The organism is Mesorhizobium sp. B2-3-7 (assembly GCF_006442695.1).
Taxonomy (GTDB): domain Bacteria; phylum Pseudomonadota; class Alphaproteobacteria; order Rhizobiales; family Rhizobiaceae; genus Mesorhizobium.
In genome coordinates, this window is the sequence record NZ_VFVV01000011.1 from 1 (window position 1) to 56,978 (window position 56,978).

General features: G+C 64.1%; 51 protein-coding genes and 1 tRNA gene (1 of these 52 running past the window's edge). 22 read left to right on the top strand and 30 right to left on the bottom strand.

Annotated elements, in window-relative coordinates; translation table 11 throughout:
* On the top strand, positions 1-1,107 hold a 1,107-nt coding region (locus tag FJ940_RS21005), incomplete at its 5' end, for an NAD(P)(+) transhydrogenase (Re/Si-specific) subunit beta (protein ID WP_140657790.1).
* Positions 1,108-1,175: 68 nt separating this feature from the next.
* Here FJ940_RS21005 and FJ940_RS21010 read toward each other — a convergent pair.
* The 3 genes from FJ940_RS21010 to FJ940_RS21020 form a co-directional block, all read right to left on the bottom strand.
* Entirely contained in the window at positions 1,176-2,093 is a 918-nt protein-coding gene (locus FJ940_RS21010) for a hypothetical protein (RefSeq protein ID WP_140580584.1), read from the bottom strand.
* A gap of 227 nt (positions 2,094-2,320) precedes the next feature.
* The gene (gene gyrB, locus FJ940_RS21015) at positions 2,321-4,792 is read right to left on the bottom strand and encodes a DNA topoisomerase (ATP-hydrolyzing) subunit B (RefSeq protein ID WP_140525837.1); all 2,472 of its coding nucleotides are present in this window, start codon (positions 4,790-4,792) and stop codon (positions 2,321-2,323) included.
* Between the two features lie 414 nt (positions 4,793-5,206).
* Positions 5,207-5,776, bottom strand: coding sequence for an NADPH-dependent FMN reductase (locus FJ940_RS21020; RefSeq protein ID WP_140497272.1), 570 nt, complete (start codon positions 5,774-5,776; stop codon positions 5,207-5,209).
* 231 nt (positions 5,777-6,007) lie between these two features.
* On the opposite strand from FJ940_RS21020, the gene FJ940_RS21025 reads away from it, so the two are divergent.
* Positions 6,008-7,378 (top strand): cytochrome P450, encoded by a 1,371-nt coding sequence (locus tag FJ940_RS21025; RefSeq protein WP_140657792.1) that lies wholly within the window; start codon positions 6,008-6,010, stop codon positions 7,376-7,378.
* A gap of 21 nt (positions 7,379-7,399) precedes the next feature.
* Here the strand turns inward: FJ940_RS21025 and FJ940_RS21030 are convergent, their stop codons facing one another.
* From FJ940_RS21030 to FJ940_RS21060, 7 genes are all read right to left on the bottom strand, one after another.
* A complete protein-coding gene (locus FJ940_RS21030) occupies positions 7,400-8,374 on the bottom strand; it encodes a complex I NDUFA9 subunit family protein (protein WP_140559777.1) in 975 nt (324 codons plus the stop codon).
* A gap of 244 nt (positions 8,375-8,618) precedes the next feature.
* A complete protein-coding gene (locus tag FJ940_RS21035) occupies positions 8,619-8,900 on the bottom strand; it encodes a hypothetical protein (RefSeq protein WP_140556914.1) in 282 nt (93 codons plus the stop codon).
* Positions 8,901-9,138: 238 nt separating this feature from the next.
* Positions 9,139-10,140, bottom strand: a complete 1,002-nt coding sequence (locus FJ940_RS21040; protein ID WP_140497264.1) for an Ldh family oxidoreductase — start codon at positions 10,138-10,140, stop codon at positions 9,139-9,141.
* A gap of 103 nt (positions 10,141-10,243) precedes the next feature.
* Positions 10,244-11,053, bottom strand: coding sequence for an ABC transporter permease (locus tag FJ940_RS21045; protein ID WP_140497262.1), 810 nt, complete (start codon positions 11,051-11,053; stop codon positions 10,244-10,246).
* Positions 11,053-11,718, bottom strand: coding sequence for an ABC transporter permease (locus tag FJ940_RS21050; RefSeq protein ID WP_140497260.1), 666 nt, complete (start codon positions 11,716-11,718; stop codon positions 11,053-11,055). The genes FJ940_RS21045 and FJ940_RS21050 overlap by 1 nt, the downstream gene beginning before the upstream one ends.
* A 260-nt stretch (positions 11,719-11,978) precedes the next feature.
* Entirely contained in the window at positions 11,979-12,779 is an 801-nt protein-coding gene (locus tag FJ940_RS21055; protein WP_140559775.1) for a transporter substrate-binding domain-containing protein, read from the bottom strand.
* 53 nt (positions 12,780-12,832) lie between these two features.
* Entirely contained in the window at positions 12,833-13,648 is an 816-nt protein-coding gene (locus FJ940_RS21060; RefSeq protein ID WP_140559774.1) for an ABC transporter ATP-binding protein, read from the bottom strand.
* A 211-nt stretch (positions 13,649-13,859) separates the two neighbouring features.
* Between FJ940_RS21060 and FJ940_RS21065 the strand changes: the two genes are divergently transcribed.
* The 4 genes from FJ940_RS21065 (at position 13,860) to FJ940_RS21080 (ending at position 17,872) form a co-directional block, all read left to right on the top strand.
* Positions 13,860-14,732 carry a dimethylarginine dimethylaminohydrolase family protein gene (locus FJ940_RS21065; protein WP_140657794.1) on the top strand — a complete coding sequence of 291 codons (873 nt, stop codon included), beginning with the start codon at positions 13,860-13,862 and terminating at the stop codon, positions 14,730-14,732.
* Positions 14,702-15,373, top strand: coding sequence for a TetR family transcriptional regulator C-terminal domain-containing protein (locus tag FJ940_RS21070; RefSeq protein WP_140497252.1), 672 nt, complete (start codon positions 14,702-14,704; stop codon positions 15,371-15,373). Before FJ940_RS21065 ends, FJ940_RS21070 begins: the two co-directional genes overlap by 31 nt.
* On the top strand, positions 15,373-16,953 hold the full coding sequence (locus FJ940_RS21075) for a 5-guanidino-2-oxopentanoate decarboxylase (RefSeq protein ID WP_140559772.1): 1,581 nt from the start codon (positions 15,373-15,375) through the stop codon (positions 16,951-16,953). Before FJ940_RS21070 ends, FJ940_RS21075 begins: the two co-directional genes overlap by 1 nt.
* Before the next feature lie 211 nt (positions 16,954-17,164).
* Entirely contained in the window at positions 17,165-17,872 is a 708-nt protein-coding gene (locus tag FJ940_RS21080) for an SDR family NAD(P)-dependent oxidoreductase (RefSeq protein WP_140497248.1), read from the top strand.
* Between the two features lie 111 nt (positions 17,873-17,983).
* On the opposite strand, the gene rpsA is transcribed toward FJ940_RS21080, so the two are convergent.
* The 3 genes from rpsA to aroA form a co-directional block, all read right to left on the bottom strand.
* Positions 17,984-19,681 carry a 30S ribosomal protein S1 gene (rpsA, locus tag FJ940_RS21085; RefSeq protein ID WP_140497246.1) on the bottom strand — a complete coding sequence of 566 codons (1,698 nt, stop codon included), beginning with the start codon at positions 19,679-19,681 and terminating at the stop codon, positions 17,984-17,986.
* Between the two features lie 203 nt (positions 19,682-19,884).
* A complete protein-coding gene (gene cmk / locus FJ940_RS21090) occupies positions 19,885-20,535 on the bottom strand; it encodes a (d)CMP kinase (RefSeq protein ID WP_140497244.1) in 651 nt (216 codons plus the stop codon).
* A 263-nt stretch (positions 20,536-20,798) separates the two neighbouring features.
* Positions 20,799-22,157, bottom strand: a complete 1,359-nt coding sequence (gene aroA / locus FJ940_RS21095) for a 3-phosphoshikimate 1-carboxyvinyltransferase (protein WP_140657796.1) — start codon at positions 22,155-22,157, stop codon at positions 20,799-20,801.
* Positions 22,158-22,364: 207 nt separating this feature from the next.
* Here aroA and FJ940_RS21100 point away from each other — a divergent pair, with 207 nt between their 5' ends.
* The 4 genes from FJ940_RS21100 to FJ940_RS21110 all read left to right on the top strand — a co-directional run bounded on the left by FJ940_RS21100 (position 22,365) and on the right by FJ940_RS21110 (position 23,738).
* Positions 22,365-22,754: a TIGR02300 family protein gene (locus FJ940_RS21100; RefSeq protein WP_140497238.1), complete on the top strand. Its 390-nt coding sequence runs from the start codon at positions 22,365-22,367 to the stop codon at positions 22,752-22,754.
* Positions 22,755-22,927: 173 nt separating this feature from the next.
* Positions 22,928-23,003, top strand: a tRNA-Ala gene (locus tag FJ940_RS21105).
* 56 nt (positions 23,004-23,059) lie between these two features.
* A complete protein-coding gene (locus FJ940_RS28530; protein WP_181168359.1) occupies positions 23,060-23,215 on the top strand; it encodes a hypothetical protein in 156 nt (51 codons plus the stop codon).
* Between the two features lie 37 nt (positions 23,216-23,252).
* Positions 23,253-23,738 (top strand): hypothetical protein, encoded by a 486-nt coding sequence (locus tag FJ940_RS21110; protein WP_140497235.1) that lies wholly within the window; start codon positions 23,253-23,255, stop codon positions 23,736-23,738.
* On the opposite strand, the gene FJ940_RS21115 is transcribed toward FJ940_RS21110, so the two are convergent.
* The 5 genes from FJ940_RS21115 to FJ940_RS21135 all read right to left on the bottom strand — a co-directional run bounded on the left by FJ940_RS21115 (position 23,728) and on the right by FJ940_RS21135 (position 29,464).
* Positions 23,728-24,246, bottom strand: coding sequence for a hypothetical protein (locus FJ940_RS21115; RefSeq protein ID WP_140657798.1), 519 nt, complete (start codon positions 24,244-24,246; stop codon positions 23,728-23,730). The two genes, FJ940_RS21110 and FJ940_RS21115, sit on opposite strands and share 11 nt — an antisense overlap.
* A complete protein-coding gene (locus FJ940_RS21120) occupies positions 24,239-27,121 on the bottom strand; it encodes a sarcosine oxidase subunit alpha family protein (RefSeq protein ID WP_140580570.1) in 2,883 nt (960 codons plus the stop codon). The genes FJ940_RS21115 and FJ940_RS21120 overlap by 8 nt, the downstream gene beginning before the upstream one ends.
* Positions 27,118-27,384: a sarcosine oxidase subunit delta gene (locus FJ940_RS21125; RefSeq protein WP_140580568.1), complete on the bottom strand. Its 267-nt coding sequence runs from the start codon at positions 27,382-27,384 to the stop codon at positions 27,118-27,120. The genes FJ940_RS21120 and FJ940_RS21125 overlap by 4 nt, the downstream gene beginning before the upstream one ends.
* A gap of 71 nt (positions 27,385-27,455) precedes the next feature.
* On the bottom strand, positions 27,456-28,709 hold the full coding sequence (locus FJ940_RS21130; RefSeq protein WP_140580566.1) for a sarcosine oxidase subunit beta family protein: 1,254 nt from the start codon (positions 28,707-28,709) through the stop codon (positions 27,456-27,458).
* Between the two features lie 95 nt (positions 28,710-28,804).
* Positions 28,805-29,464, bottom strand: coding sequence for a TetR/AcrR family transcriptional regulator (locus FJ940_RS21135; protein ID WP_181165292.1), 660 nt, complete (start codon positions 29,462-29,464; stop codon positions 28,805-28,807).
* Between the two features lie 265 nt (positions 29,465-29,729).
* On the opposite strand from FJ940_RS21135, the gene FJ940_RS21140 reads away from it, so the two are divergent.
* On the top strand, positions 29,730-31,169 hold the full coding sequence (locus FJ940_RS21140; protein ID WP_140512893.1) for an aldehyde dehydrogenase family protein: 1,440 nt from the start codon (positions 29,730-29,732) through the stop codon (positions 31,167-31,169).
* Between the two features lie 57 nt (positions 31,170-31,226).
* A complete protein-coding gene (locus FJ940_RS21145) occupies positions 31,227-31,808 on the top strand; it encodes a DUF1349 domain-containing protein (protein WP_140523515.1) in 582 nt (193 codons plus the stop codon).
* Between the two features lie 31 nt (positions 31,809-31,839).
* Here FJ940_RS21145 and FJ940_RS21150 read toward each other — a convergent pair whose 3' ends face one another.
* The 4 genes from FJ940_RS21150 to FJ940_RS21165 form a co-directional block, all read right to left on the bottom strand.
* Complete coding sequence (locus tag FJ940_RS21150; protein WP_140580565.1) at positions 31,840-33,369, bottom strand: mercuric reductase; 1,530 nt, start codon at positions 33,367-33,369, stop codon at positions 31,840-31,842.
* Positions 33,359-34,702 carry a glucoamylase family protein gene (locus tag FJ940_RS21155; protein WP_140513546.1) on the bottom strand — a complete coding sequence of 448 codons (1,344 nt, stop codon included), beginning with the start codon at positions 34,700-34,702 and terminating at the stop codon, positions 33,359-33,361. The genes FJ940_RS21150 and FJ940_RS21155 overlap by 11 nt, the downstream gene beginning before the upstream one ends.
* A gap of 213 nt (positions 34,703-34,915) precedes the next feature.
* Complete coding sequence (locus FJ940_RS21160; protein WP_140497219.1) at positions 34,916-35,668, bottom strand: SDR family NAD(P)-dependent oxidoreductase; 753 nt, start codon at positions 35,666-35,668, stop codon at positions 34,916-34,918.
* Between the two features lie 185 nt (positions 35,669-35,853).
* On the bottom strand, positions 35,854-36,633 hold the full coding sequence (locus FJ940_RS21165; RefSeq protein WP_140657800.1) for a helix-turn-helix transcriptional regulator: 780 nt from the start codon (positions 36,631-36,633) through the stop codon (positions 35,854-35,856).
* An 86-nt stretch (positions 36,634-36,719) separates the two neighbouring features.
* Between FJ940_RS21165 and FJ940_RS21170 the strand changes: the two genes are divergently transcribed.
* The 5 genes from FJ940_RS21170 (at position 36,720) to FJ940_RS21190 (ending at position 44,108) form a co-directional block, all read left to right on the top strand.
* The gene (locus FJ940_RS21170) at positions 36,720-38,885 is read left to right on the top strand and encodes a hydantoinase/oxoprolinase family protein (RefSeq protein ID WP_140657802.1); all 2,166 of its coding nucleotides are present in this window, start codon (positions 36,720-36,722) and stop codon (positions 38,883-38,885) included.
* 13 nt (positions 38,886-38,898) lie between these two features.
* Positions 38,899-41,094 carry a hydantoinase B/oxoprolinase family protein gene (locus tag FJ940_RS21175; protein ID WP_140497213.1) on the top strand — a complete coding sequence of 732 codons (2,196 nt, stop codon included), beginning with the start codon at positions 38,899-38,901 and terminating at the stop codon, positions 41,092-41,094.
* Positions 41,095-41,099: 5 nt separating this feature from the next.
* Positions 41,100-41,615: an acetone carboxylase subunit gamma gene (locus FJ940_RS21180; protein WP_140512904.1), complete on the top strand. Its 516-nt coding sequence runs from the start codon at positions 41,100-41,102 to the stop codon at positions 41,613-41,615.
* Between the two features lie 109 nt (positions 41,616-41,724).
* Entirely contained in the window at positions 41,725-42,552 is an 828-nt protein-coding gene (locus FJ940_RS21185) for an SDR family NAD(P)-dependent oxidoreductase (RefSeq protein WP_140523531.1), read from the top strand.
* 254 nt (positions 42,553-42,806) lie between these two features.
* Positions 42,807-44,108 carry an O-antigen ligase gene (locus FJ940_RS21190; protein ID WP_140523534.1) on the top strand — a complete coding sequence of 434 codons (1,302 nt, stop codon included), beginning with the start codon at positions 42,807-42,809 and terminating at the stop codon, positions 44,106-44,108.
* A 224-nt stretch (positions 44,109-44,332) separates the two neighbouring features.
* Here FJ940_RS21190 and FJ940_RS21195 read toward each other — a convergent pair whose 3' ends face one another.
* Positions 44,333-45,598: a polysaccharide biosynthesis/export family protein gene (locus tag FJ940_RS21195; RefSeq protein ID WP_181171603.1), complete on the bottom strand. Its 1,266-nt coding sequence runs from the start codon at positions 45,596-45,598 to the stop codon at positions 44,333-44,335.
* A gap of 110 nt (positions 45,599-45,708) precedes the next feature.
* Positions 45,709-46,386: a sugar transferase gene (locus FJ940_RS21200; RefSeq protein ID WP_140497203.1), complete on the bottom strand. Its 678-nt coding sequence runs from the start codon at positions 46,384-46,386 to the stop codon at positions 45,709-45,711.
* 600 nt (positions 46,387-46,986) lie between these two features.
* On the opposite strand from FJ940_RS21200, the gene FJ940_RS21205 reads away from it, so the two are divergent.
* Positions 46,987-47,262 (top strand): exopolysaccharide production repressor exox, encoded by a 276-nt coding sequence (locus FJ940_RS21205; RefSeq protein WP_140512914.1) that lies wholly within the window; start codon positions 46,987-46,989, stop codon positions 47,260-47,262.
* A gap of 17 nt (positions 47,263-47,279) precedes the next feature.
* Here the strand turns inward: FJ940_RS21205 and FJ940_RS21210 are convergent, their stop codons facing one another.
* The 6 genes from FJ940_RS21210 to FJ940_RS21235 form a co-directional block, all read right to left on the bottom strand.
* Positions 47,280-49,124, bottom strand: coding sequence for an ABC transporter ATP-binding protein (locus tag FJ940_RS21210; RefSeq protein WP_140580559.1), 1,845 nt, complete (start codon positions 49,122-49,124; stop codon positions 47,280-47,282).
* 21 nt (positions 49,125-49,145) lie between these two features.
* Entirely contained in the window at positions 49,146-50,117 is a 972-nt protein-coding gene (locus FJ940_RS21215) for a serine kinase (RefSeq protein WP_140580557.1), read from the bottom strand.
* On the bottom strand, positions 50,114-52,021 hold the full coding sequence (locus FJ940_RS21220; RefSeq protein WP_140657804.1) for a lasso peptide isopeptide bond-forming cyclase: 1,908 nt from the start codon (positions 52,019-52,021) through the stop codon (positions 50,114-50,116). The genes FJ940_RS21215 and FJ940_RS21220 overlap by 4 nt, the downstream gene beginning before the upstream one ends.
* A gap of 3 nt (positions 52,022-52,024) precedes the next feature.
* The gene (locus FJ940_RS21225; RefSeq protein ID WP_224618327.1) at positions 52,025-52,399 is read right to left on the bottom strand and encodes a lasso peptide biosynthesis B2 protein; all 375 of its coding nucleotides are present in this window, start codon (positions 52,397-52,399) and stop codon (positions 52,025-52,027) included.
* Positions 52,400-52,517: 118 nt separating this feature from the next.
* Entirely contained in the window at positions 52,518-52,817 is a 300-nt protein-coding gene (locus FJ940_RS21230; protein WP_140497191.1) for a PqqD family protein, read from the bottom strand.
* Positions 52,818-52,983: 166 nt separating this feature from the next.
* Entirely contained in the window at positions 52,984-53,136 is a 153-nt protein-coding gene (locus FJ940_RS21235) for a lasso peptide (protein ID WP_140497189.1), read from the bottom strand.
* Between the two features lie 522 nt (positions 53,137-53,658).
* Here FJ940_RS21235 and FJ940_RS21240 point away from each other — a divergent pair.
* The 4 genes from FJ940_RS21240 to FJ940_RS21255 form a co-directional block, all read left to right on the top strand.
* Complete coding sequence (locus FJ940_RS21240; protein ID WP_140523548.1) at positions 53,659-54,786, top strand: nucleotidyltransferase family protein; 1,128 nt, start codon at positions 53,659-53,661, stop codon at positions 54,784-54,786.
* A 70-nt stretch (positions 54,787-54,856) separates the two neighbouring features.
* Positions 54,857-55,879 carry a glycosyltransferase family 2 protein gene (locus tag FJ940_RS21245; RefSeq protein WP_140657806.1) on the top strand — a complete coding sequence of 341 codons (1,023 nt, stop codon included), beginning with the start codon at positions 54,857-54,859 and terminating at the stop codon, positions 55,877-55,879.
* Positions 55,880-56,102: 223 nt separating this feature from the next.
* Positions 56,103-56,504 carry a hypothetical protein gene (locus FJ940_RS21250; RefSeq protein ID WP_140556878.1) on the top strand — a complete coding sequence of 134 codons (402 nt, stop codon included), beginning with the start codon at positions 56,103-56,105 and terminating at the stop codon, positions 56,502-56,504.
* Positions 56,505-56,640: 136 nt separating this feature from the next.
* Positions 56,641-56,978 carry the beginning of a family 16 glycosylhydrolase gene (locus FJ940_RS21255; protein WP_140556876.1) on the top strand. The gene runs 535 nt beyond the window's last position, so the window shows 338 of its 873 coding nt (coding positions 1-338); the start codon lies at positions 56,641-56,643; the stop codon falls past the right edge of the window.

Genomic DNA, 56,978 nt, shown 5'->3' on the forward strand with positions numbered 1-56,978 from the left:
GCCGCCGTGATGGTGGCGGCGGCCGCCATCTATGCGCCGGAAAGCTTCGGCATCGGCACGGCGGGCGACATCCACGCACAGGCGCTGGTCGAAATGAGCCTGGGTGTGGCCATCGGCGCCATCACCTTCACCGGCTCGGTCATCGCCTTCCTGAAGCTTGACGGGCGTATGTCCGGCAAGCCGATCATGATCGGCGGCCGCCATTTCATCAACATCGCGCTTGGCATCGCCTTGGTCGTGCTGATCGTGCTTTTGGTCACCACCGAATCGAAGCTCGTCTTCTGGCTCATCGTTGCCGCATCGCTGGTGCTGGGCGTGCTGCTCATCATCCCCATCGGCGGCGCCGACATGCCGGTCGTGGTGTCGATGCTCAATTCCTATTCGGGCTGGGCGGCGGCCGCACTCGGCTTCACGCTCGGCAATCTGGCGCTGATCATCACCGGCGCCCTGGTCGGCTCGTCGGGCGCCATCCTGTCCTACATCATGTGCAAGGGCATGAACCGCTCCTTCATCTCCGTCATCCTCGGCGGCTTCGGTGGTGAGACCGCAGCCGCGGGCGCTGATGATGGGATCGAGCGCACGGTCAAGCAGGGCTCGGCCGACGATGCGGCCTATCTGATGATGAACGCGCAGAAGGTCATCATCGTGCCTGGCTACGGCATGGCCGTCGCCCAGGCGCAGCACGCACTGCGCGAGATGGCCGACAAGCTCAAGGCCAATGGCGTCGACGTCAAATACGCCATCCACCCCGTGGCCGGCCGCATGCCGGGCCACATGAACGTGCTCTTGGCCGAAGCCAACGTGCCTTACGACGAAGTGTTCGAGCTCGAGGACATCAATTCCGAATTCGCGCAGGCCGACGTCGCCTATGTCATCGGCGCCAACGACGTCACCAACCCGTCCGCGCGGGATGACAAGTCCTCACCTATTTACGGTATGCCGATCCTCGACGTCGACAAGGCGCGCACCTGCCTGTTCGTCAAGCGCTCGCTCGGCTCCGGCTATGCCGGCATCGACAACACGCTGTTCTACAAGGACGGCACCATGATGCTGCTCGGCGACGCCAAGAAGATGACCGAGGAAATCGTCAAGGCCATGGATCACTGACCCGGTCACATCGTCCGCATGAAGAAGCCCGGCTCGCCGGGCTTCTTCATGCGGATTTCAGACGATGTTCAACGGCTGGTCAGGAACACAGCCTCCTCGTCGTCGCGCTGCCTGCCGCCGAGGGCGGCCGCGGCGCTGGCGATGAAGGCGCCGATGACCAGCGACAGGGCGCCGAGGAGCGCAAATGTGGCGCTCGCCTTCCTGGCGGTATCGGCCGCCTGCTGGGCCTTGGCCTTGGCGTCCTGCGCCTTTGCCAGCAGCGTATCGACACGCGTCTTGGCGTCTGCTTCCGACAGGCCGGTGCGTGCCGCGACCAGCTGCGACAGGTATGTCTTGTCCTCGGGCGAAACCTCGCCAGCCGCAGCGCTGGCGACCAGGATGCGCGATGCCTGCGCCGCCGCCGCCGCGTCGTTTTGCGGATTGGCTGCCGCCAGTCTCGCCGCGTCCGCCGGCCTGAACAACGAGTCCACCAGATAGGATGTGGCATTGTCCGTCGATGCCCCGCCTGCATTGGCCGATGCACCGGCCGAAGCGCCCTGGGCGGCGCCGGCGGCCACGCTGGATACAGCCTGGACGCCGGAACCCACAGCCGCCGACAGCGCCGAGCCGAGCACGCCGAGGACCAGCAGCGTCGCCAGCGCCCATGCCAGGAAGCCATGAGCCGTATCCCGGAAATAAACCTCGTCGGTATGCACGCCCACCCATTTGGTGCGCAGCCGGCCGGCAAGATAGCCACCGAGGCCGGATGACAGCCATTGCACGACGATCAGCCAGACCGCGGTCGAAACCGCGAAGCTGGTGATAGAGGCGCTTGAGCCCGACCATGGCGAGACCATGCTCAACCCCAGGCCGGAGCCGAGCAGCATCAGGATGAAGGTCAATGTCGAGGCGGCGAAGGCACCGGCGATGATCGGACCCCAGCTGATAGCGGTGGCGGACGATTCCACCGCGCCGGGATCATCCGTGATCGACAGGGTGGACTGCATGACAGCCCCCTATCGCGCGAAAAGCATGATGAGAAGGATGATCGGGATTGGAACCCCGAGTAACCAGAGCAAGATGCCGCGTCCCATGGGAGCCTCCTTCGCCAGGAATTGTGATCGATACTGTCACAATGCTGGAAAGAAGCTTCCGTTCCGGCGGTTCGAATGAATCTCGCAAGGGAAACACTGGCGCGACCGACGCGCGCCAATGGTCCCGGGATGACTCCGGATTAAATGTCCAGATTGGCCACCGACAGCGCGTTGTCCTGGATGAACTCGCGCCGCGGCTCGACCTCGTCGCCCATCAGCCGCGAGAACAGGCTGTCGGCGTCGGTGGCGTCGTTTACCTTGACCTGCAGCAGCGAACGCACGTTCGGATCGAGCGTGGTTTCCCAAAGCTGCTCGGCGTTCATCTCGCCCAGGCCCTTGTAGCGCTGCATGGTCAGGCCCTTGCGGCCGGTCGCGAACACCGCGTTGAGCAGTGCCAACGGTCCCGAGATGGGTTCCGAAACATCCTTGCGGCGCAGCACGGGCGGCGCTCCATAGACGTCGCTGAGCCGCTGCGCGTAGCGGTCGAGCTGTCGCGCATCGGCTGAATTGATCAGCGCCATATCGAGATGGGCGTATTCCTTGACGCTGCGCACCGTGCGTTCGAAGACATAGCCGCCGATACCCTCATTCGAAGTCGACATCCGGCCGGTCCAGCCGCGCTCGGTGTCCTCGGCAATGATGTCGAGACGTTGCGCGATCCGCTCCGCCATCGCATTGGCGCGGCCAAGATCGGCGACGACGTCGGCATTGAGCCCGCCGGCGATCGCCGCCTGCTCCACGACGCCTCTGTTGTAGCGCGTGTGCAGGCCGTTGATGAGCTGGCGCACGGCGAGCGCATCGTCGATCGCCGCCCGCAGGTCCTGTCCGGCGCGAACCTCGCCGGAGCCGAGCGTGAGCGAGGCTTCTTCCAGTCCCGAGCCGATCAGGAATTCCTCGAACGCGCTTTCGTTCTTGATGTATTGCGAGCTCTTGCCTCGCGTCACCTTATAAAGCGGCGGCTGGGCGATATAGAGATGGCCGCGTTCGATCAATTCCGGCATCTGCCGGAAGAAGAAGGTGAGCAGCAACGTCCTGATATGCGCGCCGTCGACATCGGCGTCGGTCATCAGGATGATCTTGTGGTAGCGCAGCTTGTCGGCGTTGAATTCGTCCTTGCCGATCGACGTGCCGAGCGCGGTGATCAGCGTGCCGATCATGTCGGAACTGAGCATGCGGTCGAAGCGGGCGCGCTCGACATTGAGGATCTTGCCGCGCAGCGGCAGGATGGCCTGGTTCTGGCGCGAGCGGCCGCCCTTGGCGGAGCCGCCGGCCGAGTCGCCCTCGACGATGAAGATCTCGGACTTCGCCGGATCGCGTTCCTGGCAGTCGGCAAGCTTGCCGGGCAGCGAGGTGACGCCCAGCGAGGTCTTGCGGGTGATGTCGCGCGCCTTGCGCGCGGCCTCGCGCGCCGCCGCGGCCTGGATCACCTTCTCGACCACGACCTTGCCTTCGCTCGGATGTTCTTCGAGCCAGGTGCCGAGCGCCTCGTTGACCAGCCCTTCGACCACGGGCCGGACTTCCGAGGAGACCAGCTTGTCCTTGGTCTGCGAGGAGAATTTCGGGTCGGGAACCTTGACCGACAGCACTGCCGTCAGCCCCTCGCGGCAATCGTCGCCGATCAGCGAGACCTTTTCCTTCTTGGTCAGGCCCGAGGAATCGCCATATCCGGTGATCTGACGCGTCAGGGCGCCGCGAAAACCGGCGAGATGGGTGCCGCCGTCGCGCTGCGGGATGTTGTTGGTGAAGGCCAGCACATTCTCGTGGTAGCTGTCGTTCCACCACATGGCCACTTCGACGGTGATGCCGTCGCGCTCGGCCCTGATGGCGATCGGTTTGTCGATCAGCGGTTTCTTGACCCGGTCGAGATATTTGACGAATTCCTCCAGGCCGCCATCATAGTGCAGCTCATGCCGCACGACGTCGGCGTGGCGGGCGTCGGTCAGCACGATGCGCACGCCCGAATTCAGGAACGCAAGCTCGCGCAGCCGATGCTCCAGCGTGCCGAAATCGAATTCGACCATCGTGAAGGTCTCGGACGACGGAAAGAAGGTGATCTCGCTGCCGCTGCGGCCTTCATAGGTGCCGGGCTGCTTGTCCTGTTCGTAGGTGCCGGTAACGCTCAGCGGCGCGTCGGCATTGCCGTGTGTGAAGCTCATCTCGAAGATCTTGCCATTGCGGCGGATCTTGAGCTTCAGCCAGGCCGACAGGGCGTTGACCACAGAGACGCCGACGCCGTGCAGGCCGCCGGACACTTTGTAGGAGTTCTGGTCGAACTTGCCGCCGGCATGCAGCTGCGTCATGATCACTTCGGCTGCCGAAATGCCTTCGCTGGGATGGATATCGGTGGGAATGCCGCGCCCATTGTCGATGACGGTGACCGAACCGTCGGGATTGAGCGTCACCGTGACGAGATCGGCATGACCGGCCAGTGCCTCGTCGATGGCGTTGTCGACGACCTCATAGACCATGTGATGCAGGCCCGAACCGTCATCGGTGTCGCCGATATACATGCCGGGCCGTTTGCGGACGGCATCCAAGCCCTTCAAAACCTTGATGGAATCTGCGCCGTATTCGGCTTCGGCGCCGTTGGCGTTCTCAGTCTGGTCGCTCATGAAAACCTGTTGTCTAGAGGCGGCTGGTGGAGCGCGAAAAATCGCCCCCGAATCGCGCTTTCAATATTGCCTAGATATAGGCGTTAAAGGTGGTTTTTCCAAGGTTTGCAGGCATTTCCGGGCGGAAAAGCGCACCGTCGGCCAGCTATTGGCGAGAGGCTTTGACCTTAGCCAGCCGGTCGCGCAGGAATTTTGATCGTGAACTTCTATCTTGGCGCCGGCTGCCCCTTCTGCCCGCTCGGCATTGGCAGGGTCGCCAGCCGCCAGAGCTTGCGCAAGTGCCTTCCGCCGCCGCGACGACGGCGATCAAAAAGCACCGGCAGCAAAGCGCATGGCAAACGCAGGCCGAACCGCCCACGGTTCGGTCGTTTGCCGACATTCCGCCTGTCTACGGCGCGGGCGAGCCGGCTTGCATCAGCCGGCGCGCATCGGCTTCAGCGCCTCGCTCCAGCGCAGCAACTCCTCCAGCATGGTTCTTGCCCCGCCCTGCACCTGCTCGCTCGCTTCGAAGGAGCCGTCGGTCCCCAGCAGCTTCTGGTACAGCGGCAGCGCGATGCCTTCCGGAACCGGCATGACGCCGACGGAGGTCAGCAGCGGCTTGAGCGCCTGTGCCGCGCGCAGGCCACCGGAAACGCCGCCATAGCTGAAGATGGCGGCGGGCTTGTATTTCCATTCGCGCGAGAGATAGTCGATCGCGTTCACGATGGCCGGTGCGACGAAGTAATTATATTCCGGTGCCACGAAGACGAAAGCGTCGGCGGCATCGACGGCCTTCGACCAGGCCTTGGTATGATCGTTCAGGTAGTTGCCGAGCCTGGGATGGTGCGGCTCGTCCAGCACCGGCAGATCGAAGGCGGCGATGTCGGTCAGCACCGGTTCGAACTTGCCGTGCTCGCGCGCGAACCGCTCCAGCCAGTGAGCGAAAACCGGCCCGGCCCGGCCCGGCCGGGTGCTGCCGATGATGATGTTCAACTGGTGCTTCAAGGCGGGCTCCTTCGATTGACGGTATCTGTTGGTGACTGTGACCTACGGCAGAGCGCCGTCATGGACAAGACCGCGCCGTTTGGCGAGCGGTCACAATCGGATGATGGGAGCATCGCTCCGTCCCGTCGGGGCACGGGCTTTTACCGTCAGGCCACATGGACGCGCCGTGCGTCAGTCACTACATCGAACGGAGGCAAGGACTAGCGCGACGCGCTTGCCAGCGGAGCAGCCATGGACACTCAGCCCGCCCCCTTCGTTCCGCCGGCGCCGAGGCCGCGCACATCGCCGCCCTCGACGCTGGAGATGATGCGCATCGTCTACCGCAACCCGCTCGAGCTGTGGGGAGAGCCGACCTACAACGAGCCCTGGATCTCGGTGAACGGCGTCGGCGGACCGCTGGTCATCGCCAACGACCCGGGCCTCATTCGCCATGTCCTGGTCGACAATGCCAGGAACTACAAGATGGCGACGGTGCGCCAGCTCATCCTGCGGCCGATCCTGCGCGACGGCTTGCTGACGGCCGAAGGCGAGGTCTGGAAGCGTTCGCGCAAGGCGATGGCGCCGGTGTTCACGCCGCGTCACATCTTTGGTTTCGCGGGGCCGATGCTCAAGCGCACGCTTGAATTCGCCTCCCGTTACGAGGATGGCGGCACCTCCGACATTGCCCACGACATGACGCTGCTGACCTACGACATCCTGGCCGAGACGCTGTTCTCCGGGGAAATCGCGGGGGAGCCGGGCAGTTTCGCCAAGGAGATCGACCGGCTGTTCGAGACCATGGGCCGCGTCGATCCGCTAGACCTGCTGCGCGCGCCCGAATGGCTGCCACGGCTTACCCGCATCCGCGGCCGCAAGACCATGGCCTATTTCCGCAAGATCGTCAGCAATACGGTCAAGATACGCGAACAGAAACTCAGGCGCGATGCCGATGCCGTGCCGCAGGATTTCCTGACCCTCCTGCTCAAGGCCGAGGGGCCGGACGGGCTGACACGCTCGGAAGTCGAGGACAACATCATCACCTTCATCGGTGCCGGTCATGAGACCACGGCGCGAGCCTTGGGCTGGACGCTCTATTGCCTGGCCGAGGCGCCATGGGAGCGGGAAAAGATCGAGCGCGAGATCGATGCCGTGCTGGCGCGCGAGCCCGATCCGACCAGATGGCTGGACGCCATGCCGCTCACCCGCGCCGCCTTCGACGAGGCGCTCAGGCTCTATCCGCCGGCGCCGTCGATCAACCGCGAGCCGATCGAGCCGGAGAACTGGAGGGATCTCCACATCCCGAGGCGCGCGGCCGTGCTGGTCATGCCTTGGGTCGTCCACCGTCACAGGAAGCTGTGGGACAGGCCGGACGCGTTCATGCCGCAGCGGTTCCATCCGGGAAACCGCGAAAAGATCGACCGCTTTCAGTATCTGCCGTTCGGCGCCGGGCCGCGCGTCTGCATCGGCGCCAGCTTCGCCATGCAGGAAGCGATCATCGCGCTCGCCGTCCTGCTGTCGCGTTTCCGCTTCGATTCCATCGCGCAAACCAGGCCGTGGCCGGTCCAGAAGCTGACCACCCAGCCGCAAGGCGGGCTGCCCATGCGGATCACTTCGCGCCTGTAATCGCCCGCCGTCGGCCTATGTTCAGACCGCCGGTTTGCGCTGGAACTGGCCGGCCGCGCGAAAACGCCAGAGATAGCTTGGCAGGATCGTGCCGAGCGCCTGCGGCTGGATGCCGAGGCCGGCAAGCGTGCGGTTGGCCCTGGCGGCCTCCTCCGACACGACATTGTGCTCGCGCAATTGCAGCACCTGGTCCTTGGTCAGCAGCGGGTTGGGCAAGAGGCCCAGGATCGACGCCTGCAGGTTCGCCACCCACCACGGCACCGGAACCAGTAGGCGCTTGCGCTCGATCACCGCGAGCATTTCCTGCATGCTTTCCTTGAAAGTAAGCACCTGCGGGCCGCCAAGCTCGTAGATCTGACCGCCCTTGACCTTGCCATCGACCGAGCGCGCCACCGCTTCGGCGACGTCGCCGACATAGACCAGCTGGAACTTGGTATGGCCGCCGCCGATCAGCGGCAGTGCCGGCGAATAACGCGCCATGTTGGCGAAGCGGTTGAAGAAACTATCTTCCGGTCCGAAATTGATCGACGGCCGCAGGATCACGGCGTCCTTGATCGTCTCCAGAACGGCCTTTTCACCAAGCGCCTTGGTGCGTGCATAGTTGGATGCGGCTTCCAGGTCGGCGCCCAGGGCCGAAATATGGGTCAGGCCGGCGCCCGCTGCGCGTGCCGCTTCGGCCACGGCGCGAGCGCCGAATTCGTGCACGGCCGTGAATTTCTGCCGCCCGCTCTCATGCAGCACGGCAACCAGGTTGACGACATGATCGGCGCCCTGCACGGCGCGATCGACCGACCAGCGCACGCGCACATTGGCCTGCACGGGCTGGATCTGGCCGACATTGCCGAGCGGCTGCAAATGGCCGGCGAGATCGGGCCGGCGGCAGGCGACCCTGATGCGATAGCCGCGCTTGGCCAAGGCCCGCACCACGTGGCGGCCGACAAAGCCCGACCCGCCGAAAATGACGACGAGCTTGGGGGTCTGCAGGATTTCGGTCATGGCTGGCTCCGGCGCTCGAAAGCTTGGCTGAAGCCGTTTCATAATCCGTTTCGCGTCAAACGCAAAGGGTGACGCGTCGTCGCTGTGAAGCGGCTTTCCCAGGAAAAACAGCTTGGGAATTGCATCAGGACAAATGCGCTTCAGAACGCCTTGCCTGACGCAGAAAACCCCGCCGAGGCGGGGTTTTCCGGATGACATCCATGCGAAGCCAGGGGCCGACGGAGCGGCCTGACCTGAGACGGTATCAGGAGGGCGTGAAGCAAGTACGCCCACCCCAGCCCTGGACATCCGACATGGTGCCACCGACCTTCTTGCAGGCCGCGATGAAATCGGTGCTGCAACTGGCGAATTTCGCGTGACCGTTCTTGCAATAGTGGTCCTCGGTAGCGCCGCCGCCCGGCGCGGCAATGACGCCTGGACTGGACGGCTTGACCGGCGCGGCCTTCAGGTTGGCCGCCTGGGTCGCGCCCATGAACGAGCCGAGGAGAAGGACTGCGGTCAGAATGGTTGTCTTGGTGCTGGTCATGGTGGTATCCTTTCATTGAGGTTGGGCTTTCCGGGACGCGAAGGGCATGCCTTGGCGTGGAGCAGGTTTCGATGTGACTTGCTGTTCCCCCGGTCTGAATCGGGCAAGCTCATCCTGCCCTGGACAGGCATTGGTCGCCCCGACGCTCGAAAAGGTTCAGACCGCGCGCGAAAAAAACACGCATGGCCATGCCGCGGGCAGGCGCCGGCAGCTGATGAGCTGAAAAGAAGAATTTATTTCAGGCCGAATAGCGCTCGGCGAATTCGGAAATGCGCTGCACCACGGCCTTGGAGACCTTGATGCCCCGTGCCGCGGCCTTCTCCGCCGCCTCGGCCCGGGAGCGGCCCGGTATGTGCACGCCGTAGCGCCGGCGCAGCCGGTCGAGCTGATCCTTCATCCGCTGCTCGAAATCCGGATCGAGCAGCTTGGGCTCGACGGCCAGCACGAACAGGCCGGTGCCGGGATTGTCCGGGCCGCCGGTGAACCAGGGCGCATCGAGCGACCAGTTTGCCCCCGACAGACCCGCCGCCAGCACCTCGACCATCAGCGCGATGTTGGCGCCGCGCTGGCCACCGAAGGCGAGCATGGCCCCCTTCATGGCTGCGGCCGGATCTGTAGTGGGATTGCCGCTGGCATCGAGCGCCCAGCCTTCGGGGATCTTCTTGCCGTCCTCGGCCGCCTTGCGGATATTGACGAAGGCGGTGGCGCTCGATGACTGGTCGATGACCAGCGGCGGGCCGTCGGCGGCGGGTGCGGCGAAGGACATCGGGTTGGTGCAATAGACCGGCTTGACCGAGCCCGAACCGGCAAGCACGGCGGGACCGTTGGTGGCGGCGAAGGAGACCAGCCCCTGCGCTGCCAGCCTTCCGGTAAAGTAGCCGAGGGCGCCGCATGTATAGGCATTCTTCTGCGAAAAGATGGCGACGCCGAACAGTCTTGCCGCCTTGGCGAGCTCGTCGAGCGTGCGGTCGAAGCCGGTATGCGCCAGCCCGCCTTGCGCATCGGAAAGATAGACTGCGAGCGCCGGCCGGGTGATCACCGGCTCGGCATTGCCGTCGATGCGGCCGGCCTCCAGCGCTTCGAGATAGTCGATGAAATGCGACAATCCGACGGTCGAGAGTCCTTCTGCCTCGGCCGATATGATCGAGGCGGTGAGCGATTGCGCCGCTTCCTCGTTGGCGCCCGCACCCAGCGCCGCCATGCGGCACAGCCCGGTTGCCTGTTCGAGACTGAGTTGCATGGCGACTGCCTTTAGTGAGTGGTGAGTGGTGAGTAGTGAGTAGTCAGCAATGGGTGGTGGCGGCTAGCCACTTCCTACTCACCAATCCCTACTCACTAGGTCCCTAGCCGATCTTGTTCGGAATCCGCGCCTCGATCCTGCCGAAGGCGAAGACCAGAATGCCGGTGATCGCCATATAGATCAAGGCAAGCAGCAGCAAGGGCTCATAGGTGAGGTAAGTGTCCTGTCTGACCTTCGACGAAACGGCGAAGATGTCGATGACGCTGATGGTCGCCACCAGCGGCGTCGATTTCAGCTGCAGCACGGTTTCCCCCGTCAGCGTCGGCAGCGCCCGGTAGAAGGCCTGCGGCAGCCAGATACGCCGGAAGATCTTCCAGCGGCTCATGCCGAACGCACGTGCGGCTTCGAGCTGCCCCTTCGGCACGCCGGCAAAGGCGCCGCGCATCACTTCGCCCTCGTAGCCCGCGAATGAGAGCGTCAGCGCCAGGACGGCATAAGGCCATGCCTGCCTGAGATAGGGCCACATCCAGGATTCGCGGATCCACGGATATTGCGGAAACAACGAACCCAGCCCGTAGTAGAGCAGCCACAGCTGTAACAGCAGCGGCGTTCCCCTGATGACGGTGCAGAAGACCTTCGCCGGCGCCGCGAACCAGATCGGGCCGCCAGCCTGTGCCAATCCGACCGGCACCGCGATCAGGAAGCCCAACAGGCAGGTGACGGCCAGGATCCACAGCGCGCGCCAGATGCCGAGCAGGGCCAGGCCGTAATATTGCGGCAGCCAGTCCCAGCGCATGAAGAAGGCCGCGGACAGCACCAGCCCGAGCGCAATCAGGATCAGCACGATACGATGCGGCTGCAGCCAGAGCGAGGCGCGAGCCGCGCTGTTGATGATGGCCGCTTCGCTCGCCATCAGCGCGCCTCCTTGATCGACGGCATGCCGCGCCGCGCCCATTTCTCGACGCGACCAAGGACGAGGTTCGAAAACAGCGTCACGGCCAGATAGAGCATGCCGGCCGCGAGATAGAATATCAGGTAGGCCTTGGTGACGCCCGCCGCCTGCCGCGTCGCCAACGTCAGTTCGAAGAAACCGACCACGGCCAGCAGCGCCGTATCCTTGGTGGCGATCAGCCAGAGATTGGCGAGACCCGGAATGGCGAAGGGCAGCATTGCCGGCAACGTGATGCGCCGCAAGAGAAGGCCGGGAGACATGCCGTAAGCGCGGGCGGCTTCGATCTGGCCTTGCGGGACGGCAAGGATGGCACCGCGTATGACCTCGGTCGAGTAGGCGCCCTGGACGAAACCGAGCACCGCGATGCCGGCCACCAGCCCGCTGATGTCGACCCGCTGATAGCCCATGGCGGTCAGCATCTGGTTTATCAGGTCGGTACCGGCGTAGTAGAGGAGCAGGATCAGCACCAGTTCCGGTACCGCGCGCACGATGGTCGTGTAGACCGCCAGCAGGTCGCGCACCACGGGGCCGCCATAAAGCTTGCCATAGGCACCGCCGGTTCCGATCAACAGTCCGACGATCGTGGCGCCGACGGCGATCTCAAGCGAATGCAGCAGCCCAAGCATGAGCGTCCCGCCCCAGCCGACGGGCGCGGGCGACAGGAGTTCGATGATGCCGGCCGCAGAGGCCGGAAGAAATGAATCGATCAGCTTCGCCCCCGGATTGCTGGCTCAATCCGCCGGCGCAAGCCGCCGGCGGCAAGGGTGCGTGGGAAAGGTCGGGTTGGAGGACTTGGCGTCAGTGCCTTGTCTTCCAGCCCATGCGATGGTCGTCAGTCCGACTTCGTGGCACCGCCGCGTCAGTCCGGCTGCATGGCATCGCCACGTCAGTTCGACTGCGCGCCGCTGCCACCATATATGTCGAAATCGAAGTATTTCTTCGAGATCTCGTCATACTTGCCATTGGCGCGGATCGCCTTGATGCCGGCGTTGATCTTTTCCTTCAGCTCGGTGTCTTCCTTGCGCACGCCGGCGCCGACGCCCGGTCCGAGCACTTCGTCGTCCGGAGCCACCATGCCCTTCAGGTCGCAGCAGGCCTTGCCCTGGTCGGTCTTGAGGAACTCGCCAAGCGCGATGGAATCGGCCTGCACCGCATCGAGGCGCCCGGCGGCAAGGTCGTTGTTGGCCTCGTCCTGCGTCTGGTACTCCTTGATCTCCGACGCCGTGGCGCCGAAATGCTTCTTGGCGTAGACGGCATGCACGGTCGATACCTGGACGCCCAGGATCTTGCCCTTGAGATCGTCCGGCGCGGAGCCGAATTTCTGGTCCTTCGGTCCGATGATCGCCGTCGGCGTGTTGTAGTACTTATCCGAGAAGTCGATCGTCTTCTTGCGTTCGTCGGTGATCGACATCGAAGAGACGATAAGGTCGATCTTCTTGGTGGTCAGCGCCGGGATGATGCCGTCCCAGGCGACGGGCGTGATGACGCAGTCGAGCTTCTCCTCGGCGCAGACGGCGTCGATGAACTCGATCTCCCAGCCGACCCATTTGCCCGAAGCATCCGGCGAGGTGAACGGCGGATACGGCTCGGCGGCGATGCCGATCTTGACCGGATCGGCCTTGGCCACGCCGATGGCGGCGACGCCGAGCAGCAGCGCTGCGGCGAACGTCTTCAGAACAGTCTTCATTTTACGACTCCCAGTTTGTTGTTGGTTCCCGGTTTTCTTCCGCCCTCGGTTTGCTAGCCGATGTTGCGAATGAATTGCTTGAGCCTTTCGGATCTGGGCGCGCCGAAGATCTGTTCCGGCGGGCCTTCCTCCTCGACCAGTCCATTGTAGAGATAGACGACATGCGTCGCGACCTCGCGCGCGAACTTCATCTCGTGGGTGACCAGCACCATGGTGCGGCCTTCGCGCGCCAGGTCGCCGATCACTCTCAGCACCTCGCCGACCAGTTCGGGGTCGAGCGCCGACGTCGGTTCGTCGAACAGCATGACGCGCGGATTGATTGCCAATGCGCGAGCGATCGCGGCGCGCTGCTGCTGGCCGCCCGATAGATAGGCCGGATAGACGTCCCGCTTTTCGGCGAGGCCGACGCGGACGAGCAGCTTTTCGGCCTGGGCGATCGCCGCGTCGCGCTTGACGCCCAGCACATGCACGGGAACCTCGATGACGTTCTCGATCAGCGTCATGTGGCTCCACAGATTGAAATTCTGGAACACCATGCCGAGCTTGGAACGGATGCGTTCGATCTGCTTGCGGTCGGCCGGCACGGTATGGCCGTGGCTGTCGGCCTTCAGCTTGATCTCCTCGCCATTCACGCGAATGATGCCGCTGGTCGGATTCTCCAGGCAGTTGATGCAGCGCAACAGCGTCGATTTGCCTGAGCCCGAACCGCCGATGATGGCGATGACCTCGCCGTCGCGCGCCGACAGCGAGACGCCCTTCAGCACATGCAGCTCACCGAATTTCTTGTGCAGGTTCTCGACGTGGATGGCTTCGGCGGCGCCATTTTGCGCCTCACCGGATGGGGCTGCGGCAACTCCCGCCGTGCTCAACAGGTGACCTCCGTGTAGTCGATGGCAGCTCGTCGAACGTCTACCCGGCTAATCAACATACGCTGTACTGCCCCGCTCCAGACTTCAGCATGGACCCAACTGCGCGAGCCCGTCAATCCCGCTCATTACGGCACTTGCGGCCTTGTTGTGCAAGTGTATAAATAGCCTTTCATGAAATTTTCTCGATTTTTTTCAGCTAAAAAGGGCACCGATGAGCGCTTTCGGATCACAGTCCATGGCGGCGACGCTGCGGCGCGTGCTGATGCGGTCGGCGGCCAACGCCATGCGCGACGCCGACAGATCTGCCTGGCACTATGGCCCGGGGTTCAATCCGGCGAAAGCTGCCTCGCAGCACGCGGCCCTTGCTGAGTTGGTAGCGGCTTCCGGCGCTGAAATCGAATGGATCGAAGACAAGGCCGACGGACTTTCGGATTCGGTGTTCACGCACGACCCATCGCTGATGGCCGGTCGCGGCGCGCTGATCCTGTCCATGGGTAAGCCATTACGCGCCAGGGAGCCCTCGCTGCATGAGGAAACCTACACAAGGCTGGGCATTCCGATCCTCGGCCGCGTCGAGGCTCCTGGTCAGGTCGAAGGCGGTGATTGTGTCTGGGTGGACGCCCGCACGCTGGCGATCGGGCGCGGTGTCCGCTCCAACCAGGAAGGTATCCAGCAGGTTTCCAACCTGCTGACGCCGCTGGGCGTTTCCGTCTACGGCTTTGATCTGCCGCTGTGGCAGGGCGAAGAGGCGTGCCTGCATCTGATGTCGGTGATCAGCCCGTTGGCGGACGACCTCGCGCTGGTTTATTCGCCGCTTTTGCCGGCCCCGTTCTATCAAATGCTGAAGGCACGCGGCATCCGGCTGGTCGAAGGCGATGCCGAGGAGTTCGCTGCTTCCAACGGCCTCAGCCTTAACGTACTGCCGACTAGCCCGCTCAACGTCATTGCCGTTGCAGGCTTTCCCAAGACCAAGGCCGCGATGGAGGCCGCGGGCTGCATGGTTGAAGTCTTCGAGGCGGATGCGCTCTGCATCGCCTGCGAAGGTGGGCCGACATGCCTGACGCGGCCGATCCTGCGCCAATGAATGCGCCATCCCGCCGCAAGTTTCGTCGCGAGGGCGAGGAGCGGCGGCGGCAGGATCTGATCGAGGCGACTCTGGACAGCGTGGCCGAACATGGGCTGCAGGGCGCCACCTTGCGCACCATCGCATTGCGTGCCGGCGTCACCGCGGGGCTGATCCGGCACTATTTCCCCGGCAAGGAAGAACTGCTGCAGGAGGCCTATACGGCACTGGTCGGCCGCATGACCGAGCAGGCGAAAGCAGCATTGGTCATGGAAGATGCCTCGCCGCGGCAACGCCTTGCGGCTTTCGTCACCGCCAACCTCAACGCGCCGATCATCGACGCGCGGGTTTTTTCGCTCTGGGCAACCTTCATCGGCCGCGCCGGTGCGGATCCGACCCTGGCCCGTGCCCACCGCGAAGGCTATCTCGGCTTTCGCAACGAGGTGGAGGCGGTTGTGGCCGAAGTGCTCGCCGCCGAACAGTGCAAGCCGGACGCAAGCCAGTTGCGCCACCATGCCATCGCGATCAACGCGATCATCGACGGACTCTGGATCGAAGGCTGCCTGGCCGGCGAGATGTTCTCGCCCGGCGAATTGGCGGCGATTGGGATCAAGGCTGTCGAAGCCGAGCTCGGCCTCGAGCCGGAAAGGGGAGAACACTAATGACCACCATTGGCGAAGCGTTGATTTCACTGCTCGAGGCGCATGGCGTCGACACCGTGTTCGGTATTCCCGGCGTCCACACGGTCGAGCTTTATCGCGGGTTGGCGCGTTCGAGGATCCGCCATGTCACGCCGCGCCACGAGCAGGGCGCGGGCTTCATGGCCGACGGCTATGCGCGCGCCGGCGGCCGGCCGGGCGTCGCCTTCGTCATCACCGGCCCGGGGCTGACCAACACCATCACCGCCATGGCTCAGGCGCGCGCCGATTCGGTGCCGATGCTGGTAATCTCGGGCGTCAACGCCACGCCGACGCTTGGCAAGGGCCTGGGCTTCCTGCACGAGCTGCCGGACCAGCGCGGCATGATGGAAAAGGTGGCGCTGTTTTCGCAACGTATCACCGAGGCCGGCGAACTGCCCGGCGCGCTCGCCCGTGCCTTCGCGCTGTTTTCCTCGTCGCGGCCGGGCCCGGTGCATATCGAGATTCCGACCGACGTCATGGTCAAGCCTGCCGATGGGATCGCGGCGGTGCTGAGCAATGCCGCGCCACCGGCTGCCGGGGCGACGGCCATCGCCGCGGCGGCCAGCCTTTGTGCGGCGGCTCGGCTCCCGCTCATCCTGGCCGGCGGCGGCGCCAAGCGCGCCGAGGATGCGCTGCGGCGCCTGGCCGAAAGGCTGGGCGCGCCGGTCGTCGAGACGACCAATGCGCGCGGCCTGCTCCACCGCCATCCGCTCTGCGTACCGGCCAGTCCCAGCCTGAAAGCCGTCCGCGCGCTGATGGACGAGGCCGATCTGGTCATTGCCGCCGGCACCGAGTTCGGCCCGACCGATTATGACGGCTATGGCGATGGCGGATTTGTCCTGCCGGCCAATCTGATCCGCATCGACATCGGCGCCGATCAGCTGGCGCGCCGTCCGGCGACGGTGGCCATCCATGCCGACTGCGCCGAGGCGATCGAAGCCTTGCTTGCCGCGCTCGGCTCGGTCGACGCGGGCAGGCAGGACGGGAAGAACCGCGCCGCGGCGGCGCGAAAGGCGGCTCGCGCCGAACTGACTCCCGTCCATGCGGCGCAGGTCCATGCGGTGGAAGCCATCCGCGACGCCCTGCCGGGCGCGATCATCGTCGGCGACTCCACCCAGCCCGTCTACGCCGCCAACCTCTATTACGATCACGACCGGCCGGGCGGCTGGTTCAACGCCGCCACCGGCTTCGGCGCGCTGGGCTACGGCCCGCCGGCGGCGGTGGGCGCGGCGCTCGCCATGCCAGACGCGCCGATCGTCTGCCTCACCGGCGACGGTGGCTTCCAGTTCACCTTACCCGAGCTTGGCGCGGCGCTTGATGCTGCGGCACCCGTTATCTTCGTCGTCTGGAATAACAGGGGCTATCGCGAGATCGAGACTTCGATGCTCGACGTCGGCGTGGAACCCGTCGGCGTGTCCCCGGCACCGCCGGATTTCTGCAAACTGGCCGAGGCCTATGGCATCGGCGCCGAACGGATCGCCGATACCGGCGCCTTACCACTCGCGCTGAAGCGCGCCCGGGCAACGGGGTTGCCGCGCGTCATCGAAATCACGGTCGAGTGAAGCTTCACGCCGGCGTCGATTTTCCTACTTGCATCGTGGTCATTCGCCGGCTTGGCTTTTGCGCGGCAACAATCGCCGCTGCCCGACACATGCAAAGACGCGACGGCTGCCATGTCGAGATATCAATTGAGTGATCGCACGAAAGGCGCGACGCTTCGCGTCGGCGCGGCGAAACAAGCGACATAATCAAAAAAGACAGGAGCGGTCCAGGATGACGGAAACACTTCAGGGCAGGCACATCGTTGTGACCGGTGGGACCGGTGCGCTCGGCGGCGCGGTCGTCGGCAAGCTGCTGGGCGAGGGCGCGGTCTGCCATGTGCCGAACGCCCATGCCGCGGCACCTTCGCATTTCCCTTTCACCACCCACGAGAACGTCAGGCTGGCACACAATGTCGACCTGTCGGACTCCGCCAAGGTCGAAGCCTTCTATGCCCAGGTTCCCGCCCTGTGGGGATCGATCCATCTGGCCGGCGGCTTTGCCAAGGCGCCTGTGGAGAAGATCGAATCCGCCTCCTTTGCCGAGATGATGGATACCAATGCCCGCACCGCGTTCCTGTGCAGCCGTGCGGCGGTGCGCTCGATGCTGGCGGCGGGCACCGCCGGCCGCGTCGTCAATGTCACGGCACGCGCCGGGCTCGATCCGCGCCGCGGCTCGGGCATGGTCGCCTATGCCGCCTCCAAAGCAGCGGTCGCGGCGATGACGGTGGCGATGGCGGAAGAGCTGAAGCACCAGGGCATCCTGGTCAATGCGGTGGCCCCCTCGACGCTCGACACGCCGGCCAACCGTGCCGACATGCCGGATGCCGATTTCAGCAAATGGGTCAGCCTTGAAGCGGCGGCCGAGGCCATCGCCTACCTTGCCTCGCCCGCCAACCAGGCGATGAGCGGCACGCTGGTGCCGCTCTACGGTCGCGCATAAGGCGCATAGTTGATTCCGACGATCCCCGGGCTGCGTCCGAGTTTCCGACAAAGAAAAACCCCGCCGGATCGCTCCGGCGGGGTTTTGTTTCGGGCCTGTGCGAAAGGGCGATTAGCTGCCCTGCTTCTTCAGCGCGGCGCCCAGGATGTCGCCCAGCGAGGCGCCGGAGTCGGTCGAGCCGTACTGGGCGACCGCTTCCTTCTCCTCGGCGATTTCCAGCGCCTTGATCGAGACCTGCAGCTTGCGGGTCTTCTTGTCGAAGGCGATGACGCGGGCGTCGACCTTCTGGCCGACGGTGAAGCGCTCGGGGCGCTGCTCGTCGCGGTCACGGGAAAGGTCGGAGCGCTTGATGAAGGTCTCGATGCCGCTTTCCACCAGCCGCACTTCCAGACCGCCATCCTTGACGCCGATGACCTCACAGGTGACGACGGCGTTCTTGCGCAGCTCGCCTGAAGTCGCCGCTTCGCCAACCGTGTCGCGGGCCAGCTGCTTGATGCCGAGCGAGATGCGCTCCTTCTCGATGTCGACGTCGAGCACCTGCGCCTTGACCATGTCGCCGCGATTGTACTCCTCGATCACCTGCTCGCCCGGACGGGTCCAGTCGAGGTCGGAAAGGTGCACCATGCCGTCCACGTCGCCTTCCAGGCCGATGAACAGGCCGAACTCGGTCTTGTTCTTGACCTCGCCCTCGACCTGGCTGCCGACCGGATGGCTGCGAGCGAAAGCCTCCCACGGGTTCTCCAGCGTCTGCTTGAGACCGAGCGAGATGCGGCGCTTGGCCGGATCGACTTCGAGCACCACGACATCGACTTCCTGCGTCGTCGACAGGATCTTGCCGGGATGCACGTTCTTCTTGGTCCACGACATTTCCGAAACGTGGATAAGGCCTTCGATGCCCGGCTCCAGCTCGACGAACGCGCCGTAGTCGGTGATGTTGGTGACGGTGCCTTTGATCTTCTTGCCGATCGGGAACTTGGTGCCGATCTCCGACCACGGATCGCTCTCGAGCTGCTTCATGCCGAGCGAGATACGGTGCGTTTCCTGGTTGATGCGGATGATCTGCACCTTGACCGTCTGGCCGATGTTGAGGATCTCGGTCGGATGGTTGACGCGGCGCCATGCCATGTCGGTGACATGCAGCAGGCCGTCGATGCCGCCGAGGTCGACGAACGCACCGTAGTCGGTGATGTTCTTGACCACGCCTTCGACAACCTGTCCCTCTTCGAGGTTCTGCACGATTTCCGAACGCTGTTCGGCGCGGCTCTCCTCGAGCACGGTGCGGCGCGACACCACGATATTGCCGCGGCGGCGATCCATCTTCAGGATCTCGAAAGGCTGCGGGTTGTGCATCAGCGGCGAGACGTCGCGGATCGGGCGGATGTCGACCTGGCTGCGCGGCAGGAACGCCACGGCGCCGTCGAGATCGACGGTGAAGCCGCCCTTGACCTGGTTGAAGATGACGCCTTCGACGCGCTCACCCTTGGTGAACTTCTCTTCGAGACGCACCCAGCTCTCTTCGCGGCGAGCCTTCTCGCGCGACAGCATGGCTTCGCCAAGCGCGTTCTCGATGCGCTCGACATAGACTTCGACCGTGTCGCCGACCTTGAGGGTGGATTCCTTGCCCTTGGCGCCGAATTCCTTCAGCGGCACGCGGCCTTCGACCTTGAGGCCGACGTCGATGATGGCCATGTCCTTTTCGATCGCGGTGATCGTGCCCCGGACAACCTGGCCCTCGCCGGAATGGCCGGCGGTGAATGATTCTTCGAGCATGCTCGCGAAATCGTCGCGAGAGGGATTTGCTACAGACATTGTTTCTCCTGGAATACCCCGCATCTTTAGCGGGGCGTGCGCCGTGGGTTAGCGTTGCGTTGGCCTGCCGGCGTTCCGGGCAAAGAGCCCTTGGCCGCTTAAGGCGGCAAGTCCGGCGCATGAAGAATGCTGGCAGGCTGGTTCGTGCCCGATATGGGTATTTTCTTTGCCTCCAGCAACGGAAACTCGAGGGAAAACCCGGATCAGGCCTTGTTTCCCTTGGACAGCACGTCGTCGATGACAGCTCTGGCCGCGAGAAACGCGGCTTCTATAGCCATTTCGCTGGTATCAAGCAAGTGCGCGTCGGGGGCAGGCTTCAAGGGCGAGTCGGCGCGGCCCATGTCGCGCTCGTCGCGGCGCCGGATATCGGCGAGGATTTCGGTGAAATCAGCCGTGCCGCCGATGCTCTCGATCTCCGCCAGCCGGCGCCTTGCCCGCACCTCGGCGCTCGCGGTCACATAGAGTTTGATGTCGGCATCGGGGCACACCACGGTGCCGATGTCGCGACCGTCGAGCACGGCACCCGGAGGGGATTTGGCAAACTCGCGCTGTTTCTCCACCAGGATGCGCCGCACCGTTGGAAACACCGCGACCTTCGAGGCCGCTTCGCCAACCGCATGCGCCGACAAGACGGCCCGGTCGAGCTTCGCCAGGTCGACTTGGCGCGCGGCCGTCTCGGCCGCCGAGACATTGTCGAGCGGCAAGCCAAGCCGCAGCAAGGCATGGGCGACGGCACGGTAGGTGAGGCCGGTGTCGAGCAGGTTCAGTCGGTAGTGATCGGCCAGACGCCGGGCGAGGGTGCCCTTGCCGGCTCCGGCCGGACCGTCGATGGCGATGGTGAAGACGTGTGTCATTGGCAGGCCAGCATACCTGAAACCGAACAGCGTAGCGGTCCGGAGAGAGCTTGCGATCCGTCGCGCCCCCCTCTGTCCTGCCGGACATCTCCCCCACGAGAGGGGAGATTGGCAGTTCCGGCGCCTCGCTCACTTCTGCAACGCGGGCGATTTGCGAAGGCCGCTATGACGGCTGATCTCCCCCCTCGTGGGGGAGATGTCCGGCAGGACAGAGGGGGGCGCTGTCCTGCCGGCATTTCAGTTTGGCCCCAACCCATCAACTCTCACCCAATCTCCGCGCCCAGCCCTGTCATCAGGCTCATGAACTCCGGGAAACTTGTCGCGATCATGTTGGCGTCGTCGATGGTCACCGGCTTCTCAGTCGCCAGCCCCATCACCAGGAAGCTCATGGCGATACGGTGGTCGAGATGGGTCTGCACGGTCGTGTCCGGGCCATTGGGATGGCCGCCGAGCCCCTTGCCGCCGGGCTTTCCGCGCACCGCGAGCGATGTCTCACCCTCTGTGCAGTCGACGCCATTAAGCTTCAGTCCATTGGCGACCGCCGACAGCCGGTCGGATTCCTTTACCCTGAGTTCCTCCAGCCCCTGCATCAGCGTCTCGCCCTCGGCGAAGCTGGCGGCAACGGCCAGCACCGGATATTCGTCGATCATCGACGGCGCCCGCTCGGCCGGCACGGTGACCCCCTTCAGCTCGGAATAACGCACGCGCAGGTCCGCGACATCCTCACCGCCGGCATTGCGCGGGTTCAAGATCTCGATCTGGCCGCCCATCTCCTGCAAAGTCAAAAGCAGCCCGGTGCGGGTCGGGTTCATCAGCACGTTTTCGATCAGGATGTCGGAACCCGGCACGATCAGCGCGGCCACCAGCGGGAAGCCGGCCGAGGATGGGTCGCCCGGCACGGCGATCGTCTGGCCGGTGAGCTTGCCCTGGCCCTCGATGAAGATATGGCGCACGCCGCGCTCGTCGGTCTCGACCGACAAATTGGCGCCAAAGCCTTTCAGCATCTTTTCGGTGTGGTCGCGCGTCATGACAGGCTCGATGACGGTGGTGATGCCCGGCGTGTTGAGGCCGGCGAGAAGCACCGCCGATTTCACCTGCGCGGAGGCCATCGGCACGCGATAGGTGATCGGGGCGGCATGCTTTGGTCCATGCAGCGTGATCGGCATGCGGTCGCCGGGCGTTGCCTTCAGCACCTGCACGCCCATCTGGCGCAGCGGCTCCAGCACGCGGCCCATCGGCCGGCCTGACAAGGAAGCATCGCCGATGAAGGTCGTTTCCATGTCATAGGTGCCGACCAGCCCCATGGTCAGCCGCGAGCCGGTACCGGCATTGCCGAAGTCGAGCGGCCCTTCCGGCTGCAGCAGCGCGCCGTTGCCGGTGCCGCGGATCACCCATTCGTCGCCGCGCTTCTCGATATGCGCGCCCATCGCCTTCATGGCGGCACCGGTGCGCATGACGTCCTCGCCTTCGAGCAGGCCGGTGATGCGGGTCTCGCCGGAGGCGAGCCCGCCGAACATGAAGGAGCGGTGCGAGATCGACTTGTCGCCCGGCACGCGCGCCGTACCGGAAAGCGCTTGACATTTACGGGCGGTGGCCGGCTTGGAAGCGGCGGCGTGAGACATGGAAGTTCCCTGGACGGAATGCCGGCGGGCCGGCGCTTTTCATTTGTTGCGGCGGTCTCGTATCACGGTGGGCCGAAATGGTCATCCCCCATGGTCGACGCTTGACGCTAGCCCTTTCAACGCATGGTTTTGTGACGCCGGCTTTTGGCTTTGACAGCGCTGCAAACAGTGGTTAAGGGGACCACTCTTTTATCGACGAGGCTTGCCGTGGCAAAAACCGAACTTGGCACAAAGCGTATCGACCCTGAAACGGGTCGAAAATTCTACGACCTGAACAAGGACCCGATCGTCTCGCCCTACACCGGCAAGACCTATCCGCGTTCCTATTTCGAGGAAGGCAAGATCGCCGCCCTCGAGGAGGAAGAGGAAGTGGCCGAGAAGGAAGTGGACGCCGAGGACGAGGAGGGCGTAGAAGTCGTCTCGCTCGAAGAGGCTGACGAAGACGTCAAGGGCGACGATCTGCCCGATCTCGGCGACGACGAGGATGATGTCGACCTGGGCGACGACGAGGACGATACGTTCCTCGCCGACGAAGAGGAAGAGGACGACGATGTCGCCGACATGATCGGCGTCGGCGACGACGACGACGAGGTCTGACAAGGCCGGGAACGCAAGCGTTTGCCGGCTTTCGCAGCTTGTGAAGAAAAAGCCGCTGATGAAGGCTTGATATTGACGAAGGGCGGGGTTAGAAGCCGCCTGCACTAACGGCGCGGTCTCCAACCCGCGCCGGATCTCTTCGCCGGAAACGGCGCCGGTTGACTGCCGGAAGTGGGGCCATAGCTCAGTTGGGAGAGCGCTTGAATGGCATTCAAGAGGTCGTCGGTTCGATTCCGATTGGCTCCACCAAACAGTCACTTTTCCAAATTTCGGGGTTGTAGAAACCGGATTCAGCTTCGGAATTTTTGGACATCGCTGCCCGCCGCAGCCTGAAGCGCGCCGCTCAGGCGGTCGACGCGGCGGTTTCGTTCTGGCCGCCCGCTCCACTGATGCTGGGCTGCCTGCCGATTTCGCTGCCGTCGGGCGCGCCGGTGCTTACGCAATATGCGGCCATTGACTAAAACGGTTCCTGTTTGATTCGCTTTGAACGGGACCGTCATGAGCAAAGCCCTCACGTCCTTCGCCCTGGTCGCGGTGCTGACAGCGCTGCTCATGGCCTTGAGCCTGGTGGTGGCCAGGCACGGCTACCCCTACGGTGCGATCGGCGTCAGGCGCCTCGACGGCATTGCCGATGCCGGGATGTTCATTCCACTCGCCGCCGTCTATTTCTTCAGCGCGCTGCTGATGATGATCCTGCCGATCAGAGCCGCCAGCATCGTGCTCACCCATGCAGCCGATGCCATCTTCTGGACCGTGATCGTGCTCCTTGCCTCCATCGTAGGCTGTCTCGTCGCCAGATGGGCATTCGGCCAGCGCGACGCCCTATGGGCGCTGCTGAACTGGCGGTTCCTGTTTGCGGCGGCTATCGTCGGTTGCCACTTCGTCATGAACGAGCTTCGCCGCAACGTGCTCTTGCGCAGTCTGTTTTTCGTTATCTTCGCGGCGGCCACGCTGGCCTGCCTGTTCTGGTCGTTCACGCTCTGAGAGCCGTTTCGATCCACGTCCAGAGATAGGATGCCAGGCCGCGATCGACATGGATGCGCAGTCGGTCCCGGTGGCGGTAGGCGATGGCGCTGACGCAGGCGAAGGAAAGTGCGGCACTGGCGCTTTCCTTGTTTGGGTCAAGCGTTGATCCGCGCGCGATGAAAGCGTCGATCGCCGAGCCTTTGACCTCGAACACATGAAGTCCAGCGCTGATCGCCGTCACCGCGAAACCTTCCGCGCGCCAACCCGCGGCGATGGCGAGCGGTGTGCTCGACACGACGAGCAGGCGGTCGCGCGCCAGACGCGCCGCATAGCGGTCACCTTGCGCGCTGCCAAAGGCGCCCACGCCGTTGCCATCCATGCCGGATCTCCGCGCCCAGGCGTCGAGGTTGCCGCTGACCAGCAATTGGTGAAGGCCCGGGATCGTGCGCGCCTCGAGACCCGGTGCACTGATGGTTGCCGACTGCCAGTCCGGCGCTACCGGCCATTTTTGGGCGAGATCACGCATTGAGCCGGTCTCCTGCCGGGTCGAAGGCGCATGGCGAGGTGATCGTCGCCGTCATCGCCTTGCCGAGATGCTGGATTTCGATCGTTTCGCCGTGGCGGGCCGCGCCGCGCTCGATCAGGCCGAGCGCAACCGGCCGGCCAAGCGTGGGGCTCCGGTAGCTCGATGTGACAAAGCCCTGGCTGCGCAGCTTGCCGCCGCTACGCTTGATGCCATGCGCGCCAGTTGGCAGCGGCGCTTCGCCGGACGGGACCGCCAGCCCGACCAGCTGCATGCGGTCGCCGCGCGAAGCCTCTTCGGTGAACAGCGAGCGGCGGCCGACGAATTCGGTCTGGCGCTTTGCCCGCGGGCCCTCGACGCCGAGGTCGTGCGGCAGCGTGGTGCCGTCGGTGTCCTTGCCGATCACGATGAAGCCTTTCTCGGCGCGCAGGATCATCAGCGCCTCGAGGCCGATGACAACCGCATCGAACGCCTGCCCGGCGTCGCGCAGGCGCGCCCACAAAGGCTCGGCGCGATCGGCCCGGATGGAGATCTCGTAGCTTCTGTCGCCGGTGAAGCTGACGCGGGTGATGCGCACCTCGTCGCCGTCATAGCTGCCCTGGCCGACCGCCATGTGCGGCAGCTCGCCATCCTCGAGCGAAAGGCCGAGATCAACCGTCTCGAGCAGTTTCCGGGCGTTCGGTCCCGAAACGGTCACGGTCGCCATTTCCGCGGTGGCGTTGTGGATGTAGACCGCGCCGCGCCCGAACCGGTCCTGGCGCCACTCCTCCAGCCGCGCATGCACGGCGGCCACGTGCGAGGACGAGCACGACACGACGAAGCGATGCTCGTCCAGCCGCACCAGCACGCCGTCGTCGAAGACCACGCCGTTCTCGGACAACATGAAGCCGTAGCGGCAGCGGCCCGGCTTCAGCGTCGACATCGTGTTGTAATAGACGAAATCGACGAACGCGGCCGCCTTGGGTCCGATCACCTCGATCTTGCCCAGCGTCGAGCCATCGAACAATGCGACGGACTGGCGGGCGCGGCGCGCCTCGTCCTGGATCGAGCGATCCGTATCGCCGCCGCCGCCGTAGTGGGCCGGGCGCAGCCAGCCGCCATACTCCTGGAACACGGCGCCGCTGGCACGATGCACGCTCTCCAGCGGCAGCCGCCGCACCGGCGCCATCAGTTCGCCGCCGCGCGCGCCGGCGAAGCTCGCCAGCGGAACCGGCGTGAACGGCGGACGATAGGTCGTGGTGCCGACTTCCGGCACCGTGCGGCCGGTGATCCCGGCCATCAGCGCCAGGCCCGGCAGGTTGGAGGTCTTGCCCTGATCGGTCGCCATGCCGAGCGTCGTGTAGCGCTTCAGATGTTCGACCGAGACGAAATTTTCGCGCGCCGCCAGCTCTATGTCCTTCACCGTCACGTCGTTCTGGTAATCGATCCAGATGCGTCCCTTCGAACCCGGCGTTGGCCATGCCGCTACTATCCCGCTGGTCGCCTCCGTTCCGCTGCTGCGCGACACTGCTGCCTTCGTCGGGCCGAGCGACGCGACGGCTTTCTGCGAACCGGCGAATACCTCCGACAACGAAACCGCGCCGGCGGCAGCTCCGGCCACCGCTATGGCCTCGACCGGGTCGCCCGGCAGGAAGGCCGCGCGCGCCTCGCTCCAGGCGAGCTTGCCCTTGGCCTGGCCGAAGAGATGGATGGTCGGTGTCCAGCCGCCCGACACCAGCACGCAATCGGCATCGAGCCTGGTGCCGTCGTCCAGCATCACACCCTCGACGCGCAGCTTGCCGGCCGCGGCGGTGAGCGCGCGGCCCTTGAGCATCCGCACCTTGGCGGGCGCGGCGGGCATACCGTCGCGCCTGATGTCGACAAGCGTGACGTCGGCGCCGGCCTCGGCGGCCGCCTCCGCCACTTCATAGGCGCTGTCATTGTTTGCGGCGACGATGATATGGCGGCCGGCCAGCACCGCATGGCGCCTGAGATAGCTGAGCGCCGCGTCCGCCGAGAGAATGCCCGGCAGGTCATTGTTGGCGAATGGCAGGGGCCGCTCGATGGCGCCCGTCGCCAGCACGATCCGGCGCGGCCTGACCCGCCACAGCGTGTCCGGCCGGCCGTCGAAATGACGCTGGTTAAGCCCGACCAGATTATGGTCGTAGATACCGAATGCGGTGGTCGAAGGCAGGACCAGGTGACCGCCGGCGGAAAGCCCCGCAACCGTCTCCTCGACCCACACGGCCGCCGGCTTGCCGTCGACCTCGCCGGCGCGGTGCCCGAGCGACCCGCCGGGCTTTTGCTGGTCGTCGACCAGCATGACGGAGCGGCCCGCGCCGGCCGCCAGCCTTGCCGCTGCCAGCCCGGCCGGTCCGGCGCCGATCACCAGCACGTCGCAATGATGGTTGATCTGGTCGGCCGGGCCGGGCGACGTCCAGTCCTTGTCGACCTGACCCAGTCCCGCCATGGCGCGAATGCGCGGCTCGAACCTGTGCCAGTCCGGCCACATGAAGGTCTTGTAGTAGAAGGCGGCCGGAATGAAGCGGGAAAAGCGGTCGAGGAAGGCGTTGCGGTCGGCCAGCGCATTGGGTGTCGCGTTGACGCTTTTGGCGACCAGCCCGTCGCGTGCCGGCTCGGTCGTCGTACGCGTGTTCGGCGTCGCCCTCGGGCCGCTGATATCCACCAGCGCGTTCGGCTCTTCGACGCCCGCGCCCCAGATGCCGCGCGGCCGGTGGTATTTGAAGCTGCGGCCGACGACCGCGACATCGGCGGCCAGCAGCGCGGAGGCGATGGTGTCGCCTGTGAATCCCTGCACGGTGGCGCCGTCGAAGCTGAAGCGGATCGGGCGCGAGCGGTCGATGGCGCTGCCGCCCGTGGCAAGGCGCGAGGCCGTCACGCCGCGTGCTCCCCGCCCAGGGCAGCCGAAGACAGCACCTTGTGCGTAACCGTATCACGCTCCATGACGAAGAATTCGCCGCAGTTCATATGCAGCCATATCTCGCGCGCCGCGCCTTTGGGGTTGGAGCGCAGATAGAGATAGTTGGCCCAGTGCTCGATCGGCACCTCGGCGCCCTCAGGCCTGACATTGCCGGCATCGCCGCCATAGTGGAATTCGGTCTCGTCGCGCGGGCCGCAGAACGGGCAAGGGAAAAGCTGCATGGCAAACCTCAGTCTTCGTCTTTATGCATGTCGTTGCCCTAAGGCCGCTCGGCGCTTTTGCGCGACATGCATCAATGCGCGATGCCGGAACCAGCCGCTTCGTCGATCAGCCGCCCGCTGGCGAAGCGGTCGAGATCGAAGGGGCGGCTGATGTCGTTGTGCCTACCCGTTGCCAAAAGGTTCGCCAGAAGCGTGCCGCCGGCGGGGATCGCCTTGAAGCCGCCCGTGCCCCAGCCGCAATTGAGGAACAGATTGGGCAGTGGCGATTGACCGATGATCGGCGAGGAGTCGGGCACGACGTCGACGATCCCGGCCCATTGCCGCATCAGCTTCAACTGGCCGAAGATCGGGAACATTTCCAACAGCCCCGCGATCACCCCCTCCAGCGTCGGCAGGTTACCGCGCTGGGCATAGGAGGGAGTGCGGTCGAGCCCGCCGCCGATGACGATCTCGCCCTTGTCGGACTGGCTGACATAGACGCCCGTGCCGGGCGACAGTACCACCGTGTCGAGGATCGGCTTGACCGGTTCGGTTACGCAGGCCTGCAGCGCATAGGAATTGATCGGCAGCCGAAAGCCGGCCTTGGCCGCCAGCACCGAGGAATGTCCTGCCACGGCCATGCCGATGCGGTCCGCGCGGATGGCGCCACGCGTCGTCTGGACGCCGCGGCAGCGCCCGCCCTCGACGATGAAGTCGGTGATTTCGCAGTTCTGGATGATGTCGACGCCGAGTCGGCTCGCGGCCCGTGCATAACCCCAGGCGACCGCGTCGTGGCGCGCGGTGCCGGCCCGGCTTTGCCAGATGCCGCCGAACACGGGAAAGCGCGCATTGGCCGTGAAATTGTAGATCGGCGCCACCCGGCGCACATCCTCGGGCGAAAACAGCTCCGCATCGATGCCGTTGATCTGCATGGCATTGACTGTGCGTGCCCCGATCTCCATTTCGCCGGTCGAGTGGCACAGGCTGACCATGCCGCGCTGCGACAGCATGACGTTGTAGTTGAGGTCCTTCGACAGTCCCTCATAGAGCCGGTGCGCCAGCCCATAGAGCTCGACGCTCTGCGGATAGTAATAGTTGGAGCGCACCACGGTCGTGTTGCGGCCGGTATTGCCGCCGCCGATCCAGCCCTTTTCCAAAACCGCTACTCTGGCGATGCCGTGATTCTTCGCCAGGTAATAGGCCGTCGCCAGCCCGTGGCCGCCGCCGCCGATGACGATCGCGTCGTAGGACGGCTCCGGCTCGGGCGAGCGCCAGGCCGGCTCCCAGCCGGTCTGGCCGGCGAGGCCTTCCTTCAAGAGCGACAAAGCTGAATAGCGTCTGGTCATGGCGTGCTGGAGGAGGTTGGTTCAATGGGGTGAGGCGTAACGCGATTGTACATATATGTCTAGTTCGTGCCGTGGTGTGAAAGCGGCGGCTGTCGCTAACGGCTGCGCGAAAGCGTTTCCTCGACATAGCGTGAAAAATCCTCGACATCCTGCGCCGTGGGCTCCTGGCCGGTGAAGCTGCGCAGATAAGACGCGACGTGCGGCAGGCGGCTGCTCATCGGTTCGTCGAGCTCGAGCGAGTAGTAGCCGATCTGCATGAAATAGAGCACGCGGGCGCGCACGAAGGCGTCTTCCTCGTCATAGCCGTGGCGCCTGAACATGTCGCGAATGGCGTCGACGCGCTCCTCGTCGGCCTCGTCGAGAGCCCGCCTGATGGCGGGCGATCGCCGGGCCCACGCCCTGATCGCGAAATCCAGCTGCGGATCGAACAGCTTCTCGTCCACCCAGCACTCGAAGATGCTCATCACCCCGCGGATGACGGTCGCGGAAGGCCGCGCGGCGCGTTCGACGATGAACCTTGTATTGGTCTGCCGCCAATAATCCAGCAATTGGTCGAGCAGGTCCTGGCGGCTCTTGAAGTACCAATAGAAACTGGAACGCGACACATCGAGCTTCTGGCCGAGCGTCTGCACACGGACGCTTTCGACGCCGTCCGAAATCAACGTTTCAAGCGCGAGCTTGAGCCAGTCTTCCCGGGTGACCTTGATGTTGCCGGTGGCGCCGGCGCGCTGGGTTGTCGTGTCGGTGGCTTCCATCGGCACGACGCATGACACGCCGCCCCGGGCAAATCAAGACTATGGACATATATGTACAGACCCGTTTCGCGGTGATTGGAACGATGTGTCGCCGAACCTGTTGGGCCAAGGACGACGCGACGCGGGCAGCAGGTCGCGCGGGGCCGCGAACCGAGAGACTTTGTCGCGGCCGTCCGCGCAAAGCGTGCTTTCCCGCAGCGCAATTGTCTGGCAAATACAATCACACAGATGCCGCCGCGCGGCGAACCAGCAGGAAAGACACGACATGGCACCGCTTCGACAGAACCTCATCGACGGCGAGTGGGTCGGCGATGCCGGCTCCCGCAACATCAACCCGTCCGATACCGGCGACATCGTCGGCGAATACGCTTCCGCAGGTGTCGAACAGGCGGCACAGGCGATCGCCGCGGCCAAGGCGGCCTTTCCCGCCTGGTCGCGCTCGGGTCTGCTGGTCCGCCACGCGGTGCTGAAGAAGACGTCGGACGAGATTCTGGCGCGCAAGGACGAGATCGGCCGCAACCTGGCGCGCGAGGAAGGCAAGACGCTGGCCGAAGGCATTGGCGAGACCATTCGAGCCGCCCAGATCTTCGATTTCTTCGCCGGTGAGACACTGCGCCTCTCGGGCGAAGTCGTGCCCAGCGTGCGGCCGGGCGTCGGTGTCGAGATCACGCGCGAAGCGGTCGGCGTGGTTGGCATCATCACCCCGTGGAACTTCCCGATCGCCATTCCCGCCTGGAAGATCGCCCCGGCGCTTGCCCACGGCAACACCATCGTCTTCAAGCCGGCGGATCTCGTTCCCGAGAGCGCCTGGACCATCGTCGACATACTGCACCGTGCCGGTCTGCCCAAGGGCGTGCTCAACCTCGTCATGGGCAAGGGCTCGGTGGTCGGCCAGGCGATGCTTGACAGCCCGGACATCAACGCCATCACCTTCACCGGCTCGGTTGGCACCGGCAAGCGCGTCGCCGCGGCGAGCGTCGAGCACATGCGCAAGTTCCAGCTCGAAATGGGCGGCAAGAACCCGCTGGTGGTGCTCGATGATGCCGACCTCGCTACGGCTGTCGATTGCGCGATCAACGGCGCTTTCTTCTCGACCGGTCAGCGCTGCACGGCTTCGTCCCGGCTGATCGTGACGAACGGCATTCATGACCGTTTCGTCGAAGCGCTCAAGGAACGGATGGACAAACTGGTCGTCGGAGATGCGCTCGACGCGCAGACCCAGATCGGTCCCGTTGTCGATGCGACGCAGCTCAAGCAGGACGAAGACTATATCGCCATCGGCGTCAGGGAAGGCGCCACGCTCGCCTTCGGCGGCGAGCGGCTCGACCGCAAGACGCCGGGCTTCTTCCTGCGGCCGGCGCTGCTGACCGATGCCACCAACGCCATGCGCAGCTCGCGCGAGGAGATTTTCGGGCCTGTTGCCAGCGTCATCCGCGTCAAGGACTACGACGAGGCGCTCGCCGTCGCCAACGATACGCCATTCGGGCTGACGTCCGGCATCTGCACGTCCAGCCTCAAGCACGCCACGCATTTCAAGCGCAATTCGGAGGCCGGCATGGTGATGGTCAACCTGCCGACGGCGGGTGTCGATTTCCATGTTCCCTTCGGTGGCCGCAAGGGCTCGAGCTACGGTCCGCGCGAACAGGGCCGATACGCCATGGAATTCTACACCACCGTGAAGACCGCCTACACGTTTGCAGGCTGATCGGGGCGCCGGCTGACCGGGCCGGCGAAGCCTTCGCGTGCACCAAGAGACAAGGCGATGACAGTTCAAGACAAGGATCTGACCTGGCTCAATCCGCCGCCGCATCATTCCATCGACGGCGATGCGGTTCATGTGCGCACCGGCAAGGAGACGGATTTCTGGCGCGAGACTTTTTATGATTTCTGGCGCGACAACGGCCATTTCCTCTACAAGCGCGTAGAGGGCGATTTCACCGCGGAAGTCACCGTCACCGGACGTTATGAGGTGCTCTACGACCAGGCGGGGCTGATGCTCCGCCTCAGCGAAACGCATTGGATCAAGGCCGGCATCGAATATACCGACGGCGTGATGTACTTCTCGGTTGTCGTCACCAACGATGCCTCGGACTGGTCGTTGGCCACCATTCCGGCCGGTCCGGACGGCGTTGCGATCCGGTTGACCCGCCATGCCGAGACCATCCGCGTCCAGTACCTGGATGTCTCCGACGGTCATTGGAAGCCGGTGCGGCTCGCCTACTTCCCGGTCTCGAAGGCGGTCGATGTCGGCATGATGTGCTGTTCGCCGCAGCGCGAAGGCTTCGAGGTCACTTTCACCGGCTTTTCGGTCGGCCCGCCGATTTCGCGGGACCTGCACGGCTGAAGCCCGCGCCAACGCCGACGGGACACAAGTGTCATCGCCTGGACCACGCCAGCCAGCGTGCCGCCAGATGCCTCCACAAAGGGGTGAACCGCGTTCGCCGGTAAGCGTCGCCGGCCATTTTGATGCCTTGCGCCTGTGTCGGGAAGGGATGGATGACGTCGGCCAGCGCGTGCAATCCCATGCCCGACCTGATGGCGAGCGACACCGCGTTGATCATCTCGCCGGCATGGGCGGCGACCACGGTCGCACCGAGGATGCGGTCTGATCCTTCCCTGACATGGATTTTGACGAAACCCTCTTCCTCGCCGTCCATCACCGCGCGGGCGACATCGTGCATCAGCACCGTATAGGTCTTGACCGGAATGCCGTCGCGTCGCGCCTCCACCGGATAGAGGCCGACATGGGCGATTTCCGGATCGGTGTAGGTGCACCACGGAACGACCAATTCGCTCAGCCTCTTGCGCCCGAGAAACAGGGCATTCTGCACGACCATGCGGGCTGTTGCTTCAGCGGTATGCGTGAATTTGTAGTCGAGGCAGACATCGCCCGCCGCATAGATGCGCGGGTTTGAGGTCCTGAGATAATCGTCCACCTTGATGCCTTTGGCATCGTGGGCAACCCCCGCCTCGTCGAGGCCAAGACCGTCGACATTGGGCGAGCGGCCTATGCCGGTGATGATCTCGTCGACGGAAATGGTCGTCGTGTCGCCGTCCCGCACCAGGTCGGCGAGCTTCTTGTCGCCTTCCCTGCGCACCGCCACCACTTCGGTGTTCAGTCGGACCTCGACCCCCTCGCGCGCCAGCGCTTCCGAAAGGATCTGCGCGGCGTCGCGTTCCTCGCCGGGCAGGAACATCGGATCGCTCTGCGCCAGGATGACCTTCGCACCGAGCAGGCAGAAGGCCTGCGCTGTCTCGCAGCCAAGCGGCCCGCCGCCGATGACCAGCAGCCGCTTCGGGCAGTCGACAAGGTCGAACATCGTCTCGTTGCTGAGATAGCCGGCCTCGACCAGGCCGGGAATGGATGGAAACTCCGGCCTCGCGCCTGTCGCAATCAGCGCCTTGCGAAAGCGCAGCGTCGTTCCCGCGACGGTCACGCAATCGCTTCCGTCGAACCGGGCTTCGCCGAAATGAACGTCGATGCCCAGCGCAGCAAGCGCCTCTGCGCTGTCGGCATGGCTGATCCGTTGCCGGATGCGCCGCATCCTGGTCATCGCGCGCTGGAAATCGACGCGAAGATGGTCCGGCGCATCGGCTCCGAAATTCTCGGCATCGCGCATGTCGGCATAGAGCCTGGATGTGCGGATGATCGACTTGGACGGGATGCAGCCGGTGTTGATGCACGTGCCGCCGATCAACCCGCGTTCGATCAGCGCCACTTTCGCGCCGAGGCTTGCCGCTTCGCTCGCCGCCGTCAGGCCGGCCGGCCCGGCGCCGACGACGACGAGATTGTATGCTCCGGTGGGCGGCGGGTTTCGCCAATGCGGCGGATGGGCGCCCCTGACCAGCTCGACATCATTGTGGTCGGCCGGAAAACCGGCAGCTTTCGTCCCTTCAAGCGACATCGCGGCCATCCGGGCTTGCCGGCTGCGACAGCCATCCGCCTGTGAACCCCGCCTTGTTCAGGCCGCGGCGGATGTACTGGTTGGAACGCATCAGCTCCCACACCAGGCGCGAGCGGTGGTTCTCGATCATCATCACCACTATGCCTTGGTCGAGGCCGAAATGGCCTTCCGACACCCAGCCGTCGCGGCCAAATTTTCGCCGGTTGGCCAGCGTCGGGTTGAAGCCGCTCGGCAGCCGGAAATTGTCGATCACCTGGGGGTAGCGATCCGCGAGATGGCGCAGCGCCGCCATGCAGATGTCAGGCGCGAAAGGCAGCGACGCCGGATAGGACCACGGCGCGATCGTGCCGTCGTCCGGCCCGAAAGGCGCACCGCGCGCGACGTAGCCGGAAAACCGGCGCCGCCGCCGTTGTATGCTGCTGCGAAAGCCACCCGGTCCGTCCCCGGCCGAAAGCCCCCAGAGGTTCTCTCCGTATCCATCATAGCCATGGGGGTTGTGCCGAGCATAGTCGCGGTGCAGGTAGGTCGAGCGGCGGCTGTTTTCGAAATAGTCCGAATTCTTCTCGCGCATGAAAGCGTCGCGGATGCCGGCGAAATCGATCCAGGCATGAGAGAACTGGTGCATGAACAACGGACCGCCATAAAGCACGTCGTAGCCGTAGATGTTTTCCCACTGATAGGTCGCCGTCCAGCCCGCGTAGCTGTCGTCGGACGTCGGGCTGTCGGGCGAGGCCATCGACAGGACATAGAGGATCGTCGCCTCATTGTAGCCTTCCCAGCCATAGTGGAGAAAGCCGCTCTTCGGTTTCCAGCCCTGTCGCAACGTCGGACTGCTGCCTTGCGCCCATCGCCAGTCGACGCGCCGGTAGAGTGCCTCGGCCAGCCGGCGGATTTCGGCTTCCTCGTCATTGTCGCCCCGGAAATAGGCGCCCGCCACGAGAATGCCGGCCATCAGCAATGCCGTATCCACCATCGACAGTTCGCAGCGCCACACCCGAAGTCCGGTGCGAATGTCGAGGAAATGATAGTAAAAACCCTTGTGGCCGGTGACGTCAGCGCCACTGCCTTGCGTGCTGGTCCAGAAGAAACGCAGCGCGGCGAGCGTCAGGTCCACCGCTGCTTCCCGCTCCATCCAGCCGCGCTCGACCCCGATCGGATAGCAAGAGAGCGCAAAGCCTACGACCGCGATGCTGGCCGGTGAATTCGACCGCGACGTGTCGGCGACCAGCCCGTTTGCGGGGTTCACGTTTTCCAGAAAATAGCCGAAGGCCGCGCGCTGGAAACGATCCAGAAGGTCGTCGTCCGACAGGATGGCAGGCTCGACCTTAAGCAAATGCGGCAAGCTCCGGTCCGGTCGTCGCGATTGTCGGAGAAAGGTGCAGGAATTGCGCGCGGGCCGAACTGTCACGCCTGGTCATGTCTTCTCCCTCATTGTTGCCGTTGCCGGGTTCCGGCTTCGGCCACTGTACGCTTGTCCAGCTCCGTTGGTTGCTTCCTCACGCGCAATTGTAGTGGCTTGCCGCCAGCCGGAAAGCGCCGCACCACATCAGTAGGTGGCGCGGCCGCCGGAGACGTCGAAGACGGCAGCCGTCGTGAACGAACATTCCTCCGAGGCGATCCAGCAAATCAGCGCCGCCACCTCGTCGAGCTCGCCAAAGCGCGCCATCGGTATCTTGGAGAGCATGAAATCGATATGCTCCTGGCTCATCTGCTTGAAGATCGCCGTGCGCACCGCCGCCGGCGTGACGCAGTTCACGGTTATGCCGGTCTTGGCCAGTTCCTTGCCGAGCGATTTGGTCAGGCCGATCACCGCGGCCTTGGATGTGCTGTAGGCGGAAGCGTTGGGATTGCCTTCCTTGCCGGCGATCGAGGCGATGTTGACGATGCGGCCGTAATTGCGCTCCAGCATGTGCGGGACGAGCGCCTTGTTGCAGTAGAAGACACCGTTGATGTTGATGTCGATGACCAGACGCCAGTCCTCCACCGGATAGTCCCAGGCGGTCATGTTGGGACCGGTGATGGCGGCGCTGGTGATCAGGATGTCGACCCCGCCATGCGCCTCGATCGTCGACCGCGCCGCCCGATCCACCGCCGCCGGGTCGGCGACATCGACGGTCTGGCCATGCAGCGCCGGGATCGAAGCCCTGGCCGCTTCGATCTGGGCGGGATCGCGGTCCCAAACCGAAACGCGCCCGCCTTCTTGGACCAACCTCTGTGCGACGGCGAGGCCGATGCCGGATGCGCCGCCCGTAATCACCGCCGAGCGTCCGGCAAACCGTTCCGCGAAAATCGTCGGCATCTCATTTTCCCCTGTCCTGGCGCAAATCGGCTCCGCTCGGCGAAACCATGTTCGGGGGTGACTGTGAGGTCGCCGCCGGCCAAGTTCAAGCCGGCATGCACCTCGATCGTCTGGGCCAATCCCTGAGGCGCGTTATGCCGGGCTCCCCTCGATCTGCCTGTCCAGCGCTTGCACCAGCGCCAGGCCTATTTGTCCGAGCGGTACAGGAAGAACTGCAGGAACAATTCCCGCTCGGTGGTGATGTCGAGTTTCTCATAGATGCGCCGGCGATGGTTCTTGACCGTGCCGACGGTGATGCCGAGCCGCTCGGCAATGTTGGCGGTCGGATGGCCGGCCAGGATCAGTTGCACGAGCTCCCTTTCCCTGAGCGACAGTTCCGGCCACAGGCTCGCCGGGATTGTGGGCTGCTGGCGCGGCGAGGCGCCGGGGCTGGAGGGCGCCGAACTGCGCGAGAAATCGCTTCCACGCGCCTTGATGTCGAGCGCGTGCAGCGCCTCGAACACCGGCAGCCGCTCGGTCAGCAGGGCGATCTCGCTGTCCTTGAACGCCGTCGTCGAGCGATCGAGGAAAATGCCGAGGCACCAGTCGCCGCCATCGGCCAGCATGATGCCGACTTCATCGCATATCTCCGATTGCGCGAGGAAGCCGGCTATGTACTGGCCGCGTTTCGCCTCGTCGTCGGCCAGTCGCTTGAGCGGCATGATGCCCAGCCGGCGCTCGCGCCGCCAGGAAGCGTAGAAGGGGTCGAACACGTAGTAATTATCAAGATAGCGCCGCACCATCTCGTCGGAGAAGCGCCGGTGCTTGACGAATTGCGGCGTCTGCGTCGCCGAGTAGCGCGTCACCGTCACCAGGTCATGCGCGATGTCGGCGCCGATCAGGTCGATCAGGCAGTCGACATGCCTGTCGGTGCCGGTGGCGGCGATCGCCATGGCGAGCGGCGCCCAGATGTTGCCCATGCGCATGCCTCTTTTTCGGCGACGAGCTCCCGCCCGTCATTGTGCCTTTAGGCATATGGCGCGATCCGGTCCCGCGAATCTAGCCTGTGGTCATGCTCGGCAAGGGAAGGCGACCCGTGGACCATATCTCTACCAATCCCATCGTCATCGGCATCGACGCCGGCGGCACCATGACCGACACCATCCTTGTCGATCAGGACGGCCGCTTCAAGATCGGCAAGTCGGCAACGACGCCGAAGAACGAGGCCGAGGGGTTCCTCGCCTCGGCCGAGGACGCGGCGGACGCCTGGGGCATCTCGCTCGAGGCCCTGTTTTCGGGCGTCAATGTGGTGCTCTATTCCGGCACCGGCATGCTCAACACGCTGCTGTCGCGCACCGGCAGGAAACTCGGCCTGATCACCACCAAGGGCCTTGAGGACATGATCCTGATGGGTCGCGGCCTGCAGGCCTGGGCCGACTATTCCTATGCCGACCGGCTGCACGCTGTGACACATCATCATCCCGATCCGCTGGTGCCGCGCCGCCGCACTCACGGCGTCACCGAGCGCATCGATCAGTTCGGCGACATCATCCTGCCGCTCTACGAATATGAGGTCCGTGCCGCGGCGAAAAAGCTGATCGCCGACAAGGTCGAGGCGGTCTGCATCATGACGATCTTCTCGCATGTCAATCCGGTGCATGAGAAGCGCATCGCCGAGATCTGCCGCGAGGAGATCGCCGCCGCCGGAGCCGACATCCTCGTCTACAGCAGCCATGAGGTGCGCCCGGTCATCCGCGAGCAGTCGCGGCTGAACTCGGTGCTGATCGAGGCCTACGCCACCTCGCGCGGCCGCAAGCAGCTCAAGGGGATCGAGGACGTCTCGAAGAAATACGGCTTCAGATATGGCGTCCAGACGCTGCTCTCCTTCGGCGGCCTCACCTCGATCAACCATCCGCGCCTGCACGAAACCATGATCTCCGGCCCGATCGGCGGCATTTTGGGCGCGGCCTATGTCGGCAAGCTGATCGGCAATGATTCCTTGATCTGCTCGGACATGGGCGGCACCTCCTTCGACATGGGCGTCATCACGCGCGGCCAGACCCGGATCGAGAACGAGCCGCTGATGGACCGGTTCAAGCTCAATGTGCCGACGCTGCATCTCGACACGATCGGCGCCGGCGCCGGCATGATCCTCAAAGTCGATCCGCTGACGAAGAAAGTTTCGCTCGGGCCGGAAAGCGCCGGTGCCGATCCCGGCCCGATCTGCTTCGCCAGGGGCGGCACCGAGCCGACCATCGCCGATTGCGACGCCATCCTTGGCCGGCTGAACCCGCATTATTTCCTCGGCGGCAAGGTCGTGCTGCAGGTCGAGAAGGCGCGCAAGGCCTTCAAGGAAAAGTGCTCCCGTCTGCTCGGCGTCGGCGTGGATGAAGCCGCCGAAGGCATGATCGACATGCTGGAAGCAGACGCCAACAACGCGCTGCGCCGCGTCATCTCCGGCCAGGGCATCCATCCTTCGGAGTTCACATTGCTTTCCTATGGCGGCTCGGGGCCGTTGCATCTGGCCGGCTGCTCCAGGGGCATCGGCTTCAAGGATATCATCACCTTCCAGTTCGCGGCCGCCTTCTCCGCCTTCGGCTGCACCACGGCGGATTTCATGCGCCGGCATTCGGTATCCACGCAGATCGACATCGGCGCGCGCGCAAGCGAGGCCGAACTGCTGGCCTTCGGTGCCAGAGTGACCGCGGTCTGGGACGATCTCACCAGGGCCGCGGTCGACGAGATGGTGGCCGACGGTCATGCGCTGGACAAGATCAGGACGGTGCCGTTCCTGATGATGCGCTATACCGGCCAGCTCGAGGACGTCGAGGTGATGGCGCCCCTATCGGCCATCAATTCGGCCGACGACATGCGCAAGGTCATCGACGAGTTCGAAGCGGTCTACGCCAAGGTCAACCATCGCGTCTCGCGTTATGGTGAAGCCGGCTTCTCGATCACCGAACTCGGTCTCATCGCCACCGCCGACAAGGTCAAGCCCGTGCTGCTCAAGCGGCCGCTCGGCCCCTCAAGCCCCGCATCCGCGCACAAGGGCGTGCGCGAGGCCTATATTGGCGGCCGCTGGCACAAGGCCGATCTCTACGAGATGGATCTTCTGCTGCCGGGGCATGAGGTGACCGGCCCGGCCATCATCGAACACCCCGCCACCACCCTCGTCGTCCATCCGCGGGACCGTGTCTTCGTCGACGAATGGACGCTGCTCCACTACTCCCACGCTTGAGAGGGCGAACGCCATGCTGGACAAACCCGCCTCCGCCCTGCGCCTCCGCGAGCGGCTGATCGAATCCGAACGGCTCATGGACGAGACCGGCTGCTATGACGGCATTACCGATCTCGAACTGCGCAACCAGGATCCGCTGAAATTCGAGACGCTGCACACCAAGCTGCGCGCCTACTGCGTCTCGGCGCGCGAGATGGCGCGTCGCATCTCGGCTTCGCCCGGCGTGCGCGAGGTCGGCGAGATGGTCGTCGCCATCTACACGCCCGAGGGCGACGCGATCGCGCTCTCCAACGGCATCATGGTGCATGTGCACACGATGAGCCGCTTCATCAAATGGATGATCAGACAAGGCTACGAGGAAAATCCCCGCATCGTCGACGGCGACATCTTCGCCAACAACGACGCCTTCATCGGCACGGTGCAGGTGCCCGACGTGATGGACGTGGTGCCGATCTTCCACTCGGGCAAGCTCGTCGGCTGGGCCGGCGCCGTCTGCCATGAGCTGGAGGCCGGCGGCATCACGCCGGGCGGCGACGTGGCGCTGGCCCAGGAGCGCTTCACCGAAGGCCTGTTCGTCTGTGCCGAAAAAGTCGGCCAGAACGACGAACTGCGGCGCGACTACGTGATCCGCTGCGAGCGCAATCTGCGCATGCCCATCTACTGGGTGCTGGACGAGAAGGCCAAGGTCGCCTCCTGCATCGACATGCGCGAAAGCGTCAAGGCGCTGATCGACGAGATCGGCCTCGACTACTGGATGAAGGTGTCCAAGGAATTCATCGAGGAGGGCCGCCGCGCGCAACTCGCCCGCACGCGGCAACTGACCGTTCCCGGCATCTATCGGGGGCATACTTTTTACGGTCACGTCACCAAGGGCAAGCCGGGCTACCAGCCGCTCGGCGACCCCGACTGGCTCTACAACATTCCGATCGAAATGGAGATCACCACGGGCGGCAAGATCATCATGGATTTCGAGGGCACGCAGCCCTGGGGCTACCATTCCATGAACTGCACGCCGGCCGGCATGGATGGCGGCATGTTCGTGACGCTGACCCAGCACATGAATTTCGAAGGCCTGGTCAATGACGGCGCCTGGATGGCGACGGAGCTGAAGCTGCCGCATGGCACCTGGACCAATCCCGACAATGAGATGGTGGCCACCGCCACGTCCTGGGCGCTGCTCTTGCCGGCTTATGGCGTCTTCCAGCGGCTCCTGTCGAGATCATTCATCGCCCGCGGCTTCGTCGAGGAGGCCTTCGTCGGCCAGGTCAACAGCCCGATGATCGAGATGGGGGGAACCAGCCAGTACGGCACGCTGTTCGGCATGGCGCATTTCGAATGCGCGGCCGCCGGTTCCGGCGCGCTTGCCATCAAGGATGGGCTGGACACCGCCTATGTCGGCTGGAATCCTGAATCCGACATGGGCAACATCGAGATCTGGGAACAGAACATGCCGATGGTCTATATCGGCCGTTCAATCGTTGCCAATTCCGGGGGCGCCGGCAAATATCGCGGCGGCTGCGCCTTCCTGTCGACCTGGCTGGTCAGCAAGACCGACCATCTCCGGCTGGTCACCTCGGAACACTCCTCGCGCGTCTTCGACAATGGCGGGCTCTGCGGCGGCTATCCGGCGCCGACCTGCCAAAAACACCGTGCGGTGCGCGACAGCAACATCTTCGAGCTTGCACAAAAGGGCGCGCCGCTGGCGCACCATACCGGCACCAATCCTTATCGTTCCGAACTCGAGGTCCGGCTCGAAGGCCAGCACGTGACGATGGAAGGGCCCTATATCACCGCACCCCACAAAACCGGCGACGTGTTCACCCATTCCTACAATGGCGGGGGCGGCTATGGCGACGTGCTGGAGCGCGACCCGCTCAAGACAGCATCGGACGTCGAGAACGGCTATCTCACCAGGGAAGCTGCCGAAAATGTCTTCGGGATCGTGCTTGACGAGGACGAGGACGGCTATCCCGTCGCCAATCTCGAAGCCACCAAGCGCCACCGCGCCGAGATGCGGTCGCGCCGGCTCGCTCGGGCCAGGCCGGTCTCGGAGTGGATGGCCAAGGAGCGCGAGCGGGTGAAGGCGGTCGATTTCGCGCCCGAGGTGAAGAAGATGTATGCCAGCGCCATCAAGCTCTCGCCGCGCTTCACCAGGGATTTTTCAACCTTCTGGGATGTCGACGCCAAATCGACCTTCGGCGTGGAGTAGGGACCATGACCTCATACAGCAAGGAAGTCATCGCCGATCTGGTCGCGGGCACCCTGCCTTGGCCGCAGACGCGCCGCGTCATGAGCGCCTACAAGGACGACGACCGGTTCTTCAAATATGTCGCGGTTTTGCAGGACCGTGTCGGCTGGAGCGATCCGATACTGCTCCCTGTTGGCGACCACCTCTTCATCTGCCAGAGCGGCGATGAGCGGGTAACCCGTTGCGAATGCGGCCATTCCTTCGGCGACTACCGCAAGAACTGGAAGCTGAAGGCTTCGATCATCGTGCGCGACAGCGAGGAGGCGCTGCGCGAGATCTATCCCAACAGCGACCTGCCGGATCCCGAATGGATGGAAATCCGCGAGTTCATCTGTCCGCAATGCGGCACGCTGCACGAGGTCGAGGCCGCGGCGCCGGGTTATCCCATCGTCCATGATTTCGAACCCGACCTGGAAGGTTTCTACCGCGATTGGCTGGGCAAGCCGCTGGAGCCGCTGGAGCCGATGGACAAGGAAAGCTGATGGCAAGGACACAAGTTTCGTCACCGGCTCCGAAGGTTATGTTGGCCTATGAAGTTCAGATACTCTCGGGACTGATGGACCGTCCCGTGCCGCGCGGAGGCCATGCCCGATGACAAACCTTTCCGGCCGCGGCGCAATCGTCACCGGTGGCTTCTCCGGAATGGGCCTGGCGATTGCCACGGCATTGGCGCAGGCCGGCGCCAATGTCGCCGTCGGTTCCTATGTCGCACCTGGCGGCGTGGAGAGATCCGACGCCGCCTACTATCCCGGCGCTGACGAGATAGAGCGCGTGCGTTCGGCTCTCGGCGCGCATGGAACGAGGATTTACACCGCCCATCTTGACGTGCGCGACACCGACGTCACGAACCGTTTCGCGGCCGACGCCGAGGCGGCGGTGGGTCCTGTCGACATCCTGGTCAACGCCGCCGGCACCACGGCCGAGCAGCCGGTCTGCGGCCATTCCGACGCGCTGTGGGACAAGATCGTCGACACCAATCTCACCGGCGCCTTCCGCGCCACCCGCGCTGTGCTGCCCGGCATGATCGAGCGCGGCTGGGGCCGCATCGTCAACATCGGCTCGACCGCCGCCTCGGTCGGCTGGAAGGACAATCCCGCTTACTGCGCCTCCAAGGCCGGTCTCCTCGGCCTCACCCGTTGCGTGGCGCTCGAAGGGGCGGCGCATGGCGTCACCTGCGTCATGATCAGCCCGACCTGGGTCGAGACCGAACTGATGCGCCGCAACGTGGCGCAGGTCGTCGAGCGCGAGGGCAAGGGCCGCACGGCCGAGGACGCGATGGCCGAGATCGCCAGGGGCAACCCGCAGCAGCGCATCCTCCAGCCGCAGGAGATCGCGGCGCTGGCCGTGTTCCTCTGCTCGGATATGGCCAAGGGCATCACCATGGAAAACATACAGGTCACCGGCGGAGCACTTTGGTAGCGCGCACGGCTGGTTGCGGCGTCGATGGAGAGGCCGGCAATGGAAAGAGAAGTCCGATCCCGTCCGGGCGTGTCCCGGACCTGATCTCTCGGCGCTCGCCTGGCTGTAAGACAAGGTGACCGCATTTGCCATTGAGCGCGCGGCGCGATAGGTTATATTGCACTGCACAATGGAGATGCCGTCGATTGCACCCTTCTTACGGAGATGCCTGCCGGCTACGCGGCGGTCCGGGGTAGGCTCGGCGAGAACCTGAGATGAAGATTCCAAAGTCCTTGCTGGTCGATCCCGAGAGGAACTCGGTCTACGGCAGTTTTGCCGTTGCCGTCTCGGTCTGGGCATTCTCCTACTCCGTCATATTCGGCCAGGTGCTGATCCTGGCCTATTATGCGGTGTGGCTGCCCCTCATCATGGTCGACTACAGGCGGTTCCTGCGGCATCTGTCCAGCGCCTGGCTGCCATTGTCGTTCGCGGCCTATGTATGCTTCTCCGTCTTCTGGTCGGATGCTCCCGGCATCACCGCGAGAACGGCCGTCCAGTACTTCTCCCACATCGCCTGCGCCTATGTCGCGGCGCGAGCCGTCAGTGTGCGGACCCTGACAATAGGCGCCCTGGTCGGCATATTCGTCGTCCTGCTCTACTCTCTCAAGGTCGGGGCCTATTCCGAGGACGTCCTCGACGGCACTTATAATTTCGTCGGCGCCTTCGCCTCCAAGAACCAGATCGGCTTCGTCGCCTCGCTCGGTATCTATTTCAGCGTCGTCTTCATCGCCTTCCTCAGGCACGGCCGGCTAAGCCTGTTCCTGACGGTGCCGGTGGTGCTTTTGTCGGCCTATCTGCTGGTCATCTCGCATTCGGCCACCTCGATGGCCTCGACACCGGCGGTGCTGGCGCTGGTGATGCTGCTTGCCATGAGCAAGGTGCTGTCGCGACGCTATCGCCGGGTGATCTTCCTGATCGGCGCCGGCATGCTGGTCGTCACAATCCTTGTGGCGCTGAACCTCGGCCTCATGGACTTCGTCCTCGGCCTGTTCGGCAAGGATTCGACGCTCACCGGACGCACCTATCTGTGGGAGCAGGGCTGGAACGCCGCGCAGAGGTCGCCCATGCTCGGCGTCGGCTATGCCGCATACTGGGTCCAGGGTTTTGCCGAGGCCGAGCGCCTGTGGAACGAGTTCTACATCACCACCCGCACCGGCTTCCACTTCCACAATACCTACATCGAAGCCCTTGTCGAACTCGGCTTCGTCGGGGCGACGCTGGTTTCGCTGGTCATCCTGCGCACGCTCTACGGCCATGTCTCGGCGGTCGCGTTCGGAACATGGCGGGCGGATTCGGTCGTTCTGGCCGGCGTCATGGTGCTGCTCCTGATCCGCTCCTTCGTCGAGGTCGAGATCCTCAACCCCTACATCATGGGTTCCTTCCTGATGTATTTCAGCTTCTTCAAGCTGGCGCGACTGCCCGTTGCCCGTCCTCGCCTGTCTGCGGCAAGGATCGAAGAGGCAAATGCCGCCAGAGGCTGGAGCGGCCCCGAGCCTGGCACGGACGCCGCTCGATGAATACCGATCGGTTTCCCGTTTGGGATTGCGTCAAAGCAAGGCGATAGAGCGGCTGGCGATTCCCTCAAACGCCGCCCCGCTCCAGCAATTTCAGGAAAGTGTGTACGGCTTCCCCGGGAAACGCGCGCAGCGCTTTCCGTCCGGAATTGCGCAAAAACAAAGGGATAGAGCAGCTCACCGTTTTCGTGAACGGTGAGCTGCTCTTATCTCGGCCGTTCGACCACTTACTGGCTGGGCATTGGCGCCAGCTTGACCTTGATCACATCGCCCGGCAACACGGGGGTGTCTTCCTTGACCGCAATCTCGCTCGTCTTGCCCTCGGCAGCGCGCAGCAGTGAATAGATCAGGGTGGGCTCTTCGTTGGTTGCGCTGGCGGCCACGGTGGCGGGATCGGTGGCCTGGGCCATCAATCCTTTCTGCATGTTGACCCTCAGCGCGGCCTCGTTCAGGTCGGCTTCGGTCTGCTGCCGGTCGGCGGCGAGGCTCGAGCTCAGCGTGTTCTGGGCATCGATGGCATCCTGCGTTGCCTTGCTGATCGCTTGCTTGGCGGTGAGGATGGCCGTTTCGTAGTCCAGGATCTTGCCCTGAAGGTCGGTGACGGACTGTTGCGAATCCAGCAGTCTTGCGTTGGCGACCAGGCCTTTCTGGGCCAGCGGACCGATGCTGGTGAGTTGCTGCTGCGCCAGGTCGACCTGCTTCTGCTGGTTGACGATCTTCTTCTGCAGCGATTCGATCTCGGCCTGCAGAACCCCTTTCAGATCGCTGAGCGCCTCGAGCTTCAGCTTCAGCGCCTTCTGGTCAGCCGTGAGGATCGTCATCTCGTCCGCGACGATGGCCTGCAGTCTCGGATCGCCCTCGACCTCCTTCGGCACGTCGAAGCTCGACTTGCCCGCAAGGTCGGCATCGATGCGCGCGCGCTTGACGATCAGTCGAACGCGCTGATCGTCATATATATCGAAATTGCCTTTGGCGGTGACCAGGTCCTTGCCGAGCTGCGGGCCGTAGTCGGCGCTTCGCCGGATGCCGCCGGCGATGCTGACCGCCTTCAACACCGTAAGATCGGGCACATAGGGGAATTGGCCGGGGTTCTGCACCTCACCCGAAATATAGAACGGCCGGAACTGCGCCATTTCGACCGATGCCTCGGGCCGATCCGACAAAGCGAGCTTGTGCTGCAGCGCCTCGCCGATCGCCGCCGCGACTTCGGCCGTTGTCTTGCCGGATGCCGGCAGCTCGCCGACGAAAGGCACCGACAGCATTCCGGCCGGCCCGACCGTGTATACGCCATTCACCGCCGACCAGTCGCGGAACGTGCCTTCGACGGTCTGCCACTCCGCGATACGGATGGTGAGCTTGTCTTGCGATCCGAGATGGTACTCGTCGGCAATGGCGATCCGAGGCAGGGCGAGCGACAGGGCCAGGCAACTGGCTACGAGCCGCAAACGCCGCGAGCGGCTCGAATGCGGGCCGCTGCAAAAAACTTCGAACATGTCTATCTTCAACTGAATGTTCCGATCCGCTTTGGCCCCACCAGCCCGATGAGCCTGCGCCCGATGCCTGCCGGGAGAGATCCCCCGCGTGCGATCCGGTTCGCGACCGCTCAGTAGCAGCCGCGCGACATCCAGACAGCCGGAACTGTCTTGATGATGATGCGAATATCCTCAAAAAGTGACCAATTCTCGACATAGTGGCGATCGAACGCGACTCGGCTGTCATAGGAGACGTCGTTGCGGCCGCTGACCTGCCACAGGCCGGTCAGGCCGGGGCGGGACTTCAGGTAATACACAGCGGCGCTGCCATAGATCTCCAGTTCGTCGCGCACGACCGGGCGAGGTCCGACAAGGCTCATGTCGCCCTGAAGGATGTTGATGACCTGCGGCAACTCATCGAGACTGAGTTTCCTCAGGACCGCGCCGACCCGGGTGACGCGCGGATCGTTCTTCAGCTTGCGGGTGGCTATCCATTCCGCCTTGGCTTCCGGATTGGCCGCCAGATAGGCGGCCAGCACCCTTTCGCCGTCCGGCACCATGGTGCGGAACTTGAGACAAGGGAAAACCCGTCCGCCACGCCCGATTCGCCGGTGACCGTAAAAAATCGATCCGCCATCGGAGAATTTGACGAGCAGCGCTATCATCACGAACAGCGGGCTGAGAGCGATCAGGGCGGCCAGTGAACCGGCAATATCGAAACTGCGCTTGATAAGGCCGCCGATCGGCGGTGGAAAATCGACGCCAGCCTGCGAAAACTCCGCTGTGGCCGACTTGGCAACATCCCTCATGCCAAAACTCCATGCGTTGACCGGATGGTTTACGGCACGATATCAAAAAAATGTTGCAGCGCAACACACAATTTCCCGCACCTTTGAAATAGTCACGTCATGAATTGACTAAATAATAAGCGCGCCCTGCACAAATTTCGGAATATTTAGCACATTTATGACAATAAATGGGCATAGCCGGAAAAATAGAGGCGCTTTTGGGGCAGCTTCTAGGCGGGGCGTTCTTTATGCCCTTGAATGGAGCTCGTTGGTGCTTTAGAGCGGCACGATATTCGGTGGTATTCATATAAAATACTATTCAATATTGTAGATTCTACTGAAAAACACCAAAGAGCCGAAGTTGCGCGTAATCCCGTCGTGTGCGTTGCAGCATGAGCGAGTCGAGCGCAAAAGCTCACCTAAAAATAAATGCAGTTGCCCTTGCGGCCTTTTGCTCGCCTTAATAGAATTGCAAATTATACCTGTCAAAGTGGCGACAGGTTGAAAGGCCGGAAGCAACCGGCCGGGAGCGGGCGACTTAACAAGCCCGCATGACAAGGGACGACGCTCGGGTGGGGCAACGATTGGAATATACCCGGGCCGGTTTGTGGGCTGTTGGGTATGTCGCTTCCAAAATTCATCGTTGGGATGATTTTCGCTCTTGCGATCGTCGTTGGCTGGTCATGGCTGGGCGGCGCTTCAATAGGCACGACGCTGCTGCGCGTCATCATTTGTGCCGTGGTCATCCAGGCGGGCTACTTCGTGCTCGTCTATGCCATGATCGTCAAAAGCGCGCCGACGCCGGCCGACAGGACACGCGAGGCCGAAAGAAAGCTGAGTTCGGCCGAGGTGGCCGAGGGTGAAAAGCTGGGCGGCGCCGGGCGAAGCCTTCACTGACCCAGACCAGGCTGGCCTCAGGCCACGTCGGCGGGTTCGGACTCAGATTGTTCGCCCGAAAGCATCCGGGACAACCGGCTTCCTGCTTTCGCCTTCAGCCGCCGATATTGCCCGACCTCGACGACACGGCCGTTTTCCATCGCGACCACCCAGTCGGCGAACGCGATCATCGATGGCCGGTGCGCGATGGTCAGGATCGTCATCGAGCCGCTCAGCCCGTCGATCGATTGCGCGATCAGTGCCTGGTTTTGCCAGTCGAGCGCGCTGGTCGCCTCATCCAGGATGAGCAGTGACGGCTTGCGCAGCAAGGCGCGCGCCAGCGCGATCCGCTGGCGTTCGCCGCCCGACAACCGCACGCCGCGGTCGCCGACCACCGTTTCCAGCTTGAGGTCGAGCCGTTCGACGAATTCGGCCGCATGGGCCGATCGCAATGCGGCCCACAGTTCATCGTCGCTTGCTTGCTGTGCGGCCAGGCGTAGGTTCGCCGCGATCGTGTCGTGCAGGAGAAACACGTCCTGCGGCACGTAGGCGACCTGGTCGCGCCAGCCCCGGCGATTGGCGGCGTCGATCTCGACGCCATCGACGAGGATCGTGCCGGCTGTCGGCTCGAGCAGGCCGAGCAGCATGTCGGCGATCGTGCTCTTGCCTGATCCCGAAGGGCCGATAAGGGCGGTGACCTTGCCGGCCGGAAGGCCGAAGGTGATGTCGCTCACCACCGTCTTGGCGGCGCCGTCCTCGTAGGCGAAGGAGACGCCGCGAACATTCAGTCCGAAATCGAGCGACAGCTTTCGAGCGTCCTGGATCCCGGCATGGCCAGGTTCCCGCTCGGCGTCGAAACGCATCTGCAGGCTGCGCATCGCGGCATAGGCGGGCAGGTTGATCAGGACCTGCTGCGCTTGCGTCTGCATGTCCATGAAGCGCGGCGCGATGCGCATGAAGACCAGCAGCAGCACCACGATCTCGGCCAGTGAGAGGTCGAAGCGAACCAGCGCCACATAGATGAACAGGCTCAAGCCGATCACGCTCGCCACCTGGAACAGGGCGGTGCCGGTCGAGCTGTTGCGCACATAGGCGATGTTGTCGGCCTTCATCCTTTCGAGTGTCGCCTGCAACTGCGCGAAATAGGTCGCCTCGATGTTCAGGCTCTTGGCCACCTTGATGCCGCCGAGGAATTCCGAGACCGTCCGGTATTGATCCTGCCGGTTGGTGGTCAGGACCTGGCCAAAGGCGGTCGCCCGCGACCGGAATGGCCGCAGCGCGAGGAACATCAGGATGCCAATGACCACGGCGAACAGCGTCATGACCGGCGAAATGAACATGGAGATCACGAGATAGCCGGCCAGAAGCACGGCGATCTGCACCAGCATCAGCAGCGAGAAGGCCGCGCCCTGGACGCGGTCTATGTCCCCGGTCAGCGCATGGTCGAGGTCGGAGCCGCGCATGCGCGTGAAGACGCCCCACCGTGCCTTGCCGATGCTTTCGAACAGGTTCATGCGCAGGCGGTTGATGAAATCGAAGAGAAGCCTGGCCATGTAGACCGACTTGAAGCGGTTGAAGGCGGCCTGCAGCGCGACCAGCGCCACCAGCATGCACAGCATCGTGGTCAGCTTCAGCGTGCCGTCCGGCACCAGCCAACGCATGAAATCATTGTCGGGCAGCTTGATCGCGAAGTCCTGGCCGGAGCGTCCGACCAGCTGCAACAGCGGAACCAGCAACAGGATGGAGATGCCTTCGGTCAGGCTGCCCAGGATCAGGAAGAGCAGCGCCGTCCAGGCCCGCCGCCCGCCTATCTGGGCGATAACGGCGCCGAACCCGGCGATTTCCCGAAACAATGACGGGCGAAGGAGCGATGATTTCGACATCTCCTGCTATCCCTGTTCCTGCTATCCCTGTCCGGCCATCAGGTCATGCTCGACGAGGCTCACGACCTCGCCGATCCTGTCGAGCCCCGTCGGCACTTCGAGCCTGCACACGCCGACGCGATCGGCGAGCCGTGCGCAATGCCCGAGATGCGCCGCCGCGAAATCGCCGACCAGGGCGGCGCGGCCGAAACGCGTGACGTATGAAAATCTGATCACGGCCGGCAAAGCGGCGATGCCGGGCATGGGCGAGATCTCAGTCTTTTGGCCGCGCTCGAGAATATAGATGCGGCTCGCCGGAACCCTGTCGCGCGAGAACGCCCCGTGCAATCGGTGCTGGGCCTTGTTGATAGCCGGATGCACCTGCGGCCGCACTTGTGCCCCTTCGAGCGAAATCGCGGCAGCCGCGTCGGCCGCCAGCTTGATCTGGGGAAAACCCGGCACGATCATCGGCTCGTCCGGATGGCTGAGATCGAGCGCCACGACGTCATCGGTAAGCAGTTCGTGTCCGGCACGGATCATGGCGCTTGCCGTCGTCGATTTTCCGGCGCCCTTGTCGCCCATGAAGATGGCGCTTTTGCCGGCAATCGCGACGGCGCTGGCATGCAGCACGAGCAGGCCCCGCCGGTGCAGGATGAGCGCCATCACCGGTCCCAGCAGCGGGAACGCGATCAGTGCGTCGTCGATGCCGGGCGCCGGCTCGACCTCGATGCGGCAGGCGTCGCTGATCAGGAACGCGGCGACAGCGTGCCATGCCAGATATTGCCGATCCGGTTCGAAGCGGAAAATGGTCGCGGCCTCGGGCGAAGGCTTCGGCATATCGATCGCGCCGACACTGATCACGATATCCGCCGCTGCGGGTTCGGCCGGCTCCAGTTCTGGCAATGTCACCTCGGAAGCGATGGTCAGGCCGTAGGCTCGATAAAAACGGCGCTGTCCGCGCGGCCAGCCTTGCGCGCGCGGGCGGAGGGCCAGCGGCTCGTTCAACGGCGTCATGCGGCACTCCCGGCACGCTGCACCTGCCGCAGCCACAGCGACAGCGACGCCGAGCGCCAGACATACTGGACGTCGAGCGGCGCCGGCCGGTCGGGCCGACTGAGCAGCCGGGCATAGGCAGCCTTCACGGCCGGCAGGTTGATATAGGGCTCGATGCGGCCGGCGTCCGGGCCGAGCACCTGTTCCAGGAGGTCGCGGTGGTTGCGCAGCATGCCGTTGACGAGATTGCCGGTGAAATCGATCTTGTCGCGCCGCCACTGGACCGCCGCCGGCAGCACGTCTTGCATGGCGCGGCGCAGCACGTACCGGCCAAAACCGCGGCTGAGCTTCTCCTCACCCGGCAACGCCAGGCAGAACTCGACCAGCGGCTTGTCCCAGAAGGGATAACGAGGCTCGACGCCGAAATTGGCGGCCGCCTTGTCGAGCACTTCGAAAGCATGCGGCACATAGCCGTTGGAAAGAATCCAGCGGTGGGTCAGCGCCTCGCTGGCGCTGACGTCGGCCGGCTTGTAGCCGGCTCGGTGAACCCGCTCGATAAGCTCGGTGCGGCCGGCAAGATCGGCATTGATCAGGTCGCGCCAGCTTCCGCCCTGGGCCGGTTTCCGCAGCCTGTGCAGGAGCCGGTTCGCGGTGTGCCTGAGCCTGGCCACGCGCCAGGCGGGTCCGTAGATGGTCAGGAACTGGAAGTACATGCCGAGCATGCCGTCGCCATAGGTGTTGGAAGCGCTGCGGATCTCGCGCCACAGCTCCAGCCACTTGCCTGCATTGGCAAGCTCGTGCAGATGGCCGTGCCCCTGCGATACGACTTCGTCCCCGCCATGGCCGTCGAGAAGCACCTTGACGCCTTTGGCGCCCGCCGTCCTGTAGACCTCCCGGGTGAGCGTAAGGCCCGGCGCCAGGAACGTTCCTTCCTGCTCTTCCAGCACCCGTTCGAATTCCGCGAACGGCGCGTAGTTGCCGACCGGGATCAGCGTGCCGTCGACGCGCCCTTGTTCCAGCACCGCGTCTATGAAGGGGGTTTCGTCCATCGCCGAGCCGCGTTCGAAAACCAGCGAAAAGGTGGGCAGCCTCGGCTTTCCCTCGGACAGGTTTTGCCGGCCCGCCACGCAGGCGATCGAAGAGGAGTCCAGGCCGCCGCTCAGCATGGCCCCGACCGCCGCGCTTCCGCGCATGCGGTTGCGCACGGACTGCGAGAAGAGGTGGGCGAATTCCTCGGCGGCGTCCGGCCCCATAGGCCGCGACGACGGCTCGATCTGCCAGTATCGCTGCAGCGTCACGCGCTGCCCCGTCACAGTGAGGCTGTGGCGCGCCGGCAGGCGGAAAATATCGGTGTAAGGCGTCGCTTGCGGATCGTCTGGCAGCCCGGCCAGGAAACCCGAGATCTGATGTTCGCTGAGGCGGGCGCCGGCGCTGGTGACGCCAAGGATCGGGCCGATTTCGGAGGCAAAGACAAAGCGCTGCCCGTCCGCGTGATAGTAGAACGGTTTGACGCCGAAATGATCGCGCGCGCAAAACAGCACCTGCCGCTCGGCATCCCAGATGGCGAAGGCGAAATCGCCTTGCAGGTGCACGGGACAGGCTTCGCCCCAGCGCAGATAGGCCCGCATCAGGAGCACGGCGTCGGCAACCGATGCGTCGCGGACGCCGAGCCGTGCCATCAGCTCGTCGCGATTGTCCAGGCGGCAATCCGCGGTGACGGCCAGTTTGCCGCCCGCTATCGTCAGCGGGCCGGGGCCGGCTTCATCGGTCGTGTTGAGCCAGGCGTGGCCGAGCGCGACAGCCTTGTCGGTCCACCACGAACTGCCGTCGCGGGCGCGATGACGCATGCGGGCCAGCATGCGCTGGATATCGGCTGCGGACTCCGGCGCCTCGTGCCCGTGCAGGATACCGGCCACGCCGCTCATCAGTCATTGACCATAGTCGACGAGAGGGACAAACCTGTCTATCGAGCCGCCAAGGACGACATGGTTGCCGCTGATCAGCCAGGCATGCGCCTTCAGCTGCCGGCCGGTGTCGCGCTCGATGCCGATGCGGATCTTCGAGGCGTTGCCCTGGCGGGCGAGAATGTACTGGCCGGCGAGCGCCTGGGTGAGGCAGCTTGCGCGCGGCACCAGGCGGGCCGCGGCGGCAACGCCCCAGGCGACACGGCGCAGCTCTCCCGTGCTGGCGCATTCACGCGCCTCCAGCCGGGTGACGATGCCGCGAAGGCGGTTGTAGGAGAACAGGGTCAGCCCCAGGCGAACGGCCGCGACCACCAGCAGGCAGCGGCAGAGGAACAGCATTTCCGGGCCACTCAGGGAGAGAGCTCGAAGCCGACGCCGCCGGTGCTTCGTCTGGTCGGGACTTTTCTCCGTCGCAGGTTCTTGCCGCAAAACCGTGACCCGCTTTTGCGGAACCTGCCTAGACAGGTTCCTCATGATGCAGCCTCGCAAGTCCGCTATCGGCCAGACCTTTCAACAGCGCGTCGACATCGGCCCTGCAGCGCTCGGCGTCGACATCATAGCGCGCGAGCACGGCCCGGCGGATTTCGGCAATTGGTTTCGGCTCCTGAATCAGCTCCCAGATGAACGTGCCTACCCCGTTGAGGCTGTAGTAGATGTTGGATTTCAGGTTGAGAAGCGCCAGGCCATTGCCGAATTCGCAGGCAACCGCTTCCTTGGTCGCACTTACGCGATCGTGGTCAGATGGGTTCCAGTTCATCCGAAAACCTCGTTTGCTACACACTGTCCGCAATGCGTGCCGACCATTCTGGCGATGAAGAAAAGCCGGGTCAGGCAATGAAGAGAAGCCGGGATTTTCACCCCGACTCCCTTTATGGTTCTTGGATTCCAGAGGCCCAACGTGTCCCTCCAGAATCAGGACAGGCTCAGGAGAACGTCAGGTCGCCAATCGGCGTGTGCGCAGGAAATGCTGCGTCGAGCGCCGTGTTGCCGCCACCGCCCTGAGTGATGGTTTCAATCGAACCATGAACCGTCAGGCTGGGCGTTTCGTACTCCTGCTTTTCAACATTCTGTTCCATTTTACACTCCATCAAGGACTGGAAACGGCCTGTCGATTGCCGGCGGCACTTTCATGCTGCGATGCAATAGCTGCATGGCAGCATTTATGAGTCAAGCCTGATTTACCGCGCATTAATCAATTATGGACTGCGCGCGCAGACACAGTCGTGAGTAACGATCTCAAGCTTTGGCCTTGATCGCCTCGAGATCCCTGCATATGGGCCTAATGCACTAGGTCAGCATAAGAAATTGATTTGCATATATAAACTTTTTAAGCCCTGTCACTTCAAGGCATGGCGACAATAATGCCCTAGCACCGGGTCTCCCGGTAGGTTTGCTACGGAACGCCGAAAAGGCCACTCGTCCCCTGGGGTCCAGCAGTTCTCCTCATCGTTCGCCCGAGCCGGTTTCGATAAACGTCGGGGCCGGATTTTTGCGCTGCAAAAGGAAAAACTGGACGGCGCAAAAGTTTTTGGCGATGCTTTGCTTCGCACCTGCAGCATAGGCGTCGCGCCGATCGCTTCTGGAGAACCGTGCGCCCGATGGCCCTGACCGAACGTTCATATGAGCGACTGCGCGCCGCCGATTGCGCCAGCGAGATCGCCTATGTGCAGGCCTGTCTGCGGCTGTTCTTCGCGGCGCGATCCGGCGCCGCGCCCGGCGATGCCTCCGGCCTCTCCGTGGCCAATGTCACCGACATAGCCAGGTTGAACAAGGTCGCGACCTTTATCCTCAAGGTGCTGTCGAGCGCACCCGCGAACGGGCCGCCGGCTCAGTTCTCCCAATGGCTCGACGCCTACCGCCGGAAGACCGTTTCGATGAACGCGTCCTGCATCATGGATTCGATGGCGATCCAGGCGGCGCTGCGCGACAGGCAGATCGATTTCGTTTTCCTGAAAGGTCCCTTCCAGCAGCATCTGCTTTACGACGATCATTTCATGAAGCCTTCGGGCGATGTCGACATATTGGTGGCGCCGGCCGGGTTTTTCAGGGCGCGCGAGGCGCTCCGCTCGATCGGCTACGAGATCGCCGGCAAGTCGCGCTCGGTCTGGTGGGTCCGTTTCCTCGGCGAACAGCACATGATCCGCGGCGACGGGCCGACGCAATCCACTGTCGATCTGCATTATCGGCTCCAGCAACCCGGCTCGCCCAGCCCGCGCGACGCGGATGGCTTCCTGCGGCGCAAACGGCAGGTCGAGATCACCGGCGTCGAGGTGCCGTTCACATCGGCGGCCGACACTCTGCTGTTGTCCTGCATCAGCGTCGCCAAGGCGCTTTTCAACCGGGAACCCTGCGCCGGTTACGTCTGCGACGTGCGCGCCAGCGCCGACCGCCTGGACGAAGCCGAGCAGCAGCGCCTGCTCGATGCCGCCGCGGCGCAGGGGCTGGACGACACGCTGCTGCTTGGCCTGCGCGCCGCCGACGTGCTCCTCGGCGGCGCCGACACGCTCCTGTCGCAGCGCGCCGCGCGGATGCTGTCGCGTATCGGCAATGAGGACCTGCTCAACATGGTCATCGCGCCATGGCTGTCATCCCTGCGCTGGCCGCAGCGGCGCACCGTGTTGTGGGAGTTGTGCGGTCGTGCGCCGGTCCGCTATCTGGCGGAAGCCGGCTGGGCGGCATCGGCCGACATCAGCCGCCGCATCTTCGAACGGCAGGGCAGCCCGTGACGGGAAGCCTGTCGTGCATCGAACACGTACAGGGCGAGGGCAGAATGGAACCTGTGCAAGAGGCAAATTCATGTCGATGACAAAATCAAAGGTCTGCGTGATCATCGCGGCCCGAAACGCGGCGCGAACAATCGCGGTCGCCATCGCGTCCGCGCTGCGCGAACCGGAAGTGGCCGAAGTCGTCGTCGTCGATGACGCCTCCACCGATGACACGGCCCAAGTCGCCCGCGCCGCCGATGACGGCAGCGGCCGGCTCGCGGTGATCCGGCTCGACGTCAATCGCGGCCCCTCCTTCGCCCGCAACGCCGCTATCGCGGCCTCGCAATCGCCATTCATCGCCATTCTTGACGCCGACGACTTCTTTCTCGCGGGCAGGTTTCATAACCTCTTTGCCGGCGCGGACTGGGATTTCGCGGCCGACAACATCATGCTCATCAGGGACGACGCCTTGAGCGATGTCACCCAGATCGTCGCTCCGCAGTTCGCGGCCGAGCCGGAATTCCTCGACCTGGAGCGCTTCGTCGAAGGCAACATCTCCAGGCGCAACGTGCGCAGAGGCGAACTCGGTTTCCTCAAGCCGGTGATCAGCCGCGCTTTTCTCGACAGGCACGGCTTGCGCTATGACGAGAGCTTGCGTCTGGGCGAGGATTACGAACTCTACGCGCGCGCGGTCGCCAGCGGCGCGCGCTTCAAGGTCATCCGCTCCTGCGGTTACGGCGCCATCGTGCGGGCCGATTCGCTGAGCGGCCGCCACAAGACCCAGGACCTGAAGCGTCTTGCCGACGCCGACCTGGCGCTGCTGGCGATCGACAGCCTGCCTGAGGGTTCCAAAGCGGTGCTGCGCCGCCACGAGCGCCACGTGCGCGACAAATACCGGCTGCGCAATTTCCTCGACGTCAAGGCCGAGCGGGGCCTGGCGTCGGCCGCGGCCTATGCCTTCGCAAGCCAATCCAACCTGGTTCCCATCGTCCAGGGCGTGGCGTCCGACAAGCTCGAGGCGCTGTTTCGCCGCGTCGGGTTCGCCTCCCGTCGTCAACATGTGCCGCCAATGCGTTTTCTCATGGCCGGCACCAGCACGGGCAAGCAGCCTTGAATGCGGGCGTCCGGCCGCGCTCTTGCCAGCCCGTCGCGCAAAGCATTTCCGGCGGATTTATGAGTTTACGAATTGGGTGGTTGCCTAGCCGGCCGGAGGATGGCAGTCTATGTTGCGGTGCAGCAATTAGGATGGCCAATGAACCGGCCTCCGATCGGACTGCCCGATATTGAACCGGTAAGGGGCCCGGCCGACGGCCGGACTACCACAGGACTTTGAACGCATGGCCTCGATATTCGGCTTCAGATCAAGGAATCCGGCCCGCGACCGCCAGACCGACATCTCGCGCCTCGACCGCCTGGCGAAGCTGTTCGAGCAGATCGCGGCCGAGATCGAGGCCGAGCGAAACGGGCTGGAGAATCGCTACAAGGCGACGGCCACCAACGCCGCCTTTCTGGTCGAGGCCATGGAGAACGGCTCGGCGTCTGCGCGCCGTTCCGCCGAGGTCGATGAATTGACGACGTCGATCCTGAATTGCGAGCGCCGCATCGCGGCGCTGTCGCGCCAGAACGGCATGGTCCGGGAGCTTCGTCATTCGCTGGATATGGTTTTCGATGAGGACGGGTCGTCCGATATGACGGCCAGCGAGGGGCTCGCCAAACTGGCAGGCGCCGGCAGAGGGTGAAGGCTGAAGGGTGGATTTGGCGCGAGGCGAGAAGGCAGCTTGGGGAGGGGCTGACGAGAGAAAGAAAGCGCCGTTTGGCAACGGCTCGAATGGCTACTTTGGGTTGGGGATGCACAGCGCAAAGGTTGAGTTTCGTATGAATGCGGATCCGAGAACCACGTTCACCGTCGCAGTTCGCGGCATATCGTCAACGCGCCAGGCCAGGCAAGCCCGCCCAGGCGATTCCACCGGACGCAGGGCTGCCCTGGTCGCGCTGGCTCTCGCTAGCCTGTTCGCCGGGCCGGCGCCATCCTGGTCGCAAGATCTGAAGTCGGCGCCCTCATTCGTCGATGATTTCACCAGCTTCAACCGCCAGCGCTGGTATGTCTCCGATGGCTGGACGAATGGCGGCCATCAGAATTGTACCTGGGCGAAGGGGCAGGTCAGCCTGGCGGACGGCGTGCTGTCGCTGGGTTTCGAGAAGCAGAAGACGAA

Bases quoted from the DNA above. Each gene is read 5' to 3' on its own strand.
- FJ940_RS21055 (WP_140559775.1), bottom strand. From the start codon at position 12,779: ATGAAGACTGTTCTGAAGACGTTCGCCGCAGCGCTGCTGCTCGGCGTC.
- FJ940_RS21050 (WP_140497260.1), bottom strand. From the start codon at position 11,718: ATGCTTGGGCTGCTGCATTCGCTTGAGATCGCCGTCGGCGCCACGATC.
- cmk (WP_140497244.1), bottom strand. From the start codon at position 20,535: ATGACACACGTCTTCACCATCGCCATCGACGGTCCGGCCGGAGCCGGC.
- FJ940_RS21210 (WP_140580559.1), bottom strand. From the start codon at position 49,124: ATGTCGAAATCATCGCTCCTTCGCCCGTCATTGTTTCGGGAAATCGCC.
- FJ940_RS21190 (WP_140523534.1), top strand. From the start codon at position 42,807: ATGAAGATTCCAAAGTCCTTGCTGGTCGATCCCGAGAGGAACTCGGTC.
- FJ940_RS21130 (WP_140580566.1), bottom strand. From the start codon at position 28,709: ATGACCAGACGCTATTCAGCTTTGTCGCTCTTGAAGGAAGGCCTCGCC.
- FJ940_RS21225 (WP_224618327.1), bottom strand. From the start codon at position 52,399: ATGCTGTTCCTCTGCCGCTGCCTGCTGGTGGTCGCGGCCGTTCGCCTG.
- FJ940_RS21135 (WP_181165292.1), bottom strand. From the start codon at position 29,464: ATGGAAGCCACCGACACGACAACCCAGCGCGCCGGCGCCACCGGCAAC.
- FJ940_RS21140 (WP_140512893.1), top strand. From the start codon at position 29,730: ATGGCACCGCTTCGACAGAACCTCATCGACGGCGAGTGGGTCGGCGAT.
- FJ940_RS21215 (WP_140580557.1), bottom strand. From the start codon at position 50,117: ATGACGCCGTTGAACGAGCCGCTGGCCCTCCGCCCGCGCGCGCAAGGC.
- FJ940_RS21115 (WP_140657798.1), bottom strand. From the start codon at position 24,246: ATGCGTGATCTCGCCCAAAAATGGCCGGTAGCGCCGGACTGGCAGTCG.
- aroA (WP_140657796.1), bottom strand. From the start codon at position 22,157: ATGTCTCACGCCGCCGCTTCCAAGCCGGCCACCGCCCGTAAATGTCAA.
- FJ940_RS21250 (WP_140556878.1), top strand. From the start codon at position 56,103: ATGGCCTCGATATTCGGCTTCAGATCAAGGAATCCGGCCCGCGACCGC.
- FJ940_RS21110 (WP_140497235.1), top strand. From the start codon at position 23,253: ATGAGCAAAGCCCTCACGTCCTTCGCCCTGGTCGCGGTGCTGACAGCG.
- FJ940_RS21165 (WP_140657800.1), bottom strand. From the start codon at position 36,633: ATGCGCATGGGCAACATCTGGGCGCCGCTCGCCATGGCGATCGCCGCC.
- FJ940_RS21070 (WP_140497252.1), top strand. From the start codon at position 14,702: ATGCCTGACGCGGCCGATCCTGCGCCAATGAATGCGCCATCCCGCCGC.
- FJ940_RS21230 (WP_140497191.1), bottom strand. From the start codon at position 52,817: ATGAACTGGAACCCATCTGACCACGATCGCGTAAGTGCGACCAAGGAA.
- FJ940_RS21040 (WP_140497264.1), bottom strand. From the start codon at position 10,140: ATGCAACTCAGTCTCGAACAGGCAACCGGGCTGTGCCGCATGGCGGCG.
- FJ940_RS21025 (WP_140657792.1), top strand. From the start codon at position 6,008: ATGGACACTCAGCCCGCCCCCTTCGTTCCGCCGGCGCCGAGGCCGCGC.
- FJ940_RS21175 (WP_140497213.1), top strand. From the start codon at position 38,899: ATGCTGGACAAACCCGCCTCCGCCCTGCGCCTCCGCGAGCGGCTGATC.
- FJ940_RS21160 (WP_140497219.1), bottom strand. From the start codon at position 35,668: ATGCCGACGATTTTCGCGGAACGGTTTGCCGGACGCTCGGCGGTGATT.
- FJ940_RS21010 (WP_140580584.1), bottom strand. From the start codon at position 2,093: ATGCAGTCCACCCTGTCGATCACGGATGATCCCGGCGCGGTGGAATCG.
- FJ940_RS21035 (WP_140556914.1), bottom strand. From the start codon at position 8,900: ATGACCAGCACCAAGACAACCATTCTGACCGCAGTCCTTCTCCTCGGC.
- rpsA (WP_140497246.1), bottom strand. From the start codon at position 19,681: ATGTCTGTAGCAAATCCCTCTCGCGACGATTTCGCGAGCATGCTCGAA.
- FJ940_RS21080 (WP_140497248.1), top strand. From the start codon at position 17,165: ATGACGGAAACACTTCAGGGCAGGCACATCGTTGTGACCGGTGGGACC.
- gyrB (WP_140525837.1), bottom strand. From the start codon at position 4,792: ATGAGCGACCAGACTGAGAACGCCAACGGCGCCGAAGCCGAATACGGC.
- FJ940_RS21180 (WP_140512904.1), top strand. From the start codon at position 41,100: ATGACCTCATACAGCAAGGAAGTCATCGCCGATCTGGTCGCGGGCACC.
- FJ940_RS21235 (WP_140497189.1), bottom strand. From the start codon at position 53,136: ATGGAACAGAATGTTGAAAAGCAGGAGTACGAAACGCCCAGCCTGACG.
- FJ940_RS21185 (WP_140523531.1), top strand. From the start codon at position 41,725: ATGACAAACCTTTCCGGCCGCGGCGCAATCGTCACCGGTGGCTTCTCC.
- FJ940_RS21200 (WP_140497203.1), bottom strand. From the start codon at position 46,386: ATGAGGGATGTTGCCAAGTCGGCCACAGCGGAGTTTTCGCAGGCTGGC.
- FJ940_RS21125 (WP_140580568.1), bottom strand. From the start codon at position 27,384: ATGCAGCTTTTCCCTTGCCCGTTCTGCGGCCCGCGCGACGAGACCGAA.
- FJ940_RS21030 (WP_140559777.1), bottom strand. From the start codon at position 8,374: ATGACCGAAATCCTGCAGACCCCCAAGCTCGTCGTCATTTTCGGCGGG.
- FJ940_RS21170 (WP_140657802.1), top strand. From the start codon at position 36,720: ATGCTCGGCAAGGGAAGGCGACCCGTGGACCATATCTCTACCAATCCC.
- FJ940_RS21245 (WP_140657806.1), top strand. From the start codon at position 54,857: ATGTCGATGACAAAATCAAAGGTCTGCGTGATCATCGCGGCCCGAAAC.
- FJ940_RS21150 (WP_140580565.1), bottom strand. From the start codon at position 33,369: ATGTCGCTTGAAGGGACGAAAGCTGCCGGTTTTCCGGCCGACCACAAT.
- FJ940_RS21045 (WP_140497262.1), bottom strand. From the start codon at position 11,053: ATGGCGAGCGAAGCGGCCATCATCAACAGCGCGGCTCGCGCCTCGCTC.
- FJ940_RS21240 (WP_140523548.1), top strand. From the start codon at position 53,659: ATGGCCCTGACCGAACGTTCATATGAGCGACTGCGCGCCGCCGATTGC.
- FJ940_RS21205 (WP_140512914.1), top strand. From the start codon at position 46,987: ATGTCGCTTCCAAAATTCATCGTTGGGATGATTTTCGCTCTTGCGATC.
- FJ940_RS21145 (WP_140523515.1), top strand. From the start codon at position 31,227: ATGACAGTTCAAGACAAGGATCTGACCTGGCTCAATCCGCCGCCGCAT.
- FJ940_RS21075 (WP_140559772.1), top strand. From the start codon at position 15,373: ATGACCACCATTGGCGAAGCGTTGATTTCACTGCTCGAGGCGCATGGC.
- FJ940_RS21195 (WP_181171603.1), bottom strand. From the start codon at position 45,598: ATGTTCGAAGTTTTTTGCAGCGGCCCGCATTCGAGCCGCTCGCGGCGT.
- FJ940_RS21220 (WP_140657804.1), bottom strand. From the start codon at position 52,021: ATGAGCGGCGTGGCCGGTATCCTGCACGGGCACGAGGCGCCGGAGTCC.
- FJ940_RS21065 (WP_140657794.1), top strand. From the start codon at position 13,860: ATGAGCGCTTTCGGATCACAGTCCATGGCGGCGACGCTGCGGCGCGTG.